This is a genomic window from Photobacterium chitinilyticum, assembly GCF_004104355.1.
Taxonomy (GTDB): domain Bacteria; phylum Pseudomonadota; class Gammaproteobacteria; order Enterobacterales; family Vibrionaceae; genus Photobacterium; species Photobacterium chitinilyticum.
Genome location: NZ_RJLM01000003.1, coordinates 346029 through 403699 on the forward strand (window position 1 = coordinate 346029; position 57671 = coordinate 403699).

The 57671-nt window shown below is 48.9% G+C and carries 50 protein-coding genes and 1 pseudogene (1 of these 51 only partly in view); 12 read left to right on the top strand and 39 right to left on the bottom strand.

The features are described from left to right. Positions 1 to 902, top strand: the 3' portion of a protein-coding gene (locus EDI28_RS10510) for an alanine/glycine:cation symporter family protein (protein ID WP_128783806.1). Its footprint begins 469 nt before the window's first position; 902 of the gene's 1371 nt are visible here — the last part of the coding sequence; its start codon lies beyond the left edge, outside the window; its stop codon occupies positions 900 to 902. Between the two features lie 104 nt (positions 903 to 1006). Here the strand turns inward: EDI28_RS10510 and dsbD are convergent, their stop codons facing one another. The 18 genes from dsbD to EDI28_RS10600 form a co-directional block, all read right to left on the bottom strand. Further along, a complete protein-coding gene (dsbD, locus tag EDI28_RS10515) occupies positions 1007 to 2851 on the bottom strand; it encodes a protein-disulfide reductase DsbD (RefSeq protein WP_128783807.1) in 1845 nt (614 codons plus the stop codon). Next, entirely contained in the window at positions 2848 to 3729 is an 882-nt protein-coding gene (locus tag EDI28_RS10520; RefSeq protein WP_128783931.1) for an FAD:protein FMN transferase, read from the bottom strand. Before EDI28_RS10520 ends, dsbD begins: the two co-directional genes overlap by 4 nt. Further along, on the bottom strand, positions 3719 to 4945 hold the full coding sequence (locus EDI28_RS10525) for a DUF3570 domain-containing protein (RefSeq protein WP_128783808.1): 1227 nt from the start codon (positions 4943 to 4945) through the stop codon (positions 3719 to 3721). The genes EDI28_RS10520 and EDI28_RS10525 overlap by 11 nt, the downstream gene beginning before the upstream one ends. Before the next feature lie 18 nt (positions 4946 to 4963). Beyond that, positions 4964 to 5497, bottom strand: a complete 534-nt coding sequence (locus tag EDI28_RS27320; RefSeq protein ID WP_428431661.1) for a DUF4266 domain-containing protein — start codon at positions 5495 to 5497, stop codon at positions 4964 to 4966. A 26-nt stretch (positions 5498 to 5523) separates the two neighbouring features. After that, entirely contained in the window at positions 5524 to 5988 is a 465-nt protein-coding gene (locus tag EDI28_RS10535; RefSeq protein ID WP_128783809.1) for a TlpA family protein disulfide reductase, read from the bottom strand. Between the two features lie 82 nt (positions 5989 to 6070). Then, positions 6071 to 7309 carry a TadE/TadG family type IV pilus assembly protein gene (locus EDI28_RS10540; protein WP_128783810.1) on the bottom strand — a complete coding sequence of 413 codons (1239 nt, stop codon included), beginning with the start codon at positions 7307 to 7309 and terminating at the stop codon, positions 6071 to 6073. Next, entirely contained in the window at positions 7302 to 7913 is a 612-nt protein-coding gene (gene tadF / locus EDI28_RS10545) for a tight adherence pilus pseudopilin TadF (protein WP_164918529.1), read from the bottom strand. Before tadF ends, EDI28_RS10540 begins: the two co-directional genes overlap by 8 nt. A gap of 4 nt (positions 7914 to 7917) precedes the next feature. Continuing rightward, positions 7918 to 8358 carry a TadE/TadG family type IV pilus assembly protein gene (locus EDI28_RS10550; RefSeq protein WP_128783812.1) on the bottom strand — a complete coding sequence of 147 codons (441 nt, stop codon included), beginning with the start codon at positions 8356 to 8358 and terminating at the stop codon, positions 7918 to 7920. Beyond that, positions 8355 to 9050, bottom strand: coding sequence for a tetratricopeptide repeat protein (locus EDI28_RS10555; protein WP_199287406.1), 696 nt, complete (start codon positions 9048 to 9050; stop codon positions 8355 to 8357). The genes EDI28_RS10550 and EDI28_RS10555 overlap by 4 nt, the downstream gene beginning before the upstream one ends. 74 nt (positions 9051 to 9124) lie before the next feature. Continuing rightward, positions 9125 to 9991: a type II secretion system F family protein gene (locus EDI28_RS10560; protein ID WP_128783814.1), complete on the bottom strand. Its 867-nt coding sequence runs from the start codon at positions 9989 to 9991 to the stop codon at positions 9125 to 9127. Beyond that, positions 9991 to 10920 (bottom strand): type II secretion system F family protein, encoded by a 930-nt coding sequence (locus tag EDI28_RS10565; RefSeq protein ID WP_128783815.1) that lies wholly within the window; start codon positions 10918 to 10920, stop codon positions 9991 to 9993. The genes EDI28_RS10560 and EDI28_RS10565 overlap by 1 nt, the downstream gene beginning before the upstream one ends. Next, positions 10920 to 12266, bottom strand: coding sequence for a TadA family conjugal transfer-associated ATPase (locus EDI28_RS10570; protein WP_128783816.1), 1347 nt, complete (start codon positions 12264 to 12266; stop codon positions 10920 to 10922). The genes EDI28_RS10565 and EDI28_RS10570 overlap by 1 nt, the downstream gene beginning before the upstream one ends. Next, positions 12266 to 13096: a CpaE/TadZ family protein gene (locus tag EDI28_RS10575; protein WP_199287407.1), complete on the bottom strand. Its 831-nt coding sequence runs from the start codon at positions 13094 to 13096 to the stop codon at positions 12266 to 12268. Before EDI28_RS10575 ends, EDI28_RS10570 begins: the two co-directional genes overlap by 1 nt. A 2-nt stretch (positions 13097 to 13098) precedes the next feature. Then, positions 13099 to 13725, bottom strand: a complete 627-nt coding sequence (locus EDI28_RS10580) for a CpaD family pilus assembly lipoprotein (RefSeq protein WP_128783817.1) — start codon at positions 13723 to 13725, stop codon at positions 13099 to 13101. 8 nt (positions 13726 to 13733) lie between these two features. Next, complete coding sequence (locus tag EDI28_RS10585) at positions 13734 to 15149, bottom strand: type II and III secretion system protein family protein (protein WP_128783818.1); 1416 nt, start codon at positions 15147 to 15149, stop codon at positions 13734 to 13736. Beyond that, a complete protein-coding gene (gene cpaB / locus EDI28_RS10590; protein ID WP_128783819.1) occupies positions 15142 to 16011 on the bottom strand; it encodes a Flp pilus assembly protein CpaB in 870 nt (289 codons plus the stop codon). Before cpaB ends, EDI28_RS10585 begins: the two co-directional genes overlap by 8 nt. 49 nt (positions 16012 to 16060) lie before the next feature. After that, complete coding sequence (locus EDI28_RS10595; RefSeq protein ID WP_128783820.1) at positions 16061 to 16240, bottom strand: Flp family type IVb pilin; 180 nt, start codon at positions 16238 to 16240, stop codon at positions 16061 to 16063. Positions 16241 to 16302: 62 nt separating this feature from the next. After that, on the bottom strand, positions 16303 to 18960 hold the full coding sequence (locus EDI28_RS10600; RefSeq protein WP_164918530.1) for a phage tail protein: 2658 nt from the start codon (positions 18958 to 18960) through the stop codon (positions 16303 to 16305). Positions 18961 to 19163: 203 nt separating this feature from the next. Between EDI28_RS10600 and EDI28_RS10605 the strand changes: the two genes are divergently transcribed. Further along, positions 19164 to 21221 carry a hypothetical protein gene (locus EDI28_RS10605; RefSeq protein ID WP_128783822.1) on the top strand — a complete coding sequence of 686 codons (2058 nt, stop codon included), beginning with the start codon at positions 19164 to 19166 and terminating at the stop codon, positions 21219 to 21221. 146 nt (positions 21222 to 21367) lie between these two features. Here the strand turns inward: EDI28_RS10605 and EDI28_RS10610 are convergent, their stop codons facing one another. After that, on the bottom strand, positions 21368 to 21556 hold the full coding sequence (locus EDI28_RS10610; protein WP_128783823.1) for a hypothetical protein: 189 nt from the start codon (positions 21554 to 21556) through the stop codon (positions 21368 to 21370). A 147-nt stretch (positions 21557 to 21703) separates the two neighbouring features. On the opposite strand from EDI28_RS10610, the gene EDI28_RS10615 reads away from it, so the two are divergent. The 4 genes from EDI28_RS10615 (at position 21704) to EDI28_RS10630 (ending at position 25650) form a co-directional block, all read left to right on the top strand. After that, positions 21704 to 22375, top strand: a complete 672-nt coding sequence (locus tag EDI28_RS10615) for a DUF502 domain-containing protein (RefSeq protein ID WP_128783824.1) — start codon at positions 21704 to 21706, stop codon at positions 22373 to 22375. Between the two features lie 680 nt (positions 22376 to 23055). After that, on the top strand, positions 23056 to 23742 hold the full coding sequence (locus EDI28_RS10620) for an HAD family hydrolase (protein ID WP_128783825.1): 687 nt from the start codon (positions 23056 to 23058) through the stop codon (positions 23740 to 23742). Positions 23743 to 24007: 265 nt separating this feature from the next. After that, entirely contained in the window at positions 24008 to 24559 is a 552-nt protein-coding gene (locus EDI28_RS10625; RefSeq protein WP_199287408.1) for a sigma-70 family RNA polymerase sigma factor, read from the top strand. A gap of 116 nt (positions 24560 to 24675) precedes the next feature. Continuing rightward, a complete protein-coding gene (locus EDI28_RS10630; RefSeq protein ID WP_128783826.1) occupies positions 24676 to 25650 on the top strand; it encodes a nucleoside hydrolase in 975 nt (324 codons plus the stop codon). Positions 25651 to 25764: 114 nt separating this feature from the next. Here the strand turns inward: EDI28_RS10630 and trmY are convergent, their stop codons facing one another. Further along, a complete protein-coding gene (trmY, locus tag EDI28_RS10635) occupies positions 25765 to 26361 on the bottom strand; it encodes a tRNA (pseudouridine(54)-N(1))-methyltransferase TrmY (protein WP_128783827.1) in 597 nt (198 codons plus the stop codon). 456 nt (positions 26362 to 26817) lie between these two features. On the opposite strand from trmY, the gene cspE reads away from it, so the two are divergent. The 4 genes from cspE to EDI28_RS10655 all read left to right on the top strand — a co-directional run bounded on the left by cspE (position 26818) and on the right by EDI28_RS10655 (position 29425). Next, the gene (gene cspE, locus EDI28_RS10640) at positions 26818 to 27030 is read left to right on the top strand and encodes a transcription antiterminator/RNA stability regulator CspE (RefSeq protein ID WP_016960596.1); all 213 of its coding nucleotides are present in this window, start codon (positions 26818 to 26820) and stop codon (positions 27028 to 27030) included. Positions 27031 to 27374: 344 nt separating this feature from the next. Then, positions 27375 to 27584, top strand: coding sequence for a hypothetical protein (locus EDI28_RS10645; RefSeq protein ID WP_128783828.1), 210 nt, complete (start codon positions 27375 to 27377; stop codon positions 27582 to 27584). 589 nt (positions 27585 to 28173) lie between these two features. Further along, positions 28174 to 29178, top strand: coding sequence for a permease (locus tag EDI28_RS10650; protein ID WP_128783829.1), 1005 nt, complete (start codon positions 28174 to 28176; stop codon positions 29176 to 29178). Positions 29179 to 29188: 10 nt separating this feature from the next. Beyond that, a complete protein-coding gene (locus EDI28_RS10655; RefSeq protein ID WP_128783830.1) occupies positions 29189 to 29425 on the top strand; it encodes a thioredoxin family protein in 237 nt (78 codons plus the stop codon). Between the two features lie 124 nt (positions 29426 to 29549). Here EDI28_RS10655 and choV read toward each other — a convergent pair whose 3' ends face one another. From choV to betI, 6 genes and pseudogenes are all read right to left on the bottom strand, one after another. After that, a complete protein-coding gene (choV, locus tag EDI28_RS10660) occupies positions 29550 to 30743 on the bottom strand; it encodes a choline ABC transporter ATP-binding protein (RefSeq protein ID WP_128783831.1) in 1194 nt (397 codons plus the stop codon). A 2-nt stretch (positions 30744 to 30745) separates the two neighbouring features. Next, the gene (gene choW, locus EDI28_RS10665; protein ID WP_128783832.1) at positions 30746 to 31594 is read right to left on the bottom strand and encodes a choline ABC transporter permease subunit; all 849 of its coding nucleotides are present in this window, start codon (positions 31592 to 31594) and stop codon (positions 30746 to 30748) included. A 133-nt stretch (positions 31595 to 31727) separates the two neighbouring features. After that, positions 31728 to 32643: pseudogene (locus EDI28_RS10670) on the bottom strand (choline ABC transporter substrate-binding protein). Positions 32644 to 32759: 116 nt separating this feature from the next. Beyond that, positions 32760 to 34520: a choline dehydrogenase gene (gene betA, locus EDI28_RS10675; RefSeq protein ID WP_128783833.1), complete on the bottom strand. Its 1761-nt coding sequence runs from the start codon at positions 34518 to 34520 to the stop codon at positions 32760 to 32762. Between the two features lie 80 nt (positions 34521 to 34600). After that, complete coding sequence (gene betB, locus EDI28_RS10680) at positions 34601 to 36061, bottom strand: betaine-aldehyde dehydrogenase (RefSeq protein WP_128783834.1); 1461 nt, start codon at positions 36059 to 36061, stop codon at positions 34601 to 34603. Positions 36062 to 36098: 37 nt separating this feature from the next. Continuing rightward, complete coding sequence (gene betI, locus EDI28_RS10685; protein WP_128783835.1) at positions 36099 to 36692, bottom strand: transcriptional regulator BetI; 594 nt, start codon at positions 36690 to 36692, stop codon at positions 36099 to 36101. Positions 36693 to 37264: 572 nt separating this feature from the next. Here betI and gbdR point away from each other — a divergent pair. Continuing rightward, positions 37265 to 38434 (top strand): choline metabolism transcriptional regulator GbdR, encoded by a 1170-nt coding sequence (gene gbdR, locus EDI28_RS10690; RefSeq protein ID WP_128783836.1) that lies wholly within the window; start codon positions 37265 to 37267, stop codon positions 38432 to 38434. Between the two features lie 29 nt (positions 38435 to 38463). On the opposite strand, the gene EDI28_RS10695 is transcribed toward gbdR, so the two are convergent. From EDI28_RS10695 to EDI28_RS10750, 12 genes are all read right to left on the bottom strand, one after another. Next, positions 38464 to 39309: an electron transfer flavoprotein subunit beta gene (locus EDI28_RS10695; protein ID WP_233353345.1), complete on the bottom strand. Its 846-nt coding sequence runs from the start codon at positions 39307 to 39309 to the stop codon at positions 38464 to 38466. Beyond that, positions 39296 to 40570 (bottom strand): electron transfer flavoprotein subunit alpha/FixB family protein, encoded by a 1275-nt coding sequence (locus EDI28_RS10700; RefSeq protein WP_128783837.1) that lies wholly within the window; start codon positions 40568 to 40570, stop codon positions 39296 to 39298. Before EDI28_RS10700 ends, EDI28_RS10695 begins: the two co-directional genes overlap by 14 nt. Next, on the bottom strand, positions 40567 to 42498 hold the full coding sequence (locus tag EDI28_RS10705; RefSeq protein WP_128783838.1) for a (Fe-S)-binding protein: 1932 nt from the start codon (positions 42496 to 42498) through the stop codon (positions 40567 to 40569). The genes EDI28_RS10700 and EDI28_RS10705 overlap by 4 nt, the downstream gene beginning before the upstream one ends. Positions 42499 to 42557: 59 nt before the next feature. Then, the gene (locus EDI28_RS10710; protein WP_128783839.1) at positions 42558 to 44627 is read right to left on the bottom strand and encodes an NADH:flavin oxidoreductase; all 2070 of its coding nucleotides are present in this window, start codon (positions 44625 to 44627) and stop codon (positions 42558 to 42560) included. A gap of 12 nt (positions 44628 to 44639) precedes the next feature. Then, the gene (locus tag EDI28_RS10715; protein ID WP_128783840.1) at positions 44640 to 45194 is read right to left on the bottom strand and encodes a DUF5943 domain-containing protein; all 555 of its coding nucleotides are present in this window, start codon (positions 45192 to 45194) and stop codon (positions 44640 to 44642) included. After that, a complete protein-coding gene (locus tag EDI28_RS10720; protein ID WP_128783841.1) occupies positions 45195 to 46175 on the bottom strand; it encodes a dipeptidase in 981 nt (326 codons plus the stop codon). Between the two features lie 133 nt (positions 46176 to 46308). Continuing rightward, complete coding sequence (locus EDI28_RS10725) at positions 46309 to 48048, bottom strand: formate--tetrahydrofolate ligase (protein WP_233353346.1); 1740 nt, start codon at positions 48046 to 48048, stop codon at positions 46309 to 46311. Then, a complete protein-coding gene (locus EDI28_RS10730) occupies positions 48048 to 48947 on the bottom strand; it encodes a methylenetetrahydrofolate reductase (protein ID WP_128783842.1) in 900 nt (299 codons plus the stop codon). The genes EDI28_RS10725 and EDI28_RS10730 overlap by 1 nt, the downstream gene beginning before the upstream one ends. A 24-nt stretch (positions 48948 to 48971) precedes the next feature. Beyond that, positions 48972 to 50309 carry a glycine cleavage T C-terminal barrel domain-containing protein gene (locus EDI28_RS10735; RefSeq protein ID WP_128783843.1) on the bottom strand — a complete coding sequence of 446 codons (1338 nt, stop codon included), beginning with the start codon at positions 50307 to 50309 and terminating at the stop codon, positions 48972 to 48974. Between the two features lie 106 nt (positions 50310 to 50415). Continuing rightward, positions 50416 to 54129: a sarcosine oxidase subunit alpha family protein gene (locus EDI28_RS10740; protein WP_128783844.1), complete on the bottom strand. Its 3714-nt coding sequence runs from the start codon at positions 54127 to 54129 to the stop codon at positions 50416 to 50418. Further along, entirely contained in the window at positions 54126 to 54422 is a 297-nt protein-coding gene (locus tag EDI28_RS10745; protein WP_128783845.1) for a sarcosine oxidase subunit delta, read from the bottom strand. Before EDI28_RS10745 ends, EDI28_RS10740 begins: the two co-directional genes overlap by 4 nt. 42 nt (positions 54423 to 54464) lie before the next feature. After that, positions 54465 to 55727, bottom strand: a complete 1263-nt coding sequence (locus EDI28_RS10750; protein WP_128783846.1) for a sarcosine oxidase subunit beta family protein — start codon at positions 55725 to 55727, stop codon at positions 54465 to 54467. A 662-nt stretch (positions 55728 to 56389) separates the two neighbouring features. Between EDI28_RS10750 and EDI28_RS10755 the strand changes: the two genes are divergently transcribed. Beyond that, a complete protein-coding gene (locus tag EDI28_RS10755; RefSeq protein ID WP_128783847.1) occupies positions 56390 to 56788 on the top strand; it encodes a helix-turn-helix transcriptional regulator in 399 nt (132 codons plus the stop codon). Positions 56789 to 56860: 72 nt separating this feature from the next. Here EDI28_RS10755 and EDI28_RS10760 read toward each other — a convergent pair whose 3' ends face one another. Further along, entirely contained in the window at positions 56861 to 57448 is a 588-nt protein-coding gene (locus EDI28_RS10760; RefSeq protein ID WP_128783848.1) for an acyl-homoserine-lactone synthase, read from the bottom strand. Positions 57449 to 57671: the final 223 nt, after the last annotated feature.

Below are 57671 nucleotides of genomic sequence, written 5' to 3' on the forward strand. Positions count from 1 at the left end.
CCATTTTTGGTTCGATCGCTGGATTCGGGATTGGCAATACCGTGCAATCAAATTCAGTTGCCGCCGCAGTACAAGCCAACTTCGGTATTTCTCCCATGGTCTCTGGGCTGGTAATGATGATCTTGGTTGGATTGGTACTGATGGGAGGGATCAAGCGTATCGCTGATGTGGCCGGTAAACTGGTCCCGTTAATGGCCGCTTTCTATATTGCTTCGGGCTTACTGATACTCGGGATGAATGCAGCTGAAATTCCAGCCGCCTTTAGCTTGATCGTCAGCAGCGCATTTACCCCAGTTGCTGCCCAAGGAGGCTTTGCCGGTGCGGCGGTTTGGGCTGCAATCCGGTTCGGTGTTGCCCGAGGGATCTTTTCCAATGAAGCGGGTTTAGGTAGCGCCCCAATCGCCCACGCTGCCGCCCAAACGAAAAACCCTGTTGCACAAGGTCTAGTGGCCATGCTGGGCACGTTTATCGACACCATCGTCGTTTGTAGTATCACCGGCCTTGCGATTGTGGTTTCAGGAGCCTGGATGAGCGGGGAAACTGGCGCAGCTCTAACATCAGCAGCATTTGCAGCCTCGTTACCCGGACTTGGTAACTATATTGTCGCGATTGCTCTCTCGATTTTTGCCTTTACGACTATTTTGGGCTGGAGCTTCTATAGTGAAAAATGCATCCAGTATCTATTTGGTGTTAGAGCCATTGTTCCTTTCCGTGTACTGTGGATTGTAGCGGTTCCAATTGGGGCAACCAGCTCTTTAGAGTTTATCTGGCTGCTTGCGGATACCTTGAACGCAATGATGGCGATTCCAAATCTGATTGCTCTCCTTTTGCTAAGCCCCGTCGTTTTTAAACTGACCAAGGAATACTTCGCGAGAGAGAAAGCCAGAGCCAAACAAGAATAGCACTAAGCAACAAGCGAGCAGGAAAAAACAAACCATGAACAAACAAATCAGAAGCCAGCATAACTGCATAAAGAACAGCGATGCTGGCTCCTTAGGTTTCAACCCTACCAGCTAATTTTGTGTATATGAGCCAAAAACTGTTGCTTGTCTAACTCCCCCACCACCCTAAGCGGTTTAATTTCATTCCCTCGACTGTCAAAAAAGAGTAATCCGGGCGGGCCAAACAAATTCCTCGCAGAGAGCCATGCTGCCTGCTCATCGGTATTGGCCGTCACATCAAATTTCAGAGTATTAAAGTCTTTGATCTGCGATATAACATCACTGTCTTGAAACACTGCCCTATCCATCACTTTGCATGACGCGCACCAGTCGGCATAGAGATCGACCATAGTTACAGACTGTAAAGATTCTGCATTATCTATTCGGCGTTCCAGCTCAGTCACGGCAGTGATTTTAGCAAAAAGGCTTGTCGGTGCAGCTTCAGAAACGGAGACTCCGCGGCCTAGCGGGCTAAGCGGATCGAGAGGGTCATCAGCCCCTGTCAGCATTCCTACTAACAGTATTACGCCATATATCAATGATATAAAAGCAATAGACTTACTTGTTCGTTGCCAGCCGCTTTGAGCCGCTTCCAGTGCACCAAACTGAATGGCACTGCCAATTAGCAACAACGCCCATAATCCCAGTGTTACCCAAGGTGCAGCAAAGCGACTAATCAACAAAATAGCGACCGCCAGCAGCATCAGACCAAAGCACTGCTTCACCTTTACCATCCACGGGCCACTACGTGGAAGGAATTTTCCGCCAGAGCTACCAATGACGACCAACGGCACTCCCATTCCAAGGGCCAATGTGAACAAAGTGGCTCCCCCCAGCAGCCAATCCTGTGTTGTCGACACATACAGCAGCGCCCCTGCCAACGGAGCGGAGATACACGGTGACACAACCAGCGCAGACACTGCTCCCATCACAAAAACGGTCAGTATCTTGCCGCCAGTCAACCGCTGCGACTGACTGTTCAAGGCCACCTGAATGCGAGAAGGAAGCTGCAGTTCATAGAAGCCAAACATGGACAGAGACAGCAATACAAACAATCCTGCAAATATAGCCAATACCCATGTCTGCTGCATAGCCACCTGCAGGTTAATACCCTGCCCGAGCGTGGCGGTCATTACTCCTGCCAACGCGTAGCTAGTCGCCATCCCAAGTACATAGGCCAGCGAAATGCGAAAACCCTTCCAGCCTGTCATTCCTTCACCCTGTCCGCCGATAATACTGGACAAAATAGGGATCATAGGGAGAACACAAGGCGTGAGGGACAAACCCAGCCCTAGCAGAAAAAACAAACCTAGCGCCTGTAGCAGGCCGGCATTTCTCAAGATATCAGACAGCCCCTGCGTATCGCTGGCCAGCGACGAGTCCAGTGACATAGGTATCGTTTCTGATCCCGCGCTTAACTGGGACTGTGACTTTATCGGTGTCTGTACTGATGGCACTGCCGCTACCAACGAGATTTTTTTTGTCTGTGGCAAATAGCACAAGCCATCGTCAGCACAGCCTTGAAACCTCACCTTGGCTTCACCCTGCCCTTTGAATGGAACAGAGACAGTCAACGGTCGATGATACACTTTCACATCACCAAAATTAGGATCCTGCTTTTGCTCAGCCTCAATAGAATAACGTGGTGTACCAAGCACCAACGAATCATTGCCGGCCTTGAACGAAAAACGTTTGTGATAAAGGTAATATCCTTCGGCGGTGTCGAAGCTTATCTTCAATACCCCGCCATCGACATTAGGAACTAACTGATAAGAAAAAGGAAATGCTTGCTCAACCGGTAAAAATTCCTTCTCACCTCCGGCTTGAACGGACAAACTCATGCACAAGGTAAACAATATTCCCGCCACCAGCCGAACAGGTTGCGAGAACAAACATATAATTGGTTTCATGATATTAAAAATTCTGTGTCTTGGTGAACATTTAGCTGGTCGTCAATCAGTGCAACCCCTACCGAGTCCGGTAGTGATAAAGTGGGCTCGATAGTCAACGAAGTGCTAAAAATCCCTGCTTGAAGCGCTGTATCCGCAACGACTGTCGATGACAGTATCCGATGGTGTGTGCCTTGCTTGGCAAGAATATGTGACGTTTCCTGATCGCTGAACTGATAGCTTCGGGCGTAGTGTGCCGAAGTAGTGAGAGCCTGATCCCGCAGCGGCAGAGCGAATATCGGTCGAGACTGGTCTTTGGGGTTAAGCACTGCAACAACAAAGTCGCTACCGTCCGGCTTTCCGCCTAAAACGCGAATATCACCACCGAAGTTGATCAACACTCCGCTCGCATTATGCTGGGCAGCAATTGCAATAGCCTGATCAACTGCAACTTCTTTGATCACACCTCCCAGATCAAAACGCGTTTGTGGAAAAGAAAAATAAAGCGTCCCTTCTTCCAACTGCCAGGATGACAACCCCATAAAGGGCAGGGAAAATTGATAGGCCTCTTCGCGACTTATAGCCGCATTCTGTTGCTGGTAATCCTTTACGGTTCCGATAGCGATGTCAAAAGTGCCCTTGGTCGCAAGGCTGTGTTCGCGAACCAGACTCAACACCGACAGCGTCTCGTCATCAACGGCGATGCTATCAGTCTTGCGCTGGTTTATCTGGGTAGATAGCACCGAATCAGGGTTGTAGAAATTAAACTTACGCTCTAAGCGACGGGTATTGGCTTCAATGGCTTGTGTTATTTGCGCCGGCTCCGGCGCAAATAACATCACTTCGCATGGTACCGTCATGGCCATAAAACGATGGCTGAAAGGCTGGTTAGTACTCATAGGTAGCACCCAGTACCCACCAACGACTTTCGTAGCCATTGTCTTGCTCATAGTAAGCAACAAGGGCGTTGAAGCGCCATTGGGAAGACAGCTTCACGCTCGCACCGAATTCATAGGCATTGGCGTTAAAATCCCCCAAGCGCAGATCCGAAGTCGCGTACCCCGTGGCCGCAAAACTCGGATCCGGCTGTGACGGATCCCGATAGAAATTGGCACCTTGCTGGGTATACCAATAATATCCCGGAGCCAACGTCAACCAATCAGTAACATTGATATTCATTTTACCGCCGATCTGATGAGAACTTACTCCCCAGTCATCAGCGAAGAATTTATATCGCGGCCGCACCACGATTCGCGAGCTGACATTGTAAAATGCCTGAACATTCAGACCACCGGAAATACGGGTATCTGGGCGAGAATCCTGCCCAAGAAAGACTTCATCATTACCAATCTTGCCATCATCATTAATATCAATTTCGCGCAATACCGTCAGATAATGATTGCTCAAATAGCCACTTTTATAACCCGAAAAGAGTGTGACTGTCGTATAGAAATTTGGGGTAAAGACCTGTGATAGCCCAGCCTCAAAGCTTCCGGTAAAGATATCTTCCCATGCCTGTGTATTGCGAAAATTGCTGTATTGCTGGAACGCCAAGGTTTTGTCAAACAACACCGAGCCGCCTAAAGTATATGAACGGTTTTTGCTACTGTCGGCATAAAACAGTACCTGAGCATTAGTTCCGATACTTTCATAGTCTTCTTCTTGCGAAAAGTTTGCGCCGAGTGTCCATTCATTACGCTGGCGATCACGGTAGGTAAGGCTCGCAGCGACAGATTTACGTTTGTCCTCAAGCTCAAAAGGCTGAATCGCATACGCATCCCGATAAGGGTCATAACCTGCTCGAATAACTTCGGTTGTCGCATCCTGTGCAGCTTGTGTACGCCGTCCACGCTCGACTAAGTCCTGATTTCCCGCACTTGGTGTTGTCGGCCCCCAAGCCGGAGAGGCACCGGAAACAGTGTCATAACCAAGTTCGCCATTCAAAGTCCAATCCAGACCGAAACTCTTTTCAAACGAGACAATATTATCGCCAGCCCGGACTTTATCGCCATATTCTTCAAAATTCATGTGATGAACCGAGATATGATCAGCAGCTACTGCCGAACCTGCAATCGCGACAGTGCCAAGCAGCGTCAAAGGTAATTTATTCTTCATTGTTATTCTTGCTTATTATTAGTTACAACCACAACCGCCACCGCCGACACCGTTGCCACCGACTGAACCTTGTTTGTATGAAAAAACTTTCTCCGAAAACACGTCAAACTCCGGCACTACACCGCCTGGTTTCATCTCTTTTTTCGCCAGCGTGCCTTTTTGCCATGGCTTAACGGGCTTAATACCCAGCCAGTCATCGATGAATGACAGCAGCGACTCATCCTGTGTTTTAGCTGCTGGCTTAGAAGACACCTTGGCTACTGCTAGAGTCGTTTTTGGCTGTGATGAACTTGCCACAACAACCGGCTCGACTCGCGCCTTAGGTTTAGCTACCGGTACATTCACTTTCGACTCCGGTGCGGTTGCCGCAGCAACGGGCTCCAAACTCAAGCTTTTAGATGTAGGCTTGACTAGCTCAATATTACGGCGCAAACCCGCCCCGTAATGCTGACTGCTGTAAACCGTCGATGATACTGATTCAGACTGTTGATACGGGGAGGATTCAGTATCGGCCGCACAGATATTCATGCTAGCCATGGCTGCGGTTCCCATTGCCAATACATAACAGGATTGTTTGATCATTTTGTCAGCCCTAACACTTTGAGATCATCTCTGATGGCCTGACTGATATGATTGATTGCACCATATCGAACTTTTAAAACCTTACTCTGATAGATGTAATACAACGCCGGCATACCGATTGGCTGGAAATCTTCCACGAGCGTTTGCTCGGGATCATTAACCACGGGAAATGTCAGCCCAAGCTCCTGCTGAAAAGCGTTGGCAACATCGACGTCCTCATCGACATCAATTCCCAGAACAACAACCTTGCTGGCATCAAGTTGCTGCGCCAACTGATTGACTTCGGGAAGTTCTTCGCGGCACGACACGCACCATTCTGCGAAGAAGTCGATAATGGTGACGACTTCTGGGTTTAGCCCCAGTTGTTGTTGAGCAAACGGCGAGAGAGACTCCCCTTGCTGGTAAGCCTGAGCACTTGCCGACAGTAAGATTGCCAAGGCAACCAACCATTTTTTAAACATAAACACCTCCGAGAAAGCAATTGATTGGTATTTTTATTTATCTTTCGGCTACCAATACTGACCGATAACTTCCTTTAACTAATTACTTGCCAAGCACAATGCGGGTTTGGGACTCAACGTCTAGCGCGGTACGAAAATAGTCTTCAAGATCAGCGATATCCTGAGCGTCATAGACAACATCGCCACTGCCAGCACATCTGCGAAACTGTTCCAACCTTGAGTCAGTTACCCCGAAACCGATAAAGCTCATCTCGATACCATGATCTTGCCGAATCACCTGACACAAACCGGCTTCAATCAACTCATTAAAATAATCTGATTTAGGAAGATCCTTACCATCAGTAAACAGCACCAAACGTTGAACGGATTGCACTGGTTGTAAATTGCTCACCAGCCACTCTTGTTGCCACTGTTCAGTCAGGGTACGTATCCCCCAAATTAGCCCCTGATAGGAAGCCGTATTTGAACCACTTGTTTCCAACTTGGACACATAGCTTTTCAACTGACTAAAATCATCAGTCAACGGCAAAATCGTGGCAGTTTCGCTACAACGGTCAAGCCAAGGGCCAGGTGTCACTTCCTTCATTGTCAGCCTTGATGCCGGCAAATTGAGATCGTCTACTGTTTGCTCAGGATCCATCACCTCCTGTCCCCATCGACCAGCGGTATAAGAAAGACCATCAACACATTTTGCCTTCCTATTCGAGACTGGATACCAAGGTGCATTTTTAACCGTCACCCCGGTCTGAAACGGTACTATTGAAAACCTCACCTTATTATTGAGAGGATCGATATCCTCGATAACATGGGTAATAATCTGCTTGAGCTCTGGTAGCTCCTCGACCATCGAACCTGAAATATCGAGTACCAGAGAAAAATCTGTCGACTTGCTCGCAACACTGGTTAGCAACCTAGATGTAGAAACACTGTTGACGTGAACTTGTGTTTTACCCTGTGCTACCGTCGGCAACACCTCAGGCATTAACGGTTCAAAGCTATATTGAGCTGAAATCTGACATCCTTGTTGCGCATCCAATTGGTGGCTTGCCAAAAACGCATCAGGTACAAACACGGGACGGTAATAATCCAGATACCTCTGAATCACACTATTCGAACCAGGCTGTTGGTAGGCGCAGGCAACAGATGCCGCATCAGAAGCCTGACCCGCACGCACGACAGCCAGGGTATACATGGAAAAAAATATCGCTACGGATATCACCGCGAGCAGTACTGGTAGCAGCATAACAAACGTCAGTGAAATGGCTCCACGCTGCCTTAAAGCCTGTTGTGGCTGTACTCTTCTGCCAAAGCGACTAGTCATACTGCCTCCCAATCAGTACTGCCGAGCTGTTGTAGTAGCGTTCGACAAAATCTTGGGTAAAAACTGAATAAAACTCGCCCGTCAGCAAGGACAGCGATGTCAGGCACACCGATACCTGAAACAAATCAGATCGTAAACCCTTAGTTGCACCCTGAACGGTTCCAACCGGCGCCAACGAGGCTAACTTCAATAGTTTTTGTCTAGACTGGCACTGGGCTCCAGAAAATTCCGATTGGTAAAAAGGTGCAGCACCTGCAGTGCCAAACTTTAATTGCTCCAAGTGAATTCCTACGCCAACAGAAGACTGTTTTGTTCTGATCTGAAAATGACGCTCGGCAACGACGCGCAAGGCGTCAGCTATCTGAGGGGTTATAACACCGCCTGAACCGGTTAGGTCAACTTCGAGACGCTCGCTGGCGACTATCGATGTCAGTGAATAGGCCAGCTGATCCAATTTTGCTTTCAGGCTCAAGCCATGACCAACTTTCACAGCGAACACAACAAGCGTCACTAAAACCAAGGCGATCACCGGCAGTTCAATCACACTGCTGCCGCGCTGTCTAATGCGCAGCCTGCCGAACGAGGCGATTGAATTATTAGGCATTGAACTAATTCCTTTCATGTGCCACCAATATCTTGCGTTCGAGCTTAGTCAAACGCTCAAAACCATCGCCCCATCCTTCAACGAAAAGGACCTGATACGGATAGCTCACTTGGTATTCGGCAAAAGGCTGTTGAATGTAAGTCGATGATCCGGCATTTTTTTTCAGTGATTCTAACGAGTCGTAATAGATCGCCTCTATCTGGAGACGACTGCTGTCGACTAACGGAAAAGTCTGAGCATCCAGCACAGCACGCATCGACTCGACAACATTCTCACGATCTTCCACATGAACTGTTTTTCTGGTTGCTGTCGCCAATACCACATCCAGCATGCTTCCGGTCATCATGAAACGGCATGTTTCGATAACCACCAATACCATGACAAAAAAAGGCAAGAGGGTGACGATAAACTCTATGGAGATATTTCCCTGCTGGCGCCTTGTCACTTTTCTTGCTCCCATTGCTGGTAATAAGCAATATTCTTTTCCAGCTCCGGTTTGGTCAGATCTTGTTTGGCTATCATCTTGGCAGCCTCAATATCTCCCTTCATAGCAAAAGCCAGCGCCAGGTTCTGACGGGTCTTTGAGGTACTGCTGCCACGCAGATAGCTGGGATACAGAACATCGATGCCTTTTTGCGGCTGATCAGCCAAGATCCAGCCCAATGCCAGATTATTGCGGTATTCAAGACTGCCCGGCTCAATGGCCAACGCCACGATAAAAGCCTCACGAGCCTTGCCGTATTCTTTTTGCAATGCGTAGCTCACACCGAGGCTATTCATTGTCTCGGCACTTGCCGGTAACAGATCAGCAGCAGACTCTAAATCGCGCTGTGCCTGTCGGATATCCCCCAGCGCCAATTTGGCTCGACCCAGTTCGCGTAAAATATCACCACGAACGTGTTGTTTTACGGCTAGATCCTGAGCCTTTGCCTTATCGAGAAAATGCAGCGCCAAGTCAAATTCGCCAGTCTGGTTGTAGGCCACTCCCAGCAGGTACAGCAACTCGACATCATCAGGACGACTTTCCAGTTGCTGACGGTAGATATCAATAGCACTCCCCGGACGGCCACCGACCAGTGCGACTTCCGCCAGTTCACGATCGCTTTGTAGCCGCACTTTAGTATCTTCAGATTGCATAGTCGAATACCCTGTGCACCCAGTTAGAACCAATGTAATAACAGCCAAGAGGCCTAAATCTGTTAGTCGTATTTTCATAATCCCCCCAGACTGTTCAATAGTGCTATCACCGTCGGTGCAACAATCAGCACCACCACGGGCAGCATGACCAATACCACGACTGGCATCGACATTTTTGCCGGGATCTTTCCGACTCGCTCTTCAAGCTTCAAGTACTGATATTGACGGCTGTCAGAGGCGATCAAGCGCATTGTCGGTGCAATAGGACTGCCGTATTTTTCAGCCTGAGATAAAGCGATAACGATATTTTCAATTTCGACAACGCCGGTTCTCTGCGACAGATGCTCAAGCGCATCCAGCCGAGAATCGAGCACCCTAAGTTCAGCCTCAGTGATCAGCCATTCACGTGAAAGCTCAGGGGCAACCTGCGCCATTTCCTTGCCAACCCGACCAAAGATGGCTTCCAATGTCAGTCCTGACTCGACACAAACCACCATCAGGTCCAGAGCATCCGGAACAGCATGGGCAATTCGCTGGCTTACTTCGTGAGCTCGCCACTTTAACCACTGCTCAACGACCAGACCGCTGGCAATGGCGAACACTACGCCTTTTGCCAATTGATAGTTGTTCAGTTCAAAGTCAATATAAGCCAGCCAGGCTCCCAGGCTCAGAAGCATCACCGACAGCTTAATAACCATGAACCAGCTAGCAGCCTGCGACGAATGAAAACCGGCCTTGCTCAATAACTCTTTTACATCTTTGCTGACCGAAATACTCGGCAAGCCGGGTAAATGGTAGTGATGCGCCAATCGGTAATGACGAGAAACCATTCCCAACCGTTCGATGATCAATTCGCGGCGCTGGGCTCTGGCACTAAATAGCAGAGCAATCGTGCTACCTGTGACCAGTAAGGCCACAGCAATCCATAGTGATACAGACATCAGGACCTCACCTTGGTTAAGATATGTATAATACCCAGCCCCAGTGTCATACTGCCGATGACATAAGCCAGTACCATCTGGCCGGCATCAGTATTGGTCAGGTTAAGAAACCCGGTGGGATTTTTGAAAAACATGACACCGATCAGCAACAATGGCAGGCTGGCCAATATCACCGCAGTCATTCTTGGCTCTGCCGTCAAGCTCTTGATTTTCATCTTTATAGCGACGTTGTCATGCAAGGTACGACTAAGACCGTGTAATACCTCGCGTAGCTGGCCACCGTTTTCTTCATTAAGCACCAAAGCCACAACAAAGAAATGAAACCCGGAATACGGTAGGCGGTGGCTCGATTCCCTGAGAGCTTGTTTCAGGCTGATACCGATTTCCAGCTGGTCGCGGATCAATACAAATTCTCGACCCAGCATTCCTTTCTGGTAATCGGCTACTTGGCTAATTGCCTGCGGGACTGATATTCCGGCAGCCACTGCTCGGGAAATTTGTCCAAGCACCTGCGGAAAGGTTTCCTCAAATTCCTTACGCTGGCGGACCCGCATAATCCAGAAAGTGGCCGTCGCCGCTACTGTGGCAGCCGCGGCGACGCAAACTGTACGCAAAAAGACAGGCAGAAACATACCGCCAAACCAAACCGCCAGAGCCAAGCCAACCAGACCGAGTAGCAACCACGCTTTACCCCTGCGGCCAAACAACGCATCAATACGGGTTTGTACCCGATTCCAGCGGCGTAGATACGGGCCAGTACGTTGCTCCCAGTCAAACAACGTCTTTTGACTACGGCGCTGCTCAGTGTTAACCGATACCAACCCAAGGCGACGTTTTGCCCGCAAACGACACCGCTGGTATTGCAACGCCTTGTAGCTACTCAGCAAAAACACCACAGCAAGGATCAACATTAGGATCAGGCTCTGCATTACTGCACTCCCATCACGCGCTTCAACTGCTTTTCAAGTTGGTAGTAACGCGCTTTGTGACTAAATCGAGGCAGAGTCTTTGCCGATACGAACTGCCCAAGGATATTGCCCTGAGCATCTTGATCTTCATAATTGAAACGATACAAATCGTGGGTGAGGTACTGTTCGCCTTCAAGACCAACAATTTCAGCAATACTGACAACCCGGCGTCGGCCGTCACGCATACGCTCGATCTGGACAATCACATCCAAAGTACTGGCAACCTGACGTCGGATAGCCGCAAGCGGCAGACGCGCTTCAGCCATCAGCAGCATATTCTCGAGCCGGATCAGTGCATCAGTCGGCGAATTGGCGTGCAGCGTACACATAGAACCATCATGACCGGTGTTCATCGCCTGCATCATGTCAAAGGCTTCGGCACCACGGACCTCACCGAGAATGATCCGATCCGGCCTCATCCGCAGGGCATTACGCAGTAGACCTCGCTGATCAATCGCCGCCGTCCCTTCGGCACTTGCCGGACGGGTCTCGACCCTTACAACGTGTGGCTGCTGCAATTTCAATTCGGCCGCATCTTCAATCGTGATAATGCGCTCTTCCGGGGAGATGCCAAACGACATCGCATTCAGCAACGTTGTTTTACCTGCACCGGTTCCACCGGAGATCAACACATTGACACGTGAGCGAGCAATAATATCGAGCAAGATTGCCATATCCGGTGACATAGCACCCAACTCAGATAACTGATGCAGGCTACGCTTATGCTCATTAAACTTACGAATAGAAATACAGGTGCCGTCCAGTGCCAAAGGCGGGATCAACACGTTTACACGGCTTCCGTCTGACAGACGGGCATCAACCATCGGATTGGTTTCATCCACACGCCGACCAACTCGGCTGACAATGCGTCGTGCCAGATTAAGCACATGCTCTTCATCACGGAAACTAACATTCGCCCGCTTTACTTTACCTAGGCATTCAATGAACACTTCATCATGTCCATTCACCATGATGTCGGTAATTTCCGGATCGTCCATCAGGCACTGAAGAGGCCCAAGCCCCAGCAGTTCGTCGACCAGGCGTTGGCTGATCTGCTGTTGCTCGTTGGCACCAATCGGAAACTGCAATCGCTGCGCTATCTCGCCAACGGCCTCATAAGTACGTGTTTCGAGCTCCTGTCGCGACAGCTGAACCACAACCGCTGGCTCGATGGCAGCCATCACCTCGTGCTGGATCGCTGAAAAACGATCTTGGCTGTGATGGGTTACCTTGGCTTGCGACAACTCAACATCGTTCATATCATCCGGCTGCGCCCGATGAAGGGGCTGCTTCTTGCGTCCAAACATTATGCCCCCTTCAACCAGCCAAACAGCCCAGAGTGCTTCTCTGTATGCTCGCCCTGGATCATGCTAACCAATTGGTTCAAGGCCTTTGCCGTACGACTTTTTTGCGCAATAGCCAGCTTGCCTAATGTGGTACTGGCAACCATTAGCTCAGGGGCATACGGAATTTCCACATCGGGCCGTCTTCCAATCGCTTTTGCCACATCTTCCGAGGTGATCAAAGAAGCTGATTCCGGTTTGGTATGATTCAGTACCAGCAAGGTTCTCTGCTGCGCAGTACTGTCCAACTCAGCCAGCAACAAATTGGTACGGCGGATAGAAGCCAGAGTCGGCTCGACAATCACAACCCGAATATCACTGCTACGCAGGGCTCCGAAACCCACCTGATCCCGTAAACTGAATGCTGGAAGATCCCATACCAGATACGAGGCCTGCTGCTGACAAAAAGCAGAAAATTGTTCAAACTCATAAAACTCAGGCCAGAACCCCTGTTCAAGCTGAGCCTGATAGCCAGTGAACGCAGACAAGTTGCTGGTTACCTTCACTCCGCTGCGCTCATATACAACAGGTTCGAGGCGATCAGGGTATTGCAGCATTTCCAGCAAAGCATTATTGGGTTTAAAGCTCAGCTGAAGATCAAGATCACCAGTAATAAAATCGAGATCCGCACAGGCGATATGGGTATCCGGCTTCTGCGACAACCCCCACGCAATATTGGCGACCAAGGACGTCGTTCCCGCGCCACCTTTGGCACTGGCAACAACGACTCGCTTGCCCGGTAACTGCTGGCTATGAAAGGCGGAGCTCGTTTGAATTCTATTTTGCATATCCATGATTACTTACCTTGCCCTGCCATCACCCCTTCTCGTGGTGAACTCGGGATCTTTTTTTCAGTCGCGGAATTGTAGTAACGGTCAAGCGTAGAAACAGCCTTGCGCCCTTCTGTTGGTCCTAATGCTTCGCCGACAACCAAATCACGAGGGTTTGCTATCATCTGTGCTAGGGCATTGGCATTGGCGCAGCCAAAATTCGCCGAGCTTTTAAAGCGGTTGCCAATCGTTTCTGGTTCTTTTCCGGCATTACACCCCTGCGCCACGCTACGATACGTCTCGACAGTCAACGTCAGATCTGCCCGCGAAGACGGCAGAGCCGCTGCATATTGAGAACTGACTTGAGTTGGATAAACAGCCTGTTGTTTTAGCTGCTCTTTTAGATCAGGAACGACCTTGGTTCCCTGGCGAGTATGGGTATCAATCCGTACCCGTAATGCCGATGGGTTACCCAGCCGATAGATAAAATCAGCAACAGCGGTTTTGTCCTGCCCGCTAAATCCCTTGCCTTGTAGTTGAATCGACATCTTGTGCGTTACAACTTCAATTTGAACCTCTGGCTGGCGCTGGATCGGATCTCCGGCGCACGCACCTAACAGTACGCTGATAAAAAACATCAAAAATATGCGCATAAATTACCTCAGTAATAGAATCCGTTATCACCCAGCAGTCGCGGCTGGCGGTTGTCAGAACGTATTGCTTCAATGTCTAGCTCTGTACTCGGCGTTTTTTTCGGCCATGCCAACAGGCGTTCGACATCACTCATCGGGATCAGACCGTCAGTCGGCAATGGCAAGGTGTCGGAACGAGTCGGTTGCACCAAGTAAGCCGTAGCAATAATGATCAACTCGGTTTCTTCACGCTGGAATTCGTTGGAACGGAATAAGCTACCCAGAATAGGGATATCGCCAATAAGAGGGATCTTTTGCAGTTGTTCAATATCTTTAGACTGAAGAAGCCCGCCAAGTGCAAAACTTTGGCCGCTGGCAAGCTCAATCGTCGTCGATGCCCGGCGTGTAACAAACGTCGGGAATGAAGAGCTTCCCTGGGGACCACCAATTTGAACATTCGTCTCTGATGAAACGGTACTCACCTCCGGCTCGACTTGCAGGCTGATCCGATTCGCGCTTAATACGGTCGGCTTAAAATCCAACCGAACGCCGAAAGGCTTGTATTCCACCGTCGCTGTATCGGTATAAACCAGCGGCAAGGGAATTTCGCCACCCACAAGGAAAGACGCTTTCTCGCCGCTCAGTGCCGTAAGGTTCGGTTCGGCCAGCACAGACATCATGCCGTTGGTTGCCAACGCATCAACAATAACGGATAGATCCGCCCAAGATGCAGGATTCGCCGCCCCAGCCACTCCACCGTAATTATCCAGAAATGCAAACGTACCGGTACCCAGTCCCGGCCCTTGCGAGCCCCACTTGATCCCCAGTTTGTTGGATACCTTACGGGAAACTTCTGCAATACGGATACGCAAATTCACCTGAGTCGGCATCGTCACGACAAGCTGATTAATCAACTCATCTTTATTCTGCACCGACGATTGCGCTGTTTGCGCAGAGCTAGCTCTATCCGCTGTCTGGTTACCCTGTGATCCTGCTGATGACGTCGTCATTTGTTGGGTGGAAACATAGCCTTCTGCAAGACGCACAATTTTTTCAGCCATTGTCGGCGTAGGAACCTGGCCTTTAAGGAACAATTTACCTGCCGTTGACTCCGCACTGATTAGGGCATCCGGGAACTCTTTGGCAACAAGCGAATTTAATTCAGTCACGTTATGGCTCACCTTGACAGTGGCAGAATAAATAACATTTTCACTTGCATCGAGAACATATAGTGATGTTGCCCCGGCCTTTTTTCCAAACACCATTATTTTTGTATTGGTTAAAGCCTGGTAGTCGGCAACTTCATTACTAGAAATAAATATTGATTTCGCATTATGTGGCAGATTAACCAATCTGGCTTTATCCAGAACCACATCCAATACTTTAGCCTGCAAGGCGAAACTCATGCACAGCAGACAAAATCCACCGAGTATTTTCTTAATCATCCTGCGTTCCTGCATTATTCATGATGCGCTTATCTTTTGCACGAAACTCCACCAACCCGAGATCTGGCTGAACCTGTTTTATGTCAGGAAAAATATCGTCAATATTAATTTGTTTAATATCGACAACATCGGTACCCGGGTTATTTTGGCTACGTAATACCATCGATAACGTACCAAGCTGATTCGCCAAGATAACTTTATTTGCCTGTACCGGAGAAACTTCCAGCGTGACTGCGCTATTGTCGGGAATAAAGCCTTTGTATTTTTTTTGCGCTTCAATATAACGATCGGCCTGAACAGCATCGTTAAATGCCAGCACCCTGACATTCTGGGCAATGGTTTTCACATACAAGCTTTGGGTCTCATTGCCTCGGGTACGAAGCTCCTGTTCTTTTGATGCCAGCAGCAACACATCGACATAGTCGCCCGGCCCGACTAGGCCAGAATTGGCTGTTACCTGATCAACAGGCACAGATACCGCACGATACCCCGGACGAAGCATCACAGACAGGACACCGCCAGATTCAGGATTCAAAAAATCAGAGGCACTGAGGATCTGCCCAGCTGCATAATCACCCGCCAATACTGTTTTGGTAAGCTGAGCCGTATCAAATATTGCTTTGTCGATATAATCAAGGCGGTTGCTTACCTCACTCTCATCAACAGTTTTCCATTCAAACAGTGAAGCACTATAGTGGCGGCCAGCTTTAACCGGCCCTGAGGTGACAAGGACCTCAAGTTTTTTTATCTCTGCTTGTTGTTCCGCGACAATTTGTTTCGGCTCTGACAGGCTGAGAAACAGCCAAATAAACCCTGCCAACGAAATAAATACAGATAAGTAAACTAAACGTTTTGCTTTCATTATTTATTCTATTTATTTCGGAAATATTCCATTTCCTCGTTGATAATAATTAACCTTTACCCTGAATGGTTTCCAGCTTGCTTATCACTTCCCCATACGTCGAATTAATAGCTTTTGTCAGATCACCATCATCCCCTAGAAATTTAAGCATGATAAGAGACATTGCAGCAGCCAGTATTGCGTATTCGATAGCAGCAGCACCACGCTGTTTGTTTTTATTCATTTTCATTGTTCTTTCCACTTTTCACATGAAAAAGCAGCCAGCCAAAAAGCTGGCTGCATTGGGGGTTATTATTCAGCTATAAATCGATACAGAGGTTTAGCTAAGTTAAAGCAGAACATGCTGCACTTATCCTGAACATCCGTCACCCTTGGGGTTTTAATGTTAGAAATATCAAGGCAGTCTTTATTACCGGATGTTGATGTACTTCCAGTAGAAGAAATATAGCAGCTCTTTTCATTATTAATACTGCTACCTGAAACATCCATATGGGCAAAAATGTTTGCATCAAAGATTTTATCTTCAGGCTTGGCCGGATCATCAGAGAACACACCTTGAAGTTCGGCTGTTGTCGGCATTCTCCAGTTCGTAACGCCACAAGCTGAAAATGAAGCGAGCTCCGCATAAATCTCTTTGCCAGTTTTGAAACGCACTCCGGCATCTGCTGTATTAAACAGTTGCCAAACCTTGCCATCTTTCGTTCTGGCACAAGCGGCTTCGGTGCGGTTTTGCGTAACTGCACCAGCGGCTGTCAGCAGCGTATAGTCAGAAGCAGGAGCGCTTTGGGTATAAGCCTGATCATTAACCAAGGCATCACCGGCAACACGCCCTGTTACGGCATCTTTACCAACACGAACCTGAATGCTGCCAACATCATAAGCTTTGTCTTCTAGCTGATAAGGATTGCCGTTCAGCCCGACGGCCTTCCATTCTGCCGTTTCAATCTTGATCTCATAGCTTGCTAGCTCAGGATAATCAGCAACCAGAGTCCAGCCGTAGGTGTTGTTGGTATCATCAATAACCGGTGCCGTTGGTGTCTCTGGCTTGACGGTGAAATACGCATCCGAGCAGGCAGCGATACCGGCGACATTGCTATTTTTCGCCCCAGCCTTAACTCGCAGACAGACATCACCTTTGGCAATATTCTGATCCGCGACCGATGCTGGTTTGTTACCTGCGGGGGTCCAATCACTCGCGTTGGCACTGATCCCTTTCAGTGAGATTTCGTAGAAGGAAACATCGGCATAATCGGCAACCGAATCCCAGTCGATGGTGTTATTACTGTCGTCTATTCGCAAATTAGTTGGCGCGGCTGGCTTGCCCACTTGCGCGGTAAATGCCTGTGTAACCTTGGCTATCTCACCCGCAGGCATACCATTGCCAACACTACTCGCCACACGGAGCTGTACCCAGCCCGCGTCAATATCAAGGTTGCCGACCGAGAGCGGTTTCTCGGTTACCACCGCCCAGCTTTTTCCGTTATCAAGGCTTGCTTCATATTGAGCAAACTGTGTGAAGCCAGGCACATAATTCCAGTCGACAGAATCTGTCTCATCACTCACTGAAGTAATGGCCGGACTTACCGGCTGAACCGGTGTTATTGTAAATGCAGCGGTCGATACCGCTTCACGGCCAGCAGGGTGTGGTTCTGTACCCAATTCGTCAGCGACAACGCGAACTTTCAGCGAGCCAGCAGCGATTGCAACATCACCAACAGCTAGCGGTTTTTGGCTCGTAACTTGCCAGTTCTTACCACCGTCAATGGAATATTCGTAGTTATTGGTACCGTCGTAACCGGCAACCAAATCCCAGTCAAACTGGTTCGTCGCATCATTCACGGTAATTGCAGCCGGTGCCGCTGGGATTAATGACTCTGCCAATGATTGGGTATTTTTTACCACTTTGCCTGCTTTCATTTGCTTGGCTGAGTTGGCAATGACGCGAGCCTGAATATCACCAGCAGCATATGCCTGAAGGCCAACATGAACAGGTTTAGTTTTTACCTGCTGCCATGTCTTTCCGGCATCAGTCGAATACTCATAATGTTCGGCTGAGGTCAGCATACCCACCCAATTCCAATCGAAGGTACGAGCAGCAACGTTTACCTTGCCTTGAGCCGGCGCCTTTGGTTGAACCTGAACCTTGTCACCTGCAATTTCATCACGTGCCACTGTCACATCGGAAACAAAGTTCTTGACCGCTTCCCGAACATGTACCGGGGTATTATTCACGGTGCCCACCAGCTTATCGGTTTCAACCTTGAGTGCCGGTAAATCAATCAGCCCCAGTTTAACGCGCGAACCTGAACGTGCATCACGAAGAATAACACCATCAGAAACAGCGGTCTTTTCAGCTTCCTGCATCAGAGAAGCCAAGCCCTGGGCCAGAGCATGAAGCTGTTTGTCCTGCGCATGAGAGCTAGCCAGAAAGTCTGACGTTAACCGCTGGCTATCGACACCAAGCGTTGTGGCAAGCATGTCACGTGCTCTTGTGAAATCAACACCTTGCTGAATGGCAACCGCTGAGATGAGGGTCGTAAGCGGACTAACTACACCTGCAGAGCTTGCTGGCGCAGTAAGAACAAAGCCATCTTGAACAGGTGAAAGCGGGAAATCCATATCAACAGTTTGGTTAGCAATAGCTTCGACCACTACGTTGTATTGGGACAAATCAGCATCATTGCGTGCAAGAGAATACGCGCCTTGACTATCGGTCAATACAGCTTCCCCATCGCTCGTATCACATGTGAGGTTGTGATTGAGGTCAAGACACACTTTGGCATTTTTAAGATAGCCATCGAGTGCAACACCGGAGATTTCCGATGCCGGCACGGTATTTCCCGGTTTTGAATCAAGCTTTGGATCCGAGCCGGAGCCATTGCAGCCAACCAATAACGTACTCGCGATCACCGTGAGCGCAAATGATGTTTTTTTCCCTTCTAGCACCATACAACTAACCTTCCTAAAACTGTTTGAAATCATTTATGAGAGGAATTATTAATAGCAATTTTTCGCGCATGCTAATGGAAATGATACTAATTATCAATTATATTCGAGCCTTTACTTTGAAAAATATCTACAAATCACTCAAAAACGCTGACAAATCGGTCGTTTTTGGCACATAACATTTCAATCGGTGAAGTATCATTTTTATGAATGGAAAATTTAAGCTTTCAAGAATTGCGACATTTTTAGCTGGCTGTAGCCTTCTTGTCGGTTGTGGCAGTGATAACGCAGCAGACACTCCAAGCAAAGAATCCTATGCCTACAGCAAGCTATCCGTTTGCATCGATGCGGACCTTGACGGTTATTGTGGCGAGCTAGAACAAAAAGTAACGAAATTTGCCCGGACGTCGGATAACAATCAGGCTCCCTATTTGATCAATGATTCGGGCTATTTTCTGACAGCCCCAGCATCAGCAAACGTTGTAAATCCTTTTACTACGCTGATTCAAAACGAAGTACTTTTTAATCCACTCGTAGCAGGTGATACCAAACAGGCTCAGCTCCACCTGCAGACCGTTTTCGGTAATAAATACGGTATTGATTTCAATCAGCTGACTTCCATGCACGGCCCCAAGAAAGAAACAGAAATGCTGCTTGCTTCATTCAGGCACGCCTTGTCTCTCAGCGGTGGATCGAGTTATCTAAAAATCTCCGCAGCCGTTGATAAAATGATCAGTGAAAAGAGTTTTGATATCATTACTTCATTGTCACAGTCTGATTTAGACACCAGCTATGTCAACCTCAGCAACCGTTATCTACTCTCAGGATCGTACCCATTCAGTTCATTGTTTATGCCCAACTCGATAACAATGAACGAAGGTACAGGCACCTTACTCGCCCTGCTAAACGGCGGGCAGTTGCTACAAATAAACACCGCTTCCGGCACTTACTCTTCTTTTTCACCAACAGTCACAACACAACCAGAACAGAAATCTGCTGGAATAGCATCCCTCAAGTCTAGCTTTGATAGCCATCATGGTAATCATCACGATGATGATGACGATGATGATGATGATCATGGCGGTGGCGGGATCGTTCTTCCCGCTCAAAAGCCGTCGATCCTGACCCATGCAACCCAGGGTAAAGACAACCGCGAGGCTTTTCTGCTTTATCAACCAAGCATTGTCGGTGATAGCTCAATCAGCAATACCTGCAACGCCAGTGGATCCAACGGAATATTCCTGACCGAAATCGGCAAAAACAGCAAAGCATCCGCACTAACATCTTCGACAAAAATTGATTCTTTTGGTGGTGCCTCAGGGGGAACGCCTCCTGTAATTCTTCCACCTATAATCGAAACACCGACAACACCGGTCTCATCAGCAGCATGCCGGAATAACCATATACGCGGGTTAACACCCATTTATATGAAAAACCTGATTGCCGCTGTCTTTACCAACGGTTCCAGCCAAAATACAGAGCTGCAGTTACTATCGAGCACAACGCTTGTGCCACTCGGCAAACGCTATCCACTGTCTTCGATGCGACCTTTGGTTGTGCTCAATAAGAGTCAATCCCAGCTACTCGTTGCGGAGAGCAACAATACGCAGGCGGTGATTCTGGATAGTGACACTCTTACTCCGCGAAAAAGTATTAACAAAAACAATATTCAGTTTGCTGTTTTTGCAAATAATGACCGAGAGCTAATAATCAGTGATGGCAGCCGAACCCTAAGTTGGTTCGACCTATCCAACGCGACCAGTCCGGCAGCGACACTTGAAATGAACGGTAATGTGTTGAGGCTCGCATCCGATCCTAGCGGCCAACTGAGTGCTGTTCAGACAGCTAATCACATATATCTAATCGATAATCAAACAAGACGTATCATCAAATCAGAGCCTTACTCGAAAAGTTTTATCTATGGGATGAGTATGCTAAGTGACAAAATCATCATCTCGCGCTCCGGGGCCATCGATTATATTCAGTTTGGCAACCTAGTCGGCTCTTCAATCAAAATTGGCTATCAATTAATCAATAAAGAGCTGGTCAACAAATGGGCATCAGCCTCGAATAATTCATTTAACTCAACAACACTCGGCTATCTGCTTCAGTCTGTTGGCGAAAAGAGTGCTGTTAGCCAGGAGTTTAACAACATCGATTTGGAATGGTTGCCTGCCAATGCGAACACGGCCAGTGATGTAAAGGCCGTTATGATTTCAGGCTATTATCGAAATGAGCGGGTAAGTTTGTACAAAAACCTCTAATCTGGATACGAAGTGCCATAAAACCAGAAAATGAATAGCTGCAAGTAACACTTCAATAATTCAAGAACATTACTTTTACGTTATTCTGACTGTAACTGAACCCCGCTTTATTGGTGGGGTCCATTTATCAAGCATCGAGGCTCTGGTCACGCCTCCGGCTTGCCAAGGCCAACCAGTGGCGTACCATCATCAGAATGGCTCAGCTCGCTAGGTATTATTTCGCCCTGAAACTCAACATGTGTATAGCCACCCTGAGCAAATTTCAGCGCAGCTTGAGGCGTTAGCCAGTCACCATAACCACACACATCCGCCCAACCAATCTTCATTGCTTTCATGATATTACCTACCGCTATTGTTAGGCTTGATTATACCCTCTTAATGAAAACCACTACAGCTCTTCTGGGTATCTCCCTCGAAGGGAGCCTATGCTTTATATATCCGTAGCTTGGATATATCAGCACGCTTGCATGGGGAACGTCACAATGTTTGGCTTTATAAGCAAGAATATCATTACCGGACTGGTAACTATATTACCGGTGGTACTTACACTCTACCTCCTCTATTGGTTTGCAGTTTCAGTAGAATCACTACTGGGAGATCTTATTCAGGCGATCCTACCCGGCGAATGGTACTGGCCGGGAATGGGGCTGGCAGCCGGACTGCTGGTCTTTTTTATCGCCGGACTGATGATGAATGCCTATGTGGTGCAACGCCTGTTTGCCAAAAGCGAACAGGTTTTCTACCACATGCCCTTAGTCAGAAGCGTCTATCCGACTATTCGCGACTTTTTTGACTATTTTTCACCCTCGACCCGGAAAGAATTTGAGCAGGTTGTCGCAGTGACATTGGGAGAAACCGGTATGCAGGTGATCGGCTTTGTCACCCAGCCTCTGTCTGAACGCATGCCGGAATCTTTCCGAGAGGAAGACAGCGTCCTCGTCTACCTTCCCTTGAGTTATATGATCGGCGGTTATGCCGTACTAATACCCCGCAGCGCTATCCGCCCCCTTGATATGACCATAGAAGAAGCAATGCGATTTACGCTGACTGCCGGAATGACTGGATCGGGCTTCGACCACAGCTCGCGGCCCTGTTCAGGAGCCAGCTCTAGAAGCCGTTCTGAAACACCTTCCAGAAAACCAACAAAAGACTAACGCACTTACTCCTCGATATGGCTTAACGCTATCAAAAAACAGAGTATATTGAGTACTGCAACAAAGCCGCCGTAAAGCATTTCTTCTTGAGGCATTAAGCAGGCAGGGAATATCTTCAGCATAGGGAGGATCTATCCAAGTCACGGGAAATTTCAGAGTACGCCAATGACTAGCACCCAAACGACTCACCGCAAGAATCACTAAGAAGAAATATGCACAGCCATAAATCATGGCCTGAGAAACTTATCATGCAGTCAGCCATTGTGAAGTCACTAAACATTAAAAAAAAGAACTTAGATTTCGCTTTAATTGATAGAAACATTAATAATATCAACATTTCAAACACCCAAAAATATAATCATCTGCAAATCAAGCAATTATAAAATGCAGTATATCTACAATGTTATTTATCATTAAACAATCTCAAAAACCGAAAACCACCCAACCAGAAAAACGTGATGTAATTCACACCATGTTTGGCCCAAGTCAATTTAAACTCTCTTCTGAAAAATATGATTGCTATCAAGTATGGATATAAATAGGAATACGTATTAAAAAGGCCAAACATGAAACTAACCTCCCATTTTCAATGGATGCAAGCACTGTTCACCTTTAATAACTGATGAAAAGAAAAGATATCAACTATTTGATGCTATCTTTATTTCTCACATGGACCTAAAATGCAAAATAAAATAAACGGTGTGATATTCGACTTTAATGGGGTTATCATTAACGACTCTTGGTTACATGAGACATCTTGGCTCGAAGTTTTTAGAGAACTAGTTCCAAACAAAAATCATAGTATTGATTCCATAAAAAAACTTATACATGGAAGGACAAATAAAGATATATTTGAATCTATTTATAACAAAGATATCTCCACAGAAGAGATCGAACGTTTATCTGAATTTAAAGAACAGAAGTACAGACTGCTATTTAAAGAAAATTTAAAACAAGTTCAGTTAGATAAACATACAATTTACCTTTTCGAATACCTAAAGAACAATGATGTTCCTTTTACTATTGCAACTGCCTCTGGGCTATCAAACCTTAAGTTTTTCTTCGAAATACTATCTTTATCTAACTGGTTCGATTTGGACAAAATCGCCTACGATGATGGCACCATCCTTGGTAAACCAGAGCCTGATATCTACATTAAAGCGGCAAAAAACATTTCCACAAACATAGAAAATTGCTTAGTAATTGAAGATGCCGTTTCAGGTATCAAGGCAGCACACTCCGCTGGCGCTAGCTATATTGTTGGCTTTGGGGTCTCATATCCTCACGATGTGCTCATAAAACACGGTGCAAACATTGCGATCCAATCATTTTCAACATTTCCGTACAATAAACTGAATGAAAAATAAATCCATCGTTGTTGGTCAGATCAACATTCTGGAATTTGTGTAAATGACATGCAGTTTTAGGCGCCGAGCTAAATCGCTTAATTCGGTGAACAATGACAACAAACACCCAAATACGCATCAAGTACACTGAAGAGTTTAAGGAACACATACATGTGCGCATCATGGTCAGGTTTATCGGTTACCGAAACATTGCTCAATGTCACAATGCGCTTACAGATCTCATGAGAAAATCTTCTCTTCCTTTTCTCAAGCCAGTAATCCTAGAATGAGTTTGCAGCACCACAACGCCAGACCCTGCCTAATGCGGGCATGGCACCAACACGAGAGCCAGCTAGCACATTGGTTACAGGCCCAAACCCATGATGAACCTTTGGCACAAGATCTGCTGCATGAAGTCTTTATCCGCGCAATGCACCAGGATAAACGTTTTTGCAACATTGCCAATACCAAAGCTTGGCTGTTCAGGGTCGCGAGAAACCTGCTCATCGATCTAAGCCGCAAGCACGTACCTTCACCAACCTCTGCACTTGATGATATTGAACAAGAAGAAGCCGACGATACAACGGTAGATAGCCTCGCCAACTGCCTGCCCCGCGTATTAAAAGAACTCAACCCAGCAGACAGTGAACTATTAATCGCCTGTGATATTCAAGGGATGACCCAACAACAATTTGCGATCAGGCATGGCTTATCATTACCTGCTGTTAAATCCCGTCTGCTTCGCGCCCGGAAAAAGCTAAGACAACAACTCACGGTATCTTGCCAAGTGAGGCTGGACGAAAATAAGAAGGTTTGCTGTTTTACACCAAGGGACTAGCCGCACGTAGTCATCATATGTTTCATCTGGTTTTCAAATCTCCGTGAAGGCAATCACAGGCTGTTGGGCAAATAGGCGCTAAGATAAAGCCACTCTAATTGTTGGATACTTTCTCTATGCGTAAAAAGATTATTCTTGATACCGATCCTGGTATCGATGATGCAATGGCCATTTTATTTGCACAGGCCCATCCAGATATCGACCTTGTCGGGATCACGACGGTTTATGGCAATGCCACCATTGAGAATGGCACGCGTAATGCGCTCTACCTGAAAGAGAAATTCAACTTCAGCTGCGATGTTGCCAAAGGAGCCGACAAGCCAGTTCACCGTCCAGCGGTCGGTGCAACCGTTGTCGTACATGGCGAAACAGGGTTTGGTGATATCCACAGTAGTGAGCCCGAGCATGCCAGCGCCGATCCACGTCCGGCATATCAATATATTATCGATACCGTCAAAGCTAACCCTGGCGAGATCACGCTGGTTACTGTAGGTCCGCTTACCAATATCGCTTTGGCTCTAGACGCTGCACCAGAAATCACCTCGTTAGTAAAAGAAGTGGTCGTCATGGGCGGGGCTTTTGGAATGAATGATCACCGTGGCAATGTTACGCCTTACGCCGAGGCCAATATTCATGATGATCCGCATGCCGCTGACAGAGTCTTTACCGCTAGCTGGCCGGTCGTCATCGTAGGGCTGGATGTCACGGAAGAAAGCTTCTTCTCCGCTGAGTACATTGACGAGCTAAAAGCTGACGGCGGCAAAGTAGGTGAATTCATTTGGGATGTAAGCCGTTACTACTTACGTTTCTATGCCAACAAACTGGGACTGGAAGGCTGCCATGTCCACGATCCTTCTGCCATCGCCTATGTCATCAATCCTGAACTGTTTACCCTGCGTGAAGGGCCAATCCGAGTAGTAACTGACGGTCCGGCCGAGGGGCTCACCTTGCAGAAGTTTGACGGCCGGCGCCACCAGACAGATGATTGGGGAGATATGCCAGCGCAACGAGTAGGTATTGCCGTCAATGATCAGGCATTGCTTGCTCTATATCGCGAAAGCATCATCAATTTCGGCAAACAGTTTACCTAATAAACATTTGTCAAAAAAAGTGTTCTTGCACTTGCACGACATGCCCAAGCCAGAAAGAAATGTAACACTCCATTAATACTGTTTTGGGCATATTGTGCAAGTGGTTAAATAAGACTATTCACAGAGATCCAGCTCATTGTGAATCAGTACTACGCACTGGGAGGCAAACAACATCTTTGGCCCCAGACTGATCTTTGTTGCTCCTAGTCGTTTCAAGCTGTTAAAGCTCTTCTTTGGCATAGGGATATGATCTGTAAGTAGAAAACAAGGATTACCCTGAAATTCCTGTTCACGAATAGGAGTGCCTTTTTTGTCCATCATGAACAACTGATAATCTTCCGCCAACTCCTGTACGAGTTTTTCAAAGCTAATGGTGCGCACGGTAATACCACCGTCGACATCACGCTCTTGTTCCTTCGTCATACCTCTGGAGATATCCAATGCCTTAGCAACCATACTCAGCAGTGCTTGCTCGTGAAAACCACCGATATTACTAATCTCGTTAGCGTTAAAACAAATGGTACGAGAAAAGTCCTGAGTGCTTTCCAGTACCAAGTAAATAACGACATCATCGCGATGCGACTGTGCCACAAAGATAGCGTTCATCAGTGTGTGGGCCAAGATTTCAGTGTGAGCCTCCTGGCCAACTGACGCCAGTAATTGCTGGCTGTCCGTAGGTGCAGATCTGGCTCGTAATACAAAGGCGCGCATAAATATATGTCCTGCTGGTTTAAATATTGCTCTTGTTATCAGTGCAGATGCCCGTAGTAACTTCATCACCACGCATCACAGCTGGCTATTATCACAGCTTTAACGGGTTATGTAACTGTAATAATCTGAATCAACAAAATAAAAAATGTACAAAAAACCGCCATGCGACCTCTGTCAGTATAAGAGCGCCACACATCAACGTTGGAGTCAGATTTGATGTTTCAAAATAAAACGAAAATAAACCTTTACAATATCTGATGTTAGGGTATGATTCGTCTCGCTCTGTTGTTCAGAGTTATTAATGAAACATTAAGTAAAAGTAAACCTCAGAATTTCTTCGTTATTGTTGTTATCCTCAGTGTTTCCCTTAGCTTCATCGTCACATTCAATAATTCAAGCTTTCAGCGCATCGCACTATCGCGATAATTCTATGAAATAAAATATAAGGGACACATCATGTCTAACAAAACAACTGGTCTAGTAAAGTGGTTTAACGAAGAGAAAGGTTTCGGTTTCATTACTCAAGACAACGGCGGTGCTGACGTATTCGTTCACTTCCGCGCTATCGCTTCTGAAGGCTTCAAAACACTTGCTGAAGGCCAGAAAGTGTCTTTCGAAGTAGAACAAGGCCAAAAAGGCCCTCAAGCAGCTAACGTAGTAGCGCTTTAAGATTTGTAAGTCGGCGTAAATGGTGTCATCACCATTTACGCCACTTCATGCTCATCATTAACAAGTTATTTATACCGTATCTTCGAAAATATAAACATTTCAAACATCTGCTTTTTGTATATGTCGTCACGTTCCATATTCACTTCGTTATATCATTATAAATAAAATCATTAAACATAAGTATCAGTGACTAAACTCATCTTTAGGTTTTTTAACTTATTGTGGTTATGCCATGCTGATAATAAATATAAGGAATAATATGTCTCGTTCAATAGGTCGTAAACGCTTTTGGTTTCAGCAATCCCGCAAAGAAAACAGCTCAATGAAAAAACAGAGGTAATTAAATGGTAGTGAACTTTAATATTTTAAAAGGTAACGTCTCTTGGAATGCAACAGTACATCAATTAAATAGCGATATATTATTACGCCATGTTCTAATGAAAGGCAATGTGGCTAATGTTAATATTGAATTTTCGTATTGTGAGAAAACTTGCGAAGGTGACATCATTAACGAAGAGAATCAACTTATCGGTAATTTTTCAATTACTCATTAATGCTTTTAGAACATTTATTATATGAACTTTTTGTTTATACTCGCTTACTCTTCTAAAGCTCATTTGTTATAAACACCAAACTGAAAACCATTCTGTCACAGGTTAAAACCTCGTTATTTGGCTATTTAAATGCCAGTACTCACATCAGTTCTAATCTAACCAATGTGATCTAACCTAAGTGATGGGTATTGACTTCACCGACTATAATTAACTAGCCAGAATAGTCCCTCATCATCATAGATGACAAATGGTTTCAGAGTGATTGGTTTTACCGATCACAACAATCAGTTTTTTCCATCAGTTTTACCTCCAAAAACCCAGAAGGGGCAACACAGTGGATTCCCGATGATGAGAGCGCATCAGAAATATTTCCTGATACCCAAGAGAAGTTTATCGATGACTTTATTGTCGCTTGGATAAAAGTAATGACACTCGACCGCTTTGATATTCAATAACACGGCAGTTAACTACTCATTGGGATCATCCCAAAAACGTCACAAAGATCCGAGACTAAATAATACCGTTTTTTTTGCATCCTTTTCGCTGCTATTACGTCTTTATAGGTAAAACACACGAATAAGGATAAAAGATGTTCCAAGTTTTTACCGACCTTGCCAGCTGGGTGGTATTCGATTTACTGGGCTTACCCCCTTCGACCAAGCTGGCTGATGCGCTGCATTTCTTTATCGAAGACACCACCAAAATTTTTGCCCTGCTGCTGGTCATGATTTATGTCATTGCCATCATTCGAGCCTCTCTGGACGTCGAACGTGTCCGTGATTACCTGGCAGGCAAAAATCGATTCGTCGGTTATTTTTTGGGTTCAACCTTTGGTGCTATTACCCCTTTTTGTTCCTGTTCCAGTATTCCGGTATTTCTGGGGTTTACCTCTGCAGGGATCCCGCTAGGGATAACGATGGCTTTTTTAATCACCTCGCCACTGATCAACGAAGTCGCTGTATTGCTGCTGATGAGCCTATTAGGTTGGAAGTTCACCCTGCTCTATATTGCGGTAGGCATGTTGATCGGCATGGTCGGCGGGCTATTTCTCGATACCATCCGTGCTGAGCGCTGGTTACAGTCTTTCGCCGCCGATGCCTTAAAGCATGGTCAACAAAATCTGCAAGCAAACCAACAGCCTTCTAATCAAACAATAACCGCCAAAATAACATTGGCTGAACGCCACCAGTTTGCCAAGCGAGAAACCACGGAAATATTCGGTCGGGTATGGAAATGGGTCGTTATTGGCGTCGGTTTAGGGGCTGCTCTTCATGGCTTCGTCCCTGACGGCTGGATAGAGACTTATCTGGGTGATCGGCAATGGTGGTCGGTACCTGCTGCGGTGTTGCTTGGTATTCCTCTTTATTCCAATGCGACTGGGGTTATTCCCATTATGGAAAGCCTCATTACCAATGGTCTTCCTATCGGCACCACGCTGGCATTCAGTATGAGTACGGTAGCAGCCAGTCTGCCTGAATTCATTCTGCTCAAACAAGTCATGCAATGGCGGCTGCTCGCCATCTTATTTGTTGTTCTGTTGACGGCCTTTACCCTTGTGGGCTGGACCTTCAATATCACTTCTCCTTTGTTATGAGGATATATCGATGAAAAAAGTAAAAGTATTAGGCTCTGGTTGTAAAAATTGCAAAACCACCGCGGCATTAATCAGTGAAGTCGCCGATGCACTGAAGATCAAAATTGATATAGAGAAAGTTGAAGATTTTGCTCAAATCATGGCATATGGCGTCATGGCAACACCCGCCGTCGTCATTGACGAGCAGGTAGTACACAAAGGCAGTGTGCCTAAACGCGACGCTATCGCAGAGTGGTTCGAAAAATAAGTAGGGAATAAGTATGAGGAGTAGCCCTTCTATAACAAAACAAGGGTTACTTTAGATACATATAACTGGCAGTATTCGCCATCAAAGAATGATGGCGAATACACATTCAGAATTGAGCACTTCCCTATGCTAACTTGGCAGAAAAATGCTTTCCGAGCAGGGCGTGATAAAAATCATTATCTGACAATATCCCTTCCAGGCGCCTTTCCGTTCCCAGTAAAACAGGCTGACCGGTACGGTAGCGGATTTCCAGCGCTTCGCGCATCGAGATATCTGGCGTTGTCATAACCACCTTATCTTGCTCGAGCGTCTCCAGACTATCCCCCTCCTGCCACTGTTGCAATGCCAGAGACTCATTCTGCCGAGTCACCGCCATGATTTCACCTTCCACGGTGGTACTGACGCAAGTCTTATCATGCTGATTAAGTACCAACATTTCTCCCAACGACTCTAGTTCACTGACCCCTGTCATCAAGGAGCGTCCACGCAGCACATTAAGCGGATTGGTATGCGCGACAAAGTCTTTTACGTATTGCGAATTAGGTTTCAGCACAATATCTTCCGGTTTACCGTGCTGGATCAGCTGGCCGGACTCCATGATCGCAATGTTATTGCCGATCTTGAGGGCTTCATCCAAGTCATGACTAACAAACACAATCGTCTTGTTCAGCTGACGCTGAAGCTCCAGCAACTCATCTTGAAGCTGGCTGCGGATAAGCGGGTCCAGTGCCGAAAATGGTTCATCCATCAGCAAGATGTCACTATCCATGGTAAATGCCCGAGCCAGGCCGACGCGCTGCTGCATACCGCCCGATAGTTCATGAGGGTATTTACTCTTCCACTCGGAAAGGCCTACCATCTCGAGCTTTTCTTCTGCACGACGACGGCGCTCAGCCTTGCCGATACCCTGCATCTCCAGGCCAAAAGCGGCATTGTCGAGTACGGTCAGCCAAGGCATCAAAGCAAATTTCTGAAATACCATGGATATACGGTTAGTACGCAAATGACGCAGGGCCGTTGTATCACAGCTGGCAAGATCAATGGACTGTTCGCCATCCTGCACCTCGAGCGAACCACGGCTAATGGTATTCAGGCCATTAATCGCACGTAGCAAACTTGATTTACCAGAACCGGACAGCCCCATCAAGACACAAATTTCACCCTCTTCGATATCGAGGCTGACATCATGGACACCGACCACATCACCGGTGGCATCAATAACTTCCTGACGGGTTTTGCCCTCATCCAGCAATGCCAGAGATTGGGTTGCCTGCTCGCCAAAGATAACATCCAGATTTTTAATACTAATCGCGCTCATGATTAGCCCTCCTTGCTCTGGCTTGCCGGAGTCTTACATAGACGATCCAAGATAATGGCGACCAATACTATGGCCAAACCGGCTTCAAACCCCTGAGAAATATTCACCGTATTAAGGGCACGGATCACAGGTTTCCCCAAACCGTCAGCTCCCACCAGCGCGGAGATCACCACCATAGACAGTGACAACATAATGCATTGTGTTATCCCTGCCATAATGTTTGGCATTGCCGCCGGAAGTTCAACGTTGAACAACAGCTTCATTCGATTGGCACCGAAGGCTCTACCCGCCTCGACCAGCTCTTCGGGGACTCGGCTAATACCCAGATAGGTCAGGCGGATTGGAGCGGCAATGGCAAAAATAATAGTAGAAATAAGACCGGGAACAACACCTAAGCCAAACAGTACCAAGGTTGGGATCAAGTAGACAAATGTCGGTATAGTCTGCATCAAATCAAGGATCGGGCGCATGATGGTATACAACCAAGGCTTGTGTGCCGCCACTATCCCGACGGGAACCCCAACCAACACCGAGATCATAGTGGCCGTTAATACCAGAACAAAGGTCTCCAGCATTTCTTCCCAGTAACCCAGGTTCATGATCAGCAGCAATGCCGCTACAACGAAAATGACCAGAGAGAAGCTCCGGTGAAGAAACCATGCCAACAAAGCCGTCATCAAAATTGGTACTGCTGGCGGAAACCACTTAAACAGATCAACCAGCAGCATGATCAGTGATTCCAAGGTATAGGAAAGCGAGTCAAAAAATCCTGCGGCATTGTAGGTAAGCCAATCCACGAAGGCTGCCATCCAATTACCTAACGGGATTTTATGCTCTGTAATAAAGTCCACTGTTACTCCTTAATGGTCCATATTGTATTTTAAATTGTGTCGTTCCGTGTTTGTCTATCGTGCCGACCCGCTACCACCTGTTGCGATGGCAGCAGCACCGACAGTCACCCTGTATCGGGCAAACAACAAGTAATTAGATATTCAGATATGACTTCACGGCTTTGGTTGCATCGCCGCCATCTTGTGCCGTTACCTTGCTAAGCCACTGTTCCAGTACCTGCGAATTGGCTTGCAGCCAAGCTTTTGCCGCAGCATCAGGTTTGGCATTATCGTTTAAGATATTACCCATCAATTGGTTTTCCATTTCTAGGCTGAAGCTCAGGTTCTGCAATAGCTGGCCGACATTCGGGCAAGTTTTCAGATAATCTTTGCGAACATTGGTATAGACACTCGCACCGCCATAATTAGGGCCGAAGAAATCATCGCCACCAGCAAGGTAGGCCATCTCAAAATTGCTGTTCATCGGATGAGGCGCCCAACCGAGGAAGGCTATCCACTGCTCGCGGTTGACCGCACGTTTGACCTGCGACATCATTCCGGCCTCGCTGGACTCAACCAAACGGAAACTTTTCAGTTCGAAGGCGTTTTTATCAATCATGCCTTGGATCAGACGGTTACCATCGTTACCCGGTTCAATGCCATAAATGCGGCCGCGAAACTCATCTTTGTGTTTAGCCAGATCAGCAAAGCTGCGCACCGGCGTCATAAACGTATTTCGGGACTGCAAGGGTATATTTAGCCCCTTCCAAGTTAGCTCGCACTGTCTCAACCGAACCGTCCTGATGATATTTGGCAATGTCCGCTTCCATGGTTGGCATCCAGTTCCCCAAGAACACATCAATATCTTGGTTGGCCATGGAAGAGTAAGTCACGGGGACCGACAGTAGCTGAGTTGAGGTCTTATAGCCCAGCCCTTTGAGCACTTCACTCGTAATCGCCGTTGTTGCGGTAATATCTGTCCAGCCCACATCGGAGAAACGCACGGTTTCGCACTGTGCGGCTAATGCCGTTGACGCTGACAGACTGAGTAATAGTGCTGAGCTACCCATGATTGCATTTTTAATTGTTTTCTTCGTCTTCATGACTCTTCCTTTATCCATGTTTGTTAAGCCAAATCTGTTAAGTAATGGCTCTTCTCATATCTGGCGAGAAGGCTGATTTGTTCTCAAAAGTCAGCTTGCTTGTTTTGGTAATTAAGCCGCTTCGTTTTCAGTATTTTTTCGGTAATAGTGTCTGGGGGTATCAGACGCTGAGCGGAGCCAACACGCTGCTCTGTTTCCCAGTTAGGGGCAATCCAGGTTTGTGCATCAGAAGACGCAAGCGGAGCATGACCCAAAATGGCATCGGCGACTTTCTCTGCCACCATGATTGTCGGCGCATTGAGGTTCCCGTTCGGAATTGTCGGGAACACCGACGAGTCGACAACTCGCAGAGAGTCAATTCCCCTGACCTGACAATTCTCGTTCAGCACGGCCATAGGATCGTTATCGGATCCCATCTTGCAGGTACACGACGGATGGTAGGCACTTTCGACGTTTTGGCGAACCCAGGCATCAATTGCTTCATCGCTGGTAACACCAGCTCCCGGTTGGATTTCCTTACCGCGGTACTCATCCATTGCCGGTTGAGCCAATATTTCACGGGTCAGGCGGATACAATCACGCCAATCCTGTATATCTTGCTCTGTACTAATGTAGTTGAATTCGATGTTTGGCTTTTGATGCGGATCGTTAGATTCCACCCAGATACGGCCACGGCTTTGCGGTTTGTTCGGACCGACATGCACCTGAAAACCATGGCCATCAAAAGCTACCTGGCCGTCATAGCGCATCGCCGCCGGCAAGAAATGATACTGAATATTGGGCCATTTCAGCCCGGCACGAGAGCGGATAAAAGCACACGACTCAAAGTGGTTGGTGGCTCCCAGACCATCTCTGCGTAATATCCAGCGCGTACCGATCAGCCCTTTGCTAATTAGCCCCAGCTTGCTGTTCAGCGTTATCGGCTGATGGCATTCATATTGGAAATAGACTTCCAGGTGGTCTTGCAGATTCTCCCCGACACCCGGCAAATCATGCTCTACCGCAATTCCGGCTTGCTCCAATACCGCCTTGGGCCCCACCCCCGACAGTTGAAGAAGCTGCACCGAGCCGACAGAGCCCGCCGACAACAGCACTTCCTTGTTGGCAAAAACAGACTCAACCTTACCACCCAACTCAATCTCAACCCCGATAGCCTGTTTGTTTTCAAGCAATACCTTGCGGCTGACAACGCCCGTTTTGACGGTCAGGTTGCTGCGCTTCATGGCTCGACGCAGATACGCATTCGAGGTTGAGGCGCGTACACCTTTATCAACCGTCATATGCATAGGGCCAAAGCCTTCCTGCTGATAGCCGTTATAATCATCAGTCTTCGGATAGCCCGCTTGCTGTCCGGCACCGATAAATGCCTGATACAAAGGGTTCAGCGTCATATTGTTGCCGTTACAGGTTGCCAACGGACCGTCGCCACCGCGGTAAATATCTTCACCGCTAATCCATGATTCAGCGCGGCGGAAATACGGCAGGCACTCCTGATAACTCCAACCTGCCGCGCCATGCTCAACCCACTCATCAAAGTCGCAGGCATGGCCTCGCACATACACCATGCCATTAATGGACGAGCTACCACCCAGTACACGTCCTCGCGGACAATGCAAACGGCGGTTATCGATACCGGCCTCAGGCTTTGATTCAAACTGCCATGCGTACTTATCGCTGTTCATTGGGTACGACAGTGCTGTCGGCATTTGAATAAAAATGCTTCTGTCACTCCCGCCAGCCTCTAGTAATAAAACGCTATGTTCACCCGAGGCCGTTAAACGGTCAGCTAACACACAGCCGGCTGATCCCGCTCCGACAATGATATAATCGTAGGTTTTGTTCATTTGATTTCCCTTTCAATTCTGTGGTGAAGATTAAAACCTGCTGTTATCAGCAGCTCCCGTCATTGCTGATATCTGTCGGCTTAATCATAAGGGCACTCAAGATCACCAAGCTCAATCATCACACTCTTGTTCTGGGTGTAATGGTTGAGTGTTTCGATTCCATTTTCCCGTCCAATACCAGATTGTTTGTAGCCTCCCACTGGCATTTCTGCCGGCGAACCGCCCCATGTATTCACCCAGCAAATACCGGCTTCAATCTGAGCTATCACCCGGTGTGCGCGAGAAAGATTTTGGGTAAACAAACCGGCAGCAAGTCCATACTGGGTGGCATTTGCCCGTTGAATCACCTCGTCTTCATCGGTAAATCGCAAGATAGACATCACCGGGCCAAAGATCTCATCCTGAACCTGGGGCATATCATCGGTACAGTCGGCAAAGATGGTCGGTTGAACAAAATATCCCTTATCGAGTCCGTTAGCTGTTTCACGCTCGCCACCGCAGATCAGGCGGGCACCGGACTCTTTTCCGGCCTGGATAAACCCGAGTACTTTTTCGAGATGTTCGCCTGAAATCAGCGCGCCGATCTGTGTCGACATATCAGCCGGATCGCCAACAACCAACTTGTTGGTACGGTGAGCAAGCTGCTCGATAAACTGGTCGTAAATCGCATCATGGACAAAGACACGAGTGCCATTAGTGCAGACTTCACCCTGGGTGTAGAAATTGGCCAGCATGGCAGCTGAAACCGCATTGTCTAACTTGGCATCATCAAACACGATCAAAGGGGATTTACCGCCAAGCTCCATCGTAATGTCTTTAAGCGTACCGGCCGCATCAGCCATCACTTTTTTGCCGGTACCGGATTCGCCGGTAAAAGAAACCTTGGCAATATCCGGGTGGCGTGAAAGCATCTGACCAACACGGTAATCGCCCTGAACAACGTTAAACACGCCGTCAGGTACACCTGCCTCGGTAAAGATCTCTGCCAGCTTCAATACCGACAGAGGGGTTTCTTCAGACGGCTTGAATACCATGGCGTTACCTGCTGCCAATGCCGGTGCCGATTTCCACATTGCAATCTGGATTGGATAGTTCCACGCACCGATTCCGGCACAAACACCCAGAGGTTCTCGCCGGGTATAGAAAAACTGACCGTGACCCAGATCTTGTTGCTGACCTTGGATTGCCGCGGCAAGCCCTGCGTAGTACTCTATAACATCCGCACCAGTGGCAATATCGACTTCGATGGCCTCCTGGATCGGCTTGCCAGTATCTTTGACTTCCAGCTTGGCCAGTTCATCATTGCGCTCACGGAGAATCGCCACCGCCCGCGTCAAGATACGGCCTCTTTCCATGCCACTCATCGCTGACCACACTTTGAAACCTTCTTGTGCCGAAGCGATAGTACGGTCAACATCCTGAACTGATGCCAGCCCGATCTCAGCCAGCTTCTCACCCGTTGCCGGATTGTAGGTTGCAAACGTTTCTCCCGACGAGGCTTCAGTTGCCTGACCATGGATGTAAAGGGACTTCATTTTCATCAAAATGCCTTGATAATTAATGTTTATTATGAGTTTGTCAGTTCAAGTACGGAGCGAGTTGTTTTTGCAGGTAATCTGAGATGATCTGTTGTGCTTTTTCCGGGCAAATTCCATCGGGATTCAGCGCGCCTCTCAGCCAGATCCCGTCGATAAGCGCAGCAACTCCCTGTGCGACAAAAAGGGCCTGTTCAGAAGGTAAAATTTTCTTGAGCTCAAAACGAAGGTGTGACAACAAACGGCGTTCATTGACACGCTGAAGCCGATGCAAACTAGTGTCATGCATAGACTGAGCCCAGAATGCCAACCAGGTTTTCACCACTTTGCTTTCGACTTGATAGCCATCAAAATTAGCCGCAACAATTGCCTTGACCCTTGCCGTCACATCATCTTTGTCCACAGTGCGGAGGTGCTCAATGGATGTCGCCGACAATTGACGGAGCACCGAACGCATCGTCTCCTCTAGCAAACCATGCTTACCGCCAAAATAGTGGTTAATGATCCCAGGAGAAACGCCAGCCTTACGACTTATCAAAATCACACTTGCACCCGAAAGCCCAACTTCGTCAATAACGGCCATTGTCGCCTCAACGAGCTGTGGTTTACGAATTTCAGGCATTCCTACTTTTGGCATACTTGCTACCCAAATGTTTCTTGATTGAACGTTTAATTAAAAATAAATTTACATATTATTGACAGCAAGTCAAAAAATGTTTCGTACCGTAATGAATACCAAGAGCTACACCTCACATAAAACAAGCGTAAGGCTATGATTTTAAATAAACTAATTTAAATTCAAAAAAAACAGCTTGATTTAAATGTTTTGTGTCGAAAACAAGTTTCTGTCATCTGACTAGATATCATCAATGACTAAGCCATTACCCGTGGAGCTATGCATGATCTCAACTTGTAATGACAAATAGGGCCTGCGATTTGTTTAGAGTTCTAACCTTTACAGAGATTGCAAATTCAAGCGATTCACCGGATTTAGCCATTTATTTATGGCTTGCACTTTAATTCCCCCCCTTTAATCTCCCTTATTGAGCTAACTCTCGATAAAAAAATTTACTTTTTATGAACCCTGAATTACACAGAAAGAGAAGGTGATTTTTCTTAGTATTTAAAACGCTGAGTACTGTAAGGATTTTGCGGGAATTGACACCACTCGACCCATCACGATCATGTGGCAAATTAGGGGAACTGGCGATGACCTCAATAACAACACAACAACCCATGCGCATCGGTTTTTATCTCACTCACAATTTCACCATGATCGCGATGGCGTCAGCCGTTGAAGTATTGCGCATGGCCAATCAGCTCTCGGGAGAACGGCTGTATCAGTGGTTTACTCTCAGTGAAAATGGCGAACCTGTTGCCGCCAGCGATGCACTTGAAGTGAGGGTCGATGACCGTATTCCATCCCAGCTACCGCTTGATTCACTGATTATCTGCGGTGGTGTTCAGGTTGAACGTAGCTGTACCCCACAACTGACAAGTTGGCTTTGCCAGCTTGATCGCCAGCAAAAAATCCTCGGTGGAATCTGTACCGGCAGCTATGCTCTGGCAAAAGCAGGGGTAATGGCAAATCAACACTGCGCCATTCACTGGGAGCACCTGGCCGGACTTCAGGAGTTGTTTCCCTCGGTTAAGATCACCAATAAACTGTTCTCTCTCAGTGACAGGCGAATGACCAGCACAGGCGGGACAGCACCGATGGACATGATGCTCACTTTGGTGGCGAAGCAACACGGCAACAAACTCAGTGCGGCAATATCGGAAATGTTCATGTGTGAGCGGATCCGCAATGGCAAGGATGTGCAAAAAGTACCGCTTCGCAGCCTGGTCGGAACGTCCCAGCCTAAGTTGCTTGAAATCGTCTCTCTGATGGAAGCCAATCTGGAAGAACCCATCGGGATGGATGAGCTGGCTGGATTTGTCGATCTGTCACGGCGCCAACTGGAAAGACTGTTCCAGAAACATCTACAATGTTCACCTTCGCGCTACTACCTCCAACTACGGCTTAGCCGAGCCAAACAGCTGCTCACGCAAACCAACTTGTCAATTATCGAGGTTTCCGTAGCCTGTGGGTTTGTTTCAACACCCCATTTTAGTAAATGCTACCGCGATTGTTTTGGTATTCCGCCTCGTCATGAACGTCAGGGGATCTCGTCACAACCGATTGCTACTGAGCACCCCTTATCTACAGAGCAACAAATTGTTACCGAGCAAACCGTATCTACCGAGCACTCAGTGATTACCGGACTTCCTATCATTACTGATCTTCCGGCACTCACCGAGATGACTAGACTGCAGGATGACAGTCTATTCGATATCGGTTTTGACGATCCAAATGTTGTTCCCAACGAAGCCTGCTAGCCTCTTAATTAATCAGAGGCTTTTACGATTTAATTCAAAGGCTTAAAAGGCGCTCGTTTCAGAAGCCCTTCTTCTCGAAGCAAGGCTAAAATAGCTTCGGCAGCCTGTTGGGGAGAGGTGTCTTGTAATACCTTGCCCGCCTGGCCCGGCGTCACCGTTGTTGCTGCTTTCATCCGTTCTGCAGCAGTTTTCGCCGTGATGATCTTCAGCCGTTTGGGGCGCTGTTTTGCTGGCTGTAGTTGCCATTGAGATTGTTCGCTATCTGCCGCAAGTTCAAGTTCTGACTCATGTTCGGAATCATATTCAGATTCGAGCACATTGATGGTGCCATCACGCGCTTTTAAGAACGCACTTTGCCTTGCCTGCGGTGCCGCACCGTTAATGGTTACCATCACAGCTTGCTTGACCAGTAATTTTCGGCGCTGACCACGTGGTAGCGCCTGCAACAATTCGATATGTCCATCTGCAACACCTACCAAACCTGCTATATGCGGCACAATTGCCCAGCCAAGCTGATCTGCCAACAGGTAAGGTAGCAAACCCGACGCTTCCCCCCATTCGGCCTGTTCACCGCATAATACCAAATCGGGCTCCGCTTCATTCACATACTGAGCCAGTGCCGATAACGGATCGGAAAACTCTGGCAGTTTGAGCACGGTTATCTGCCCGATTCCCATCCCCAGATAATCTCGCAATGCCGACTGTTCCAACTCACCTGCATTGCCAGCGTGAATAACCTCAATCAAGGCACCTGCCTGTTGCAATGCCAGCTCAATCGCCTGTGCATCTAGTGAAGCACGGCATGGACCCCCAGTTAACGGATGCATACCGGTCGACACCAACACCATGATTTTCAGTGGCTCACACAGCATCATCCCACTTCTCCTTTGCCTGTTCTCGATCAAATTCCGTCAGTTCCCTAACCCTGATTTCACTCTCAGCGCGGTTAATACTATCAACCAGAGCCTGCATGATCTTGCTGCTGTCACCGATCACGCTAAGATCTGCCCGGCTCACCATGGCACATCCGGGATCAAGATTGATGGCGATCACTGTATTGCAATGGGTCATTCCCTGCAGATGCTGGATCGCCCCGGAGATCCCCATCGCCAAATAAACGCGGGCTGAGACCAAGGTTCCGGATGCACCAACCTGGGTTGATCGTGGCATGTTGCCATCATCCACCGCCACGCGACTCGCCCCCTCGGTTGCTCCCAGTGCAGCTGCCACTTGATGAAACAACGGCCAGTCCGTTACGCCATTCCCACCTGCAACCACAAACTCCGCTTCCATCAAGGAAACAGAACTGGGATCTACGGCGACCAAGCCCAAATCTTCAATTTTTGACGGTACTGGTGGCGTCATTTCCGGCGCAGCCTTTTCCCGCATAAGCACGTCCAGCTCAACCGGGATTGCCTGATAACGGTAGTTACTCACCGGGTCGGCGATCTGTTCCGCCACCAGCAAGATACGCTCATGTGGACGACGATACTCGTTGCCACTTTGTCCTGCACGGCACCATATCCAGTTGTCATCAATTTCTACCACCCCGGTAGCTGCTCGCTCATCTAGCCTGGCGGCCAGGCGACGACCGAGATCGGCACTGTTCATAGTCTGATCGCCAAACAGCCAGTAACGGGGAGCAAACTGCTTGTCAGCCTGTTGCAGCAAAGCGAGCTGGTACTCAGGTTGGTATCCTTCCTCTCCGAACCAAGAGAGATCCAGTAGCCGATCAACACCAGCTTCGGCGAAACGGTCATCTTTTACCGTGCCAAATACCACTGCCAGCACAGCTCCGCGGCCCTCAAGTTCTTGGTCACCTTTATTATCATAACCAATACCGCCGTTCGCCAATTGCTGCGCCAACCCCAACATGTCTTTATCTGCACTGGTTAGCCTCCCTCCATTCATCTCGGGTACAACGACGATATAAAATTCAGGATTTTCTACTCGATGCAGAGGCAACCGAGAGGAGTCCCAATCTTTGGGCTCTATTGTGGGAGTGGCTCCAGAACTGGCGACACTCGCCTGAGACTGATTGACAAGATATTGATTTTCAAGGCCAAGGTGCAAAGGATGAAGGCGATTACGCTGAATACGCTCATGACGAGGGTCGCGACGGGGAAATTTGTTCATGATGCCTCCACTTCGCCAGATTGAAAATGCTGAACCTGCGGCGGCAAGGCTTCCAACAGCAACTCGGCAATATCACGCACCTCGGGGCGAGGCTCAACGCCCCCTTCCAGCATTAGGCTGCACTGCGGGCAGGCAACAACAACGATTTCAGCCCCTGTATCCCTCACATCATCCATTCGCATATCCGATATCCGGCGCTTGCCTGCAACATCGGAGACAGGCGCACCACCACCGCCACCACAGCAACGGGAGCGATAGCCCGAACGCTCCATTTCCTTAATGTTGATCCCGATAGCCCGTAACAGAGATCGAGGAGCTTCATAGCCGCCGTTATAGCGTCCCAGATAACAAGGGTCGTGGTAAGTCACCGACAACTCCTGAAAGGGTTTAAGCTTCAGGCTTCCCTGATCGACCAGTTCTGCCAGCAACTGGGTATGGTGGCAAACGTCATAGTTGCCGCCAAAGTCGGGATACTCGTTCTTCAGGATGTGAAACGCATGCGGATCCGCCGTCACAATGCGTCTAAATGTATATTGGCTCAATGTGTGTATATTGGTTCTGGCAAGACGCTGAAAGGTTGCCTCATCACCGAGGCGACGGGCCAGATCACCGCAATCAAGTTCTTCATTGCCCAGCACGGCAAAATCAACCTTAGCCCGTCGAAACAGGGTGACCAGAGCCCGAAGCGTGCGCTGGTTGCGCATGTCAAACGCCCCGTCACCGGCCCAAAGCAGCACATCAGCTTGCTTCACTTCGGCCATCAGAGGAATGTGCAGATCTACAGCCCAATTATGACGCTGCAGCGGTGGGTTACCATTGGGGTTATCTGTGGCGATAAGGTTTTTGAGAATGTCCGGCCCTTTACCCGGTGTTGCGCCCTGCTCTAGGGTCAGATAACGGCGCAGATCGACAATCACATCCACATGCTCGATCATCATCGGGCACTCCTCAACGCAGGCCCGGCACGTCGTGCATGACCAGACGGTATCCGGATCCAGTAAGCCTTCGAACAAAGACTGTTCAGGCCCGCCACAAATGGCTTTCTCGCCAAGTTGTTGTTCTTGACCCGGATGCGCGCTGCCATGATAGGCCGTCGTCGAACCGCCAGTCATACCGACTACCATATCCTGGATCAACTTTTTCGGATTCAACGGTTGACCGGCTGCAAAGGCCGGGCACGCCTTCTCACAGCGGCCACATTGCACGCAGGCATCAAAGCCCAGCAGCTGGTTCCAGTGAAAATCAGTTGATTTAGCTACCCCCAAATGCGGCTCGGTCAAGTCAAGCGGCCTGAGTCCCGTTGACTGACCACCGCCAAAGCGCTCAGGGCGAGGATGGAAAGCCAGATGTAGTGCGCCAGCAAAAGCATGTTTCATGGGGCCGCCCCAGGTCATCCCAAGCAGCATTTCGCCCATGCCTGCTATCATTGCGAGCCCCAGCAAAACAAGCAGTATCGACGGCAAGGACTCTATCCCGAACAAGCCAAAGGCACTTACCAGCAAGAATGTTCCTGCAAATACATTGAGGCTTTTCGGTAGCCTCATCCAGGGGCCGGTAGACAAATGAGTTGGCACCAGCCGACGTCGCTTTGCCACCAGTTGCGCCCCCAGTAACATCACTGCACAGGCAATAAGCGCCACCAGGTGCATCACACTGTTATCTAGGCCAAGAAGATAAATAACGCTCAGCGTCACCATCGCAGCAACGAAGCCTCCGGCTGTTGCCACATGCATGTGAGCTATCGCTCTGTCGCGGGCTACGACGTGATGGAGATCAACCAGATACCGTCTCGGAATGCTCGAAAGCCCAGCCCAGACATTGACCTCAAAAGGTTTGCCCCTACGCCAGAGCATCACCCGACGAACGGCACCAAACAACGTGATTAGCAATCCCAGCAATAACAGCACGGAAACTAAAGGTGTCAGCATCGTTCTCCCCTTTCTGTGCGAGTCCTGAGGCGATAAGTATTAAGTCAAAATCTGTACAATCAAAAATCTTTGCAAAGACGCAAGGCGTCATAAATCGCAGCATGAATGTTACGCTGCGAGGCACAATCACCGATCCGGTACAACAGGTAGCCTTTACCACTATCCGTGAAATGAGCCATTTCCGGCTGTGGCTTGGCAGCGTATAGTGCTGCCAGATCAAGCTGGCCTTGGTTGATCGAGTCCGGTTTCAATTGGTAATACAGGGCTTCACAAGGCCGGATACCATTTTCTATCACCACCTGATCCACCACCCGCTCTTCCCGCTGCTGGGTATACTCGTTCTCCAGCACGGCAATGACTTTTTCGCCCTCCCGGTATACCTGTTCCAAACGAAAGTCCGGCGTCATGATCACCTCACGCTGGTAGAGGCTGCGATAATAGGTCGGAAAAGTGGTACCACCGACAGCCACTCCAGGTTTCAAGTCATCCGTCACCAATTCAACCAGTGCACCTTTCGCCGCCAGATAATCGGCAACCGACATCCCCGAAAACTCACAGATAGTATCGTAGACCAGCACCTTGCTACCCGGCTCTACCCTGCCACTCAGAATATCCCAGCTACTGACAACCAAACCGTCCTGCGCTCCCCAGCCCGGAAACTGCTCAATGAACGGCTTACCACCGATCGCCAGAATCACCACATCAGGGCTCAGCGCCAGAATACCTTCGGCGTCGGCTTCGGTGTCCATTTCCAGACTAACGCCCAGTCGCGTCAGCTCCAGCTCGAACCAACGAGTGATCCCTGCAATTTGCTCCCGCTGCGGTGCTTTGGCAGCCAGCGTGATCTGTCCGCCAAGCCGGGAGCACTTTTCGATCAAAGTGACATCATGGCCACGTTCGGCACAAACACGCGCCGCCTCCATGCCAGCTGGCCCACCACCTACTACCACAACCTTGCGAATCGGGCCGCCAGTTTTCTTAATGATATGGGGCATGGTCTCTTCACGCGAAGTCGCCGCATTTTGCAGACAGAGTACATCCAGCCCCTGGTACTGACGATCGATGCAATAATTGGCACCGACGCACTGGCGGATCTGATCAACCTGCCCCAACCGGATTTTGGCAATCAGGTGAGGATCGGCAATATGGGCTCGAGTCATTCCGACAAAATCTACATAGCCGCCTTCCAGCACACGTTCAGCCTGAGTGGGATCCTTAATATTCTGAGCATGGATCACCGGCACGCTAACCACCTGCTTGATGCCAGCCGCCAGATGCAAAAACGGCTCGGGCGGATAACTCATATTGGGGATCACGTTGGCAAGGGTGTTATGGGTATCGCACCCTGAGCCGACAACACCGAAATAGTCCACCAGATCAGTCGCATCGTAATACGCCGCAATCTGCTTCATGTCGTCATGGGTCAAACCATCAGGATGGAACTCGTCACCACAAATTCGCATGCCGACAGCAAAATCAGGGCCGACTTCACGGCGAACAGCTTCCAGCACCTTAAGGCCAAAGCGCATTCTGTTTTCGAAGCTTCCCCCCCATTCATCGTCCCGCTTGTTGACTCTCGGGCTCCAAAACTGGTCAATCAGATGCTGATGAACCGCCGACAGCTCAACACCGTCCAACCCTCCCGCCTTTACCCGGCGAGCGGCGGCGGCATAATCATCAATGATCCGCTCAATCTCTTCAGGCTCGATAGTTTTGCAGGTTGCCCGGTGAACCGGTTCACGAATACCACTTGGGCTGAGAAGATGCGGCCAGTCCCCACCGTCCCAGCGCGATCGGCGTCCCATGTGGGTGATCTGAATCATGATATGCGCGCCGTGCTGGTGAACCGCCTCAGCCAATTGCTGCAGGTGAGGAATAACCTCATCGGTACAGAGGTTCACCGACTTCCACCATCCTTGCGGACTGTCTATCGAGACTGGACTCGATCCGCCGCAAATACATAACCCGATCCCGCCTTTGGCTTTTTCCTCGTAATAACGAATATAACGCTCGGTCGGCATCCCATTTAAGGTGGCGTAGACTTCGGCATGGGCGGTACTGACTATCCGGTTGCGGATCATCAGCTTATTAATCGCCAGCGGCTGGAAAATAGCATCAAACTGCGACATCCCCACTCCTTATCAATTGTCCCTGGGCATCACTTCAAACAGGCCGTAATCACAACCTATCTGTGCCTCACTCTGTTGCTGGATGGCAACCGTCTCTATCGGCAGGCCTATCCCCCGGGTGATTTGATCCATCGCACCGGCAAACCAGCCCGTGAACATGTAATCCACTTTGCGATCAACCTTGCCGTAGTGATAAACGAAAGCCGAATGGTGTAACCGCACTTTGGCCCGTCCCTCCGAGGTATCCAGGCTCTCAATGACAAACTGGCCCCAGCCCCGTTGCGACAGGCGCTTCATATAATGCTCAAACACCTCTGCGCCCTGCAGGCCGTGGGTTTCCGATTCTTTTTCGCACCAGTAATAAGCCGATTGGTAGCCAGCGGCATAGAGGATCTCGGCATACTTCTCGGCCCCGAGAGCCTCTTCCACTGCGGTGTGATTATTGATAAAAAAGTGCCTTGGAACATACAGCATCGGGAGCCCGTTGGTACTCCAGACGCCGGTCTCACTGTCCACCTCAATTGGGACTTCAGGGGCATGTATTTTCGAGTACGGTGATGTTGTCATCTATTCGTCCCACACTTCTTTGAGGACCCGGACCCAGTTATCCCCCATGATTTTCTTCACTCTGCTCTCCGGCCAGCCGTGATCCAGCAGAGCCTCAGTCAGGTTAGGAAATTCTCCGACGGTACGGATCCCCTTGGGGTTGATGATCTCACCAAAACGCGTCAACCTGCGGGCATAGCCCTTGTCATGAGTCAGCCACTCGAAGAAAGCCTGATCATGCCCCTGGGTAAAGTCGGTGCCGATCCCGACACAATCTTCGCCCACGATATTGACGATATAGTCAATCGCTTCGACATAGTCTTCTATGGTGGAGTTGATACCGTTTTTCAGAAAAGGCGCAAACATGGTGACCCCGATAAAGCCTCCATGATCGGCGATGAATCTCAGCTCATCATCTGATTTATTTCGGGGATGCTCCTTGAGTCCCAACGGAAGACAGTGGGAGTAACAGACTGGTTTTTTCGATGCCAGGATCACCTCCTGAGAGGTTGTTGCCCCGACATGGGAAAGATCACACATCATGCCGACCCGGTTCATCTCGGCAACAACTTCATGACCAAAACCGGATAATCCACCGTCCCGTTCATAACATCCCGTTCCGACCAAATTCTGGGTGTTGTAGGCCATCTGCGCGATCCCGACCCCGAGTTTTTTGAAGATCTCGACATAACCAATCTGATCTTCGAACGCATGTACATTTTGAAAACCCAGTATGATCCCGGTTTTGCCTTCCTCTTTGGCACGGTAAATATCTTCGGTACAACGTACAGGGCGGATCAGGTCATGGTGTTCGTGGAAGAGCCCGTTGAACTCGACAATATTGTTCATGGTTGCCTGAAAGCCTTCCCACACCGATACCGTGCAGTTGGCGGTCGTCAGTCCCCCTTTTGCCATATCCTCGAATAAGGCGCGATCCCATCTGGCAATGATCAGGCCATCAATAATGATTGACTGTTGGTGCAGTTGTGCGGCATCCGACATACATTCCCTCCTGCATGCTGCTATCGGCAAATCAGTTAAACAGCTGTCTTTATATACGACGGCCTCATAGTTAACGATATGTCATTGCCACCTGACGGACTGTGTAATAGCGACATCCGATGAAGTATTTCCGTCAAAACAACCCGGTAATTTCTCCGTACTCATCCAGCCTGATATCCAGCGCCGCCGGGTGACGCGGCAGACCAGGCATAGTCATGATGTCGCCACATATCACAACGACAAATCCCGCTCCGGCCATCAGGCGAACTTCTCTGACAGGCAAAGCGTGATTAACCGGCGCGCCCAAAACTCCGGGCTCCGATGAAAAGCTGTAAGGTGTTTTGGCAATACAGACAGGCAAATGACCAAAGCCAAGCTGGTGAATATCATCAAGCTGAGACAAGGCCTTGGTCGAAAAATGGACTTCGCCGGCACCATAGATCCGCGTTGCCACCGCCGTGATTTTCTCGTCCAGCGGCATATCATCCGAATATAGAGGCGTAACATTAGGTGGCGGTTGCTGGAGCAATTCGAGCACAGCTGCAGCCATATCCTGAGCACCTTCGCTGCCACGGGCCCAATGATCGGCAGACACGACTCTGGCTCCCGATGCCAGACAGCACCGCTGGATCACGGCTAACTCTTCATCGCTATCGCTGGGGAAACGGTTAATAGCCACCAGCGGGATCAGACCGAACTGCTGGATGTTCTGGATATGTCGCAGCAAATTAACCGAGCCGGCTTCGACTGCGGTCACATTAGGCTGCTCCAGAGCCTGCCTTTCAATTCCGCCCTGCATTTTCAATGCCCGTACGGTACAGACGAGCACCACCGCATCCGGTGACAAACCTGCCAGGCGGCATTTAATGTTGATAAACTTCTCGGCACCCAAATCCGCGCCAAAGCCCGCTTCTGTCACCACGACATCGCTAAGGGCCAGAGCCGCTCGTGTTGCCATCAGGGAACTACAACCATGGGCAATATTGGCAAAAGGGCCACCATGGACCAGTACCGGGTTGTGCTCAAGGCTCTGGATAAGATTCGGCATCATGGCTTCTTTGAGCAGCACTGTCATTGCACCGTCGGCACCTAAATCACGTACGGTCACGACGCTGCCATCACAGCGCCGCCCGATGATCATCTCGCTCAGCCGGTTCTGCAGATCTTTCGGGCCTTCGGCCAGACACAGCACCGCCATGATCTCCGAGGCAACAGTGATATCAAATCCCGACTCACGCGGGACACCATGAGCCGTCCCACCGAGCCCGCAGACAATATTGCGCAGAGCCCGCTCATTGAGATCCATTACCCGCCGCCAGCAGATCCGGCGGGGATCCAAGCCCAGTTCATTTCCCCAATGGATATGGTTATCAATCAGGGAAACAAGCAAGTTATGGGCAACCGTGATCGCATGAAAATCCCCGTTAAAGTGCAGGTTGAGATCTTCCATGGGAATCGCCTGCGACCGCCCTCCTCCAGCCGCTCCGCCCTTCATACCAAAGCACGGCCCCAGCGATGGTTCGCGCAGGCAAACAGTACTTTTTACCCCGAGGGCATTAAGTCCGTCTGACAGGCCAATACTGGTGGTGGTTTTGCCTTCCCCGGCCGTTGTCGGCGTCATTGCGGTTACCAGCACCAACTGGCCGCGTTGATGACTGACATCCAGCTGCGCCATGTCGATTTTGGCCTTGTAGTGGCCATAGGGGATCAGGGCATGAGGAAGCAAGCCCAGCCGCTCGGCAGCAACTTCAATCACTGGCCTCGGCGTCACTGCTCGGGCTATATCAATATCGGGTGCCCCCGGAGGCGGCAAGCAGTCCGGTGGAACTATCTCATTTGGAACCAAGGCAACATTGAGTTCATTTTTCATCATCAGTGAGCCCCCCTCAGCCATTTGGCGGACTGTTTCAATCCGCCAAACGGATACAAATGGATACCTTGAAAAGGCGTGCCGGCATTGATTGTCTGGTAACGGGCCATTTCCTGTACCAGCAAGTCTGGTGTCCAGGGTTTTAGCAACTGGGTAGTTTTTAGATTACGTCGTAACGCTGCAACCGACTCAACGACACCGCATTGCGCGGCATAGAAAAGTAAGTTCTTAAGCTGAGTGGGGCCTGGCATTCCAAGGTATACCGGCAAACTGCCAAGCAACTCCCGATAGCACTCCAGCCACTGAATAAAGATATCGGCATCAAACGAGAACTGGGTCACCACCCACATATTGAGTTGATTGGTTTCGGCATATTCTCGTTTAAAGGCGAGCGCATTGGTGAGTTCATAACTTGTTGCATGCGGGTGTCCCTCAGGGTGGCCCGCAACCCCGATGCCGCGCAATGGGTGCTTTGCCAACGCCCCTGATGCCAGCAGTGCAAGCGTATTGGAAAAAGGTCCCGCCGGTGGTTTTCTCTCTCCAGCTATCAGCAGAATATTGTAGACACCGATATGGGTCAGAGAAGAAAGCCATCGATGCAAACAAGCTTCGCTCGGCACAGCGCGAGCCGGTATATGGGGGATCGGCACCATCCCCCATAGCAGCAAGCGCTCACATGCCTCAAATGTCTCCTCAAATCGGCCTTTCGGCAAAAAAGGCACATATACCCAGGTTCCCGCCGATAACCAGTCAGGAGCAGTATGAAGCTTCAATACCTGCTTGGGCGTCGCTTCCAGCGAGGCTTCCGCCAGCAATTGCAGTAACCGAGGTTCAATATCGGACTCCATATCAGGTTCGCGGAATCCTTCCCCTCCTAGGCTCTTGTAGGCATCACACTTCATACCGTGCCCCTATATTATCGGTCGCTAGTCGACGAAATCACTGCCACGCGATTTGGCGACTTCGCGCGAGTTGGGATTGACCGACGGACGAAATGGCACTTCTACCACCTCGGCATCAACCACATTGCCGCCATGCTCGGACGGAAGCGAGACACTCAGCTTGGTACCGGTATCCCGCTGTGCCCAAGGAACATGAGCCAAGGCTATATTGGTCTGCAGCTCTGGCGAGTACCAAGGAGAAGATACATACCCGATAGCATCACCACCATCCGGCCCATAGACCAGCCAGAAGTCATTGGCATAGTCCGTAATCGGTTCCCCACCCAATACGATACCGACCATCACAAGGTCAAAAGGCGGGTTCCCGGCTTCGATTTGCTCCCGGGCCTTTTCCAGAGCCGCTTTACCGACATAGTCAGCATCTTTGTTACGTGGCACCTGATAGGCAAGGTTGCACTGGAATGGCAGGGTTTCCTGATCTATATCCTGTCCCCAGGAAAGGATCCCGGCAGCGATCCGACGGTGGTGAGCAGGCGCGATGACTCGAAGTTTATGGGCTTTACCCGCTTCCAACACGGTATACCACAGCTTCTCGGCATCCTCGGTCACATTGCGACAATAGATTTCATAGCCCCTTTCGCCGGTAAAGCCGGTTTGCGAAATGACCACATCGCACCCCGCAATTTCAGCTTCCATCAGGCCGTAGTAAGGAATACTTTTGATATCCTCACCAAACAAATCCACCATCAGCGCTTCTGACTTCGGTCCCTGGATCTGAACAGGCGCCACATCGATTTCGGCAATGGAGACATCATATTGCTTGGCGATATTGATCCCCCGCAACCACATTTCGAGATCGCTGTCAGAGATGGAGAACCAGAACTCGTCCTCGGCGAGGCGGAGCAAGACAGGATCATTGAGAATACCGCCCTCGTCATTGCAGAGGATCACGTATTTGCCATGCATCGGCATGATCTTGGAGGCATCACGGGTGATCACATAATTAACAAAGGCTTCGGCATCCGGTCCCTTCACCTGGATCTGACGCTCTACGGCAACATTCCACATCGTGACATCATTGACCAGCGAGTCGTACTCTACCATCGCGCCGCCGTCTTCCGGGCGTACATAACCACGAGGATGATAAATACGGTTATAAACCGTTGCCCGCCAGCATCCGGCTTCTACCGAGAGGTGCCAGTATGGTGATTTCCTTACCCGAGTCGATATCAGCATCTCTACGGGCGTGGGACCCGACTGACGCAGATTGATCGGCACGCGACGATGTGACTGTTCAACGCTGGTTTCATGACGCGCCACTCCGGCGCGTGCTTGCAGTAATCGATTATCATACTTGGTCATGGCTTTGCCCTCGTCCCCTTAGCGGTGGTATACCCCTTAAATGTGACTGTTATTGAAAATTTGAATTTCCAATCTACGACATGGATGAAACCAAAAACGTCGCGGGCTATTCGATAATCAAGCCGAACTCTTCACTCGCATCCTGCAACCACAGCCAGAAGTAATCAGCAAAGCTGCGCCGGACAATAAGCTCAAACTCATTCTCGCCACTGCGCCTTAGCACCACCTGCGCTTTTGCAAGCAAGGTACCGACACATTTGCCAACAGGCAGTGAACGAGTATCGACATCGTAAGAGGTGGATTTTCTCAGTACTGCTTGTGCCTGCAGCCCTGACAACTCAATGACACACTGCCCGCCACTGACATCGACAACGGAGAAATGCCCCGACAACTGATGGCGTAACTTCGCTTCCACCGAAAAGTCTTCGGGTGACAAAATCAACCACTCATTTGGCGATAACCACCAGATCTGCATCTTTTCACCGACAATCGATGAGCAAGGTTTTCGTGGCAGGGGTATTCCGAGAGTGGCTTCAACACCATCATAGAACGCCTTATTCTCATCTTCGGATGCGCCGTCTCCCCCTCGCAAAACATGTTGCATCAGGCCTTTTCGTTCATGCAACACTACGTTTGGCTGCGAAGCTATTTCTATATGATGCCTCTGTGCATGGTATCTTTCGGCATGGTACTTCTCTGCATGGTGCCTCTTTACGTGGTGAAGGGCAGACTCATAGCGAGGCGCTTCGGGTGGATTATATGACTGTGTTGCGGGTGACGAGATCACCGACTGGCGCTTACCGTCAGGGTCATAAAACACCCCATCGGTAATTTCGGCTTGCAATACCCGGCCGTCAGCCAGAGGAAAGAATACCGACTCGCCCATTCGGCTCAATCCGCCCTTGATCAGTCCCAAAGCAATAGAATGCCCCAATACGGCGCTGTAATAGCTTGAGCTAACATGACCAACCATTGCCATCGGTACAGGCTCATCGGGATCATTCACCGCCTGGGCACCTTCGGGGATCACGACATCAGGCTCCGTGCATCTAAGGCCGACCAGCTGCTTGCGATCAGAGCGGCTAGTATCTTCACGCTGCCATGAGCGGCGACCAATAAAGCTGAATGTTTTTTTCTTACCAGTGATCCACGCCATGTTCATGTCCTGCGGCGTGACCGAACCATCGGTATCCTGACCGGCAATAATGAAGCCCTTTTCAGCACGGAGAATATGCATGGTTTCCGTGCCGTAGGGAGTAATATTAAACTCTTCCCCCGCCGCCATGACCTGTTCCCACAGGTACAGACCGAAGTTAGCGTTTACATTGACTTCATACGATAGCTCACCAGTAAAACTGATCCGAAAAATGCGCGCCTCGACGTCAGCAATCCGATGCGACTGCCAGGTCATATAAGGAAAGACCGCATCCGTAAGATCGGCTTCGGGCATCAGTTTCTGCAACACGGAACGGCTGTTCGGCCCTCCTATCGTCATGGTGGCCCAATGATCCGTCATGCTGGTCATATACAGGTCCAGCTCCGGCCATTCTGTCTGGTGCCATAACTCCAGCCAGCGCAATACACCCGCCGCTCCGCCTGTCGTGGTGGTCATCAGGAAATGGTTATCATCAATACAGGACGTCACACCGTCATCAAAAATCATCCCGTCTTCTTTGCACATCACCCCATAGCGACAGCCCCCCGGTGCCAGCTGGTTCCAGCCGTTGGTATAGATCCGGTTGAGAAATTCGCGGGCATCCGGCCCCTGAATATCAATTTTGCCCAACGTCGACGCATCGAGGATCCCGACACTGTTACGGGTTGCCAGACACTCACGGTTCAGCGCCTCCTGCTGTGTCTCGTTACCCTGACGGTAATACCAGGGACGTTTCCACTGCCCAACATTCTCAAACTCGGCACCATACTCCAGGTGCCAGAGATGCATGGCAGTAAAACGCGCCGGATCGAACAAATGCCCGGCATCCCGTCCGGCCAGAGTCCCGAAGGTTACCGGGGTATACATAGGGCGAAATATCGTCGTGCCAGTTTCAGGTATCGACTGGCCCAAAGCCTTGGCGGCAATTGCCATTCCGTTGATATTCCCCGTTTTGCCCTGATCGGTACCAAAGCCCAGCGCGGTATAGCGCTTAACATGCTCGATAGACTCGAAGCCTTCCCGAACAGCCAGCTCGATACCGGCGGCGGTGACATCATTTTGAAAATCGACGAACTGCTTGGGGGCCCGGCTTGTCGGGAAGTGATGAGGAATATGGTAAATAGCCATTGGCGCGGTTTCGTCAGGGTCTGTAACTTCCGGCAACTCTGGCGGCTCTGGGTGGTCTAGAAATGGCGTCGATATTAGCGAAACCTGCAGACGATCAGCGACGACCTGTGCCGCTTTGTATCCATCGTCGAACACTTCCGATAGCTGGTAACGCCCCTGGATCCCGCCGGCATAGAGCAAGTCCGGGTTCACCGGCACAAAAGCGGCAATGTCATCTCGCCACACCGGACGGCTGCCAGTATGACAGGACAGGTGCAGACTCGGGCTCCATCCGCCCGAACTGGCCACCGTATCGCAACTCAGCAGGCAGGCATCTATTCGGCTGATCTGACTGAGATTATGTTTGAGCCGCGCAATTTCAACCGCACTTACCCGCTTATGACCACGAACATTAATAACGGCATGACCCCAAAATATCTCCAGCCCAGCAGCTTTAGCCCGTTCAGGCCATTTTCCCGAGCTATCGGAACGTGTATCGACAATCGCAACCACCTCACGGCCTGCGTCGTACCAATCCAGCGCAGCCTGGTAACCTGAATCATTGGCTGTCATCACAACCAGTTTTTGCCCCGGGATCACCCCATAGCGATTGATATAAGTCGATACCGCAGACGCGAGCATACAGCCGGGTATATCATTGTTACCAAACACCAGCGGACGTTCAATCGCCCCTGTAGCCAGCAGTACTTCACGTGCCCGCACTCGGTGCAGACGCTGACGGGCCCCCGGTTGATACTCGCCAAGATGATCTGTTCGACGTTCGACAATGCCGAGAAAGTTATGATCGTAATAGCCAAACACCGTACTGCGCGGCAACAAGGTTATGTCCGGGTCATCCTCTAGCAAATCCAGGGTTTCCGATAACCAGAGCTCAGCAGCTTCCCCGTCAATGTACTGCTTGCTGCCAAGCAGGCATCCGCCCATTTCCTGCTGCTCATCGGCGACCAGTACCCTGAGCCCACTGCCGACCAGCTTTCTTGCCGCCATCAGGCCAGCAGGACCGCCACCAACAATCATGACATCGCAATGATGGTGCATTTTGTCATAACGATCCGGATCCCGCGCCTGCGGTATCTTACCCAGCCCGGCAGCCTTGCGGATATATTTTTCATACGTCATCCACATCGACTCGGGATACATAAAGGTTTTGTAATAGAAGCCAACCGGCATCAACCCGCCACCGACTTTGCCCAAGGCAGACTTCATGTCCCGCTCGACATCCGGCCAGCCACTGACACTGGTAGCAACCAGCCCGTCATATAACTCAACTTGTGTCGCGCGCAAATTAGGGATGGTGGTAGCAGGCGAGCTACCGACCTGGAGGATAGCATTGGGCTCTTCGGCCCCCGAGCCGAGGATGCCGCGGGGACGGCTGTACTTATAGCTTCGTCCTATCACATCAATGCCGTTGGCTATCAGCGCTGAGGCCAATGTATCTCCCTGATAGCCTGAGTAAGTTTTGCCATTAAAGGAAAACGTCAGTGATTTACGACGATCAATCCGCCCTCCGGCAGACAAGCGATTGGGCTGGGTCATTTGTGCTTGTCCTCCCTGATCTCGGGTGGCGTACCTGTCAGTTTGTATACCTGCTCGATGTCATAGCTCACCGTGTTGCGGATCACATTGAAAAAGAGCCGACAGCCAGTCGCATGAAACCACATCTCCCGGTGGTTTCCCTTTATATTGTTGCGATGAAACAGGTATCGCCCCCACTCTTCGTCACTGACACACTCCGGATCCGGCGGGCGCACAATATGAGCTTCTCCGGCATAGGTAAACTCTTCTTCCTCACGGTACTCTTCGCAATAAGGACAGTAGATATTCAACATAGGACTCTCCTCGGCCAGGTGACTTCAAGGTAAGTAGATACCTTAATGCGCTACACCTGCTGCGCCATGTTCATCGATCAGGTAGCCGCTGACAAAGCGGTCGAGACTAAAAGGCTGCGCCAAAGGGTGCGGCCTGTCATTGGCAATGGTGTCGGCAAATACATGGCCGGAACCCGGAGTCGCCTTAAATCCGCCCGTTCCCCATCCGCAATTAAAATACAAACCGTCAATCGCTGTCGGACTGATGATCGGGCAGGCATCCGGACAAACATCAACAATACCGCCCCAATGGCGATTGAGCCGGACCCGGCTGAGGAAGGGGAACATTTCGATAATTGCGGCAATGGTGTGCTCGATAACCGGAAAGGATCCTCTCTGACCATACCCCAGATAACTATCGATACCGGCTCCAATCACCATATCGCCTTTATCCGACTGGCTGATATAACCGTGAACATGATTGGACATTACCACCGTATCCAAACAAGGTTTGAGCGGTTCAGATACCATGGCCTGGAGCGGGTGTGACTCGATAGGCAAAGTCATGTTGACCATTTTGGCGATCTCGCCGGAATTACCCGCGGCTACGCACCCCACCTTGGCTGCGCCGATAAAGCCGTTCTTGGTCTCGACTCCCTGCACTCGGCCATTACTCACCCGGATCCCGGTCACTTCACTTTGTTGGATCAGATCGACCCCCAGCTTGTCAGCCGCGCGGGCAAAGCCCCATGCAACAGCATCATGCCGTGCCGTACCAGCCCGTGGCTGCCAACTCGCCCCCAACACCGGATAACGGGCATTGGGTGAGCAATCCAGCAATGGCACCAAGGTCTGAACCGCAGCAGTATCGAGCACCTCCCCGTCAATACCATTGAGCCGGTTGGCATTGACCCGGCGTTCGATATCCCTCATATCCTGCAAGGTATGACCAAGATTCAACACCCCCCGCTGGCTGAACATCAAATTGTAATTAAGATCCTGTGACAGCCCCTCCCACAGCTTAAGCGAATGCTCGTAGAGGTGAGCCGCCTCATCCCACAAATAGTTGGATCGGACAATCGTAGTATTACGGGCCGTATTGCCACCGCCCAGGTATCCCTTTTCCACAACCGCCACATTGGTGATGCCGTGTACTTTGGCCAGGTAATACGCCGTGGCCAGCCCATGTCCGCCTCCGCCGATAATCACGACATCATAAAAAGGCTTTGGTTGCGGATTTCGCCATACCCGCTGCCAATGCTCATGAAAACTCAATGCATGCTTAAACAGGCCAAAGCCCGAATAGTGATTCTTCTTTTCACTCATTGATAGCGCCTTCCCAGACAAACACATATGGATGCCAGAGCGCAGACTCGCTCCCTTTTGATGAAGCCTAATGCTCAATACAAGAAAAGAATGTCCGGTTGCGGCGAACAATAGCCGATTTGCGACAGTCCAAAGCAGGCCCCAAGGTACCTCAACATGCAGGAGTCAGAATGAGGCCAGCATATTCAGTTCAAGAAAAATAACCGAAGTAATGGTTTTTCCCTTTCAACATTATTTGACACAGAAATATTATCCATAGGATAACGCTCCGCAAACCTTTGAGAGCACAGAAATTTTATGATTGTGCAAAGACACTTAGTATGAGGACATTGTATGTATGATATTTATAACCTGAGGGGCTGCATTCGTTCGGCAAAATCAGAAAGTGATTTAACGGCTACCCTCAGTGACATCACAAATCGAATTGGATTTGACTGTTTTTTTTTACTGTCTCAAACTCAATATCAATCACCAAAACAGAGGAAATAACATTAACCAATTATAGTAAGGAGAAGGAACAGATCTTTAGAGATAGAAATATTAATAAAATATTAATCCGTTACTGTAAAGAAAACCGAATACCTGTCCTTTGGGGAAAACTTGAGAAACCGAGGCAAAATCATTACTACTTTAATTATATTTCTGATAGAAACATCAGGACAATGCCTCCTAGTTTCACTATTCCGATCCACAACTCAATAGGACGATTTAGTACAATCAGCTTTTCATTAAAAGAAGCAAATGACTATAATCAAGACTTGTTTTTCTATGCTGCTAGTTTAGCTCAAACTATCATCCCCTACTTACAAGATAAGATTGACGAAACGGCATTAAAAAATAGCATCAAACATCAACAACTCACTAGTCGGGAAACGGAAGCTTTAATGTGGGCAACTGAAGGTAAAAGTGCATGGGAGATAGCAAAAATATTTGACTGCTCAGAGCGAACCGTAAGCTTTCACCTGCAAAATGCCTGCAATAAGTTAGACGCATCAAATAAGTATCAAGCAATATCAAAAGGGATATTATCAGGAATAATATTCCCGAACATCCCTTTTTAACACATTGTGTTTTATTTGATTATATTTCGGTTTGATTATTTATTAAGCCGATTTATTTACCCCATGGTAAAATCAGTGTTCTCGCATTACGGACCTTTTAAGATCATCATCTATTTTAATTGATAACGTTACTGATTTGGTGCTACCTAATGTATGGACTTTTTTATCACCCGCTCGCTCAAAAGGGAGTCCAGTACGCTTAAGCATACGTTCAATAGGTAACGTAGAAACAGTTAAATATTCAGAAATCCCTTTATCGACAGCATGAAGATATAAAGCTCTAAATAAAAACAAAGTTGAGTTGCTTAAAGTACAATTACTTTTAGATGAACTTTTATTAATACAAAACCGACTTAATTCATAAACATTACTTGATTCTACTGCGCTCTGTTCACCAAGTAATTCTGGAAAAATATCCTTTAGCATATAATTTTTAGTTGTGGGAATAAGCCTCCCACAACCAAGTATATTCCCCGTATCATCCTCAATATAAACATATGATGCATCAGGCGTATCATATTGATCTGATTCTAGATTTCCTTCTGTTTTTAAATCCCATTTTAATCTCTTCCTAAATACATCATACCTTAGTTCTAACAGTCTCATATAATCAGGTTTTGATATCGAATCAAATGTCTGTTGCTTGAATGTTAGGTTCATTTTAGTGTCCTCCAAAAATATCGATAAGATATCAATGGATTAATCAATAGAAACCTGTCACACATAACAGGTTGAAACAAGCATCAAAACATGATATGAGACCACGCTGCGCATTAAGAATAAAATATTGCCAGCATCATTAAATGGTATAGAATTAAGAGTAATAGTCCAAATTGATCAATACAATCAAAGCAAACCACCTAAGTGCATCCTGATGACTATC

Coding starts and splice junctions, on each gene's coding strand:
- dsbD (WP_128783807.1), bottom strand. CDS start 2,851: ATGAAACCAATTATATGTTTGTTCTCGCAACCTGTTCGGCTGGTGGCG.
- EDI28_RS10520 (WP_128783931.1), bottom strand. CDS start 3,729: ATGAGTACTAACCAGCCTTTCAGCCATCGTTTTATGGCCATGACGGTA.
- EDI28_RS10525 (WP_128783808.1), bottom strand. CDS start 4,945: ATGAAGAATAAATTACCTTTGACGCTGCTTGGCACTGTCGCGATTGCA.
- EDI28_RS27320 (WP_428431661.1), bottom strand. CDS start 5,497: ATGGGAACCGCAGCCATGGCTAGCATGAATATCTGTGCGGCCGATACT.
- EDI28_RS10535 (WP_128783809.1), bottom strand. CDS start 5,988: ATGTTTAAAAAATGGTTGGTTGCCTTGGCAATCTTACTGTCGGCAAGT.
- EDI28_RS10540 (WP_128783810.1), bottom strand. CDS start 7,309: ATGACTAGTCGCTTTGGCAGAAGAGTACAGCCACAACAGGCTTTAAGG.
- tadF (WP_164918529.1), bottom strand. CDS start 7,913: ATGCCTAATAATTCAATCGCCTCGTTCGGCAGGCTGCGCATTAGACAG.
- EDI28_RS10555 (WP_199287406.1), bottom strand. CDS start 9,050: ATGCAATCTGAAGATACTAAAGTGCGGCTACAAAGCGATCGTGAACTG.
- EDI28_RS10560 (WP_128783814.1), bottom strand. CDS start 9,991: ATGTCTGTATCACTATGGATTGCTGTGGCCTTACTGGTCACAGGTAGC.
- EDI28_RS10565 (WP_128783815.1), bottom strand. CDS start 10,920: ATGCAGAGCCTGATCCTAATGTTGATCCTTGCTGTGGTGTTTTTGCTG.
- EDI28_RS10570 (WP_128783816.1), bottom strand. CDS start 12,266: ATGTTTGGACGCAAGAAGCAGCCCCTTCATCGGGCGCAGCCGGATGAT.
- EDI28_RS10575 (WP_199287407.1), bottom strand. CDS start 13,096: ATGGATATGCAAAATAGAATTCAAACGAGCTCCGCCTTTCATAGCCAG.
- EDI28_RS10580 (WP_128783817.1), bottom strand. CDS start 13,725: ATGCGCATATTTTTGATGTTTTTTATCAGCGTACTGTTAGGTGCGTGC.
- EDI28_RS10585 (WP_128783818.1), bottom strand. CDS start 15,149: ATGATTAAGAAAATACTCGGTGGATTTTGTCTGCTGTGCATGAGTTTC.
- cpaB (WP_128783819.1), bottom strand. CDS start 16,011: ATGAAAGCAAAACGTTTAGTTTACTTATCTGTATTTATTTCGTTGGCA.
- EDI28_RS10595 (WP_128783820.1), bottom strand. CDS start 16,240: ATGAAAATGAATAAAAACAAACAGCGTGGTGCTGCTGCTATCGAATAC.
- EDI28_RS10600 (WP_164918530.1), bottom strand. CDS start 18,960: ATGGTGCTAGAAGGGAAAAAAACATCATTTGCGCTCACGGTGATCGCG.
- EDI28_RS10605 (WP_128783822.1), top strand. CDS start 19,164: ATGAATGGAAAATTTAAGCTTTCAAGAATTGCGACATTTTTAGCTGGC.
- EDI28_RS10610 (WP_128783823.1), bottom strand. CDS start 21,556: ATGAAAGCAATGAAGATTGGTTGGGCGGATGTGTGTGGTTATGGTGAC.
- EDI28_RS10615 (WP_128783824.1), top strand. CDS start 21,704: ATGTTTGGCTTTATAAGCAAGAATATCATTACCGGACTGGTAACTATA.
- EDI28_RS10620 (WP_128783825.1), top strand. CDS start 23,056: ATGCAAAATAAAATAAACGGTGTGATATTCGACTTTAATGGGGTTATC.
- EDI28_RS10625 (WP_199287408.1), top strand. CDS start 24,008: ATGAGTTTGCAGCACCACAACGCCAGACCCTGCCTAATGCGGGCATGG.
- EDI28_RS10630 (WP_128783826.1), top strand. CDS start 24,676: ATGCGTAAAAAGATTATTCTTGATACCGATCCTGGTATCGATGATGCA.
- trmY (WP_128783827.1), bottom strand. CDS start 26,361: ATGCGCGCCTTTGTATTACGAGCCAGATCTGCACCTACGGACAGCCAG.
- cspE (WP_016960596.1), top strand. CDS start 26,818: ATGTCTAACAAAACAACTGGTCTAGTAAAGTGGTTTAACGAAGAGAAA.
- EDI28_RS10645 (WP_128783828.1), top strand. CDS start 27,375: ATGGTAGTGAACTTTAATATTTTAAAAGGTAACGTCTCTTGGAATGCA.
- EDI28_RS10650 (WP_128783829.1), top strand. CDS start 28,174: ATGTTCCAAGTTTTTACCGACCTTGCCAGCTGGGTGGTATTCGATTTA.
- EDI28_RS10655 (WP_128783830.1), top strand. CDS start 29,189: ATGAAAAAAGTAAAAGTATTAGGCTCTGGTTGTAAAAATTGCAAAACC.
- choV (WP_128783831.1), bottom strand. CDS start 30,743: ATGAGCGCGATTAGTATTAAAAATCTGGATGTTATCTTTGGCGAGCAG.
- betA (WP_128783833.1), bottom strand. CDS start 34,520: ATGAACAAAACCTACGATTATATCATTGTCGGAGCGGGATCAGCCGGC.
- betB (WP_128783834.1), bottom strand. CDS start 36,061: ATGAAAATGAAGTCCCTTTACATCCATGGTCAGGCAACTGAAGCCTCG.
- betI (WP_128783835.1), bottom strand. CDS start 36,692: ATGCCAAAAGTAGGAATGCCTGAAATTCGTAAACCACAGCTCGTTGAG.
- gbdR (WP_128783836.1), top strand. CDS start 37,265: ATGACCTCAATAACAACACAACAACCCATGCGCATCGGTTTTTATCTC.
- EDI28_RS10695 (WP_233353345.1), bottom strand. CDS start 39,309: ATGATGCTGTGTGAGCCACTGAAAATCATGGTGTTGGTGTCGACCGGT.
- EDI28_RS10700 (WP_128783837.1), bottom strand. CDS start 40,570: ATGAACAAATTTCCCCGTCGCGACCCTCGTCATGAGCGTATTCAGCGT.
- EDI28_RS10705 (WP_128783838.1), bottom strand. CDS start 42,498: ATGCTGACACCTTTAGTTTCCGTGCTGTTATTGCTGGGATTGCTAATC.
- EDI28_RS10710 (WP_128783839.1), bottom strand. CDS start 44,627: ATGTCGCAGTTTGATGCTATTTTCCAGCCGCTGGCGATTAATAAGCTG.
- EDI28_RS10715 (WP_128783840.1), bottom strand. CDS start 45,194: ATGACAACATCACCGTACTCGAAAATACATGCCCCTGAAGTCCCAATT.
- EDI28_RS10720 (WP_128783841.1), bottom strand. CDS start 46,175: ATGTCGGATGCCGCACAACTGCACCAACAGTCAATCATTATTGATGGC.
- EDI28_RS10725 (WP_233353346.1), bottom strand. CDS start 48,048: ATGATGAAAAATGAACTCAATGTTGCCTTGGTTCCAAATGAGATAGTT.
- EDI28_RS10730 (WP_128783842.1), bottom strand. CDS start 48,947: ATGAAGTGTGATGCCTACAAGAGCCTAGGAGGGGAAGGATTCCGCGAA.
- EDI28_RS10735 (WP_128783843.1), bottom strand. CDS start 50,309: ATGACCAAGTATGATAATCGATTACTGCAAGCACGCGCCGGAGTGGCG.
- EDI28_RS10740 (WP_128783844.1), bottom strand. CDS start 54,129: ATGACCCAGCCCAATCGCTTGTCTGCCGGAGGGCGGATTGATCGTCGT.
- EDI28_RS10745 (WP_128783845.1), bottom strand. CDS start 54,422: ATGTTGAATATCTACTGTCCTTATTGCGAAGAGTACCGTGAGGAAGAA.
- EDI28_RS10750 (WP_128783846.1), bottom strand. CDS start 55,727: ATGAGTGAAAAGAAGAATCACTATTCGGGCTTTGGCCTGTTTAAGCAT.
- EDI28_RS10755 (WP_128783847.1), top strand. CDS start 56,390: ATGCCTCCTAGTTTCACTATTCCGATCCACAACTCAATAGGACGATTT.
- EDI28_RS10760 (WP_128783848.1), bottom strand. CDS start 57,448: ATGAACCTAACATTCAAGCAACAGACATTTGATTCGATATCAAAACCT.